The following is a 57,671-nucleotide window of genomic DNA, read 5'->3' on the forward strand; positions in this document are numbered from 1 at the left end:
AGTCATTCGTATGGTGAGAAGACCATTTTATATAATGCATGTTTTCGATTATTGAAGGGCGAACATGTTGGGTTAGTAGGGCAAAATGGAATTGGAAAATCAACATTGTTAAAGATTTTAACAGGAGAACTTATACATGATGAGGGGAATATTGAATGGTTTCCTCATGTGAAGGTAGGTTTTTTACAGCAGCATATAGATTTACAAGAAGGAATTACAATTGAGGGATACTTGCAAAGTGCATTTGCTGATTTGTATGTGATTGAATGCGAAATGTTAAAAATTGCTGAAGAAATGAATGGAGCAGGAGAAGTAGAAAAACTGTTAGTAAAGTATGGAGAATTACAAACTATATTGGAAAGATCTAATTTCTATCACATTCATACAGAAGTTGAAGAAGTAGCAATCGGTTTAGGTTTATTTGAAATAGGTTTGAAAAAGGATGTATCGAAGTTAAGTGGGGGACAGCGAACAAAGTTATTACTTGGGAAGCTTCTTTTAGAAAAAGCTGATGTTTTATTACTAGATGAGCCAACAAATTATTTAGACACAGCCCATATAGAATGGTTGCAATCGTATTTGAGACTATATGAAAAAGCTTATGTAATCATTTCGCATGACGAATTATTTTTGAACAGTATTACAAATGTTATTTTTCATCTAGAAGGAGGGAAAGTGAAGCGATACGTAGGAAACTATGAAAAGTTTGTACAAAGTTATCAAGTGCAAAAGAAACAATTGCAATCGGCGTATGTGAAACAACAAAAAGAAATCTCTCAGTTAGAAACGTTTATTCAAAAAAATAAAATTCGTAAAGCGAAACAGGCTAAAAGTCGAGAGAAAGTATTGGAGAAAATGCAAAGGATTGAAAAGATTCATCCTGTACCTCGATCCCGTTTTGATTTCAATGTTTATGAGGAGCCGGTGAGTCGTATATTGCAAGCTGAGAAACTAAGGATAGGTTATAGTGATCCGTTATGCCCAGAGTTGAATTTACAAGTGAAAAAAGGAGAAAAGATAGCGATTATTGGTCATAATGGAATTGGAAAAACGACGATGTTAAAAACATTATTAGGTCAAATTAAGCCGCTAAGCGGTTCCATTTCTGTTGGAGAACGAGTAAACCCTGCGTATTTTGCCCAGGAAGAGTTTGCTTCAGAAATAACACCCTTAGAGAAAGTTTGGGCAGAGCGACCAGATATGACAAAGAAAGAAGTGCGCCAAGCATTAGCGAAGTGTGGATTGAAAGAAGAACATGTATTAAAACCTATTCGTTTATTAAGCGGAGGGGAACAAACGAAAGTACGTTTATGTGAACTTATCGTAAAGAAAAGTAATGTTTTAATTTTAGATGAACCAACTAATCATTTGGATATAGAAACAAAGAAAGCGTTGCAGGAAGCGCTACAACGATATAAAGGAACCGTTTTACTTGTATCACATGAGCCTTCTTTTTATGAAGCATGGATAACAAAAGTGTGGAATATAGAAGAATGGAACGCTGAACAATATGAATAAAGAAAAGGCATTAGCTTGTATAAGCTAATGCCTTTTCTTTGTGATTAACATGATTTTCGAGAACTCTTACATGAGAATTGTATGAAGAAGCACTCTTATGGTGCGCTTATAAGCGTGCTTTTTCTTTTGTTATGTTTATATTTATAATAATACTAGATGCCTTTCCCTAATAGGCGACTATCTTTCTTTATGTATATATAGATAGTTTGAAATGGAATAAAAATAATTACTATATGTAAAGGATAATGTGATTAGTATAGGAAGACAATAGAGCTTAAAGGAAATTCATGTAAAATTCAGATGAACTTCACACGAACTTCATATTGGAAACTAAATATGATTATAATAGGTTATTATAATGTTTCTTTGTGATTTTTCATAAAATTAAAAGTTTGAATTTAGGAGAGAGGAATCAAACCTAAATTCAAACTTTAGTGAAATAATTAGTGGAAGTTACGTTTAGTTTTCGCTAATGGATGCATTTACAAGTTCAGCAGGAGTGCCTGTTCCTGCTCCTCCGATTGTAATCGATCCACCAGGAGGAATTTGACCATTCCATCCTGCATTCGTAATTACGTAATGATTATTTATTTTACTACTAATTTTAGAATCCCAAACTTGTGTTAAATTGCCGTTATAATCAAATTCTAATTTCCAGTTTTTAATAGGGGTCGTTCCACTATTTTTAATTACAATCGAGAAGTTGTAACCACTTCCCCAATTTGAAGTGACTGAAAAGGTAGCATTGTTATTTCCACCAGGAGGTGTTGTGCTAGCATCGTCTGTTTTTACAATAATAGAAGTAGGCTGTGATTTATTCCCAGCGGCATCTTTTGCTATTATTGAAAATTTGTATTCTGTATTAGATTTTAAGTTTTTAATTGTAATGTTATTTGTTGTTGTACTCCATTTCTCTTCCCCAGCAGTAATTTCATATTCCGTAACTCCTACGTTATCAGTAGATGCATTCCAGTTTAATTGAACTGAGTTTGAATTTTTATTTGTAACAACAATATTTTTTACGTTTGTTGGTGGCTCAGTATCTTTTTGAGTAATAGGTCCACCTAGTAATTCTTTTACTAACGTATCAAGTAATTTTGGTCCACTACAACTATATTTTGGACTTGTACGGCAATCTCCGCTAAGCTCCCAAAACATTGCGCCACTTAAACCTTTTGTTTTTATATAGTCTGTTTTATATTTCATAGATTCATTATCATCGTAGCTAATAAATGTACCTGTAGTCGCATTATATAAATAAGGTACTTTCGCTATATCGTTCCATCCGCGAACAAAACCATTTTTATTAACATAATTAGCCGCTAAATCACCATAATCGTATACACCTGTATCACCGGTAGAATAATCATCCCAAGTACCTTTAGAAGCGAGCTTTCCATCACTACCTGGTTTACAAGGTTGGTATTGTCCGTTATTTTCTTTTCCACAACTTTTCCATCCGCGTCCGTAAAATGGTACACCTAATACGAGTTTATCTGCTGGAACCCCTTCATTTGTATAAATGTCTATCGCACCATCTACGTAAAATTTCGTATCCGCTGCTGGGTCATTTGGATCTTTGTATAGAGCTGCATTATGGTTAGAAGTAGCTTCCCATCCACCGTGGAAATCATATGTCATAATATTAATCCAATCCAGTATTTGAGAGATTTTCTTTAGCTCTGTATGATCGGCATAACGTTGGCTTGCACCTGATGCGATTGTTAGTAAATATTGTTTGCCATCTTCTGCACCAGCTTTCGTTAATGCATTTCGAACTTCTTGAAGGAGTAGGGTGAAGTTTTGCTTATCTTCAGGACGATAACTACCACCAGGAATCGTTTCTACGCCCGGATATTCCCAATCTAAATCAACGCCGTCAAATCCATATTCGCGTAGGAAATCGACTGTAGATTCAGCGAATACTTTTCTTGTTTTTTCATCAGCGGCCATGTCAGAAAAGCGGTTAGACCAAGTCCAGCCACCAACAGAAATAATTGTTTTTAAGTGAGGATACTTAGCTTTTAATCGTTTCAGTTCGCCGAAATTTCCGCAGCGTGCGTATTTATCACAATCTTCCCAAGTTGTACCTGAGCCAGGATAAGATTTTGTGACATCGGCCCATGGTTCACCGAGTACGAGAGTACCATTAGGGACTTCTTTATTTTGCAGTGGTACACCAGATTCTTTACAGTTCCACGTTTGTTTATTTGGATTATCGGGGTGAGTAGAAGGGTTTCCATGTTTTCCATTCCAGCAAATATCAGCGAAAGCGTAGTTTAAATGAGTTAGCTTTGATGCATCAATGTCTGCAACTTGATAATTACGTCCGTAAATGCCCCACGAAGGAAAATACCCAACAACTTTTTGACCTTGCTTTGGTGACTCTGCTAATGCGAAATTTGGAGTAATAAAGTTTGTGAGAAAAAGAGGTAAGAAGAGTAGTAGGGATAGTAATAGCAGTGTGAATTTTTTTGATTTCATAGTCATTTCTCCTTTCAAAGTAAAAGATATATTTAAAGGCATGCGCCAATAAATCAAAATGAATCTAGACAAAAATGATCAGACATCACGAAGTCTATACAAGGAGCTGAAGCTGATTAAATCGTAGCAAATGTAAGATTTGGTGTAAACGCTTTATTGAATTCGAAAAGACTTTCTCAATATGAAACGGCTCTAATACAGATTACACATGAAAATAAAATATCGATTAGGGAGGAAAGGGCTTCTTGGAGTTAAATTTGAGAAAAAATTGTATGAGGTCAATTTGTAATAGCGTAGCAAGATAATGAAATTTCATGTAAAATAATAGTAAAAATATGTAAGGGGGGGAGTATTGTGGATGTGTTTTTGAATATTGCCGAAGAAAAGATTCGACAAGCAATACGGAATGGAGACCTTGATCATATTCCGGGAAAAGGAAAACCACTACAATTAGAAGACCTTTCAATGGTACCTCCAGAACTTAGAATGAGTTATAAAATTTTAAAAAACGCGGGCATGATTCCACCAGAAATGGAACTACAAAAAGATATATTAAAAATAGAAGACTTAATTGTGTGCTGTTATGATGAAGTAGAGAGAATAAAGTTACAAGAAGAGTTAACAGCAAAAACGCTTCGTTTTCAGCAGGTAATGGAAAAGAGAAAGATTAAAGATAGTTCAGCTTTTCGTATGTATCAAGATAAAGTATTTCGTAAATTACGCTAAGAGGGATAAGATGAATACATTTAAAACGATAGAAGAATTAGCGACATATATTGAAGAACAACAATTAGTACTTCTGTTTATTAAAACAGAAAATTGTGGTGTTTGTGATGTTATGTTAAGGAAAGTAAATTACGTATTAGAGAATTATGATTACGTAGAGAAAATAGAGATATTGCTACAAGACATGCAAGAAATTGCGGGGCGATATGCAGTATTTACAGGTCCAACAGTTTTATTATTTTATAATGGAAAAGAGATCCTTCGTGAATCGCGCTTCATTTCACTTGAAAATCTAGAAAGAACCATTCAATTATTCGAAGATTAAGGGAGGCTTTTATATGGAATTTATTATTGTCATACTATTATTTGTTGTAGTTGGAACGATCATAACAGCAGTTCGATCAAACAAAAAGAAGGTAAATCTTACAAAACAAAATAACATTCATAACTCATCTAACAACTCATCACCATTATTTTTCTTTGCGGGATCTGATAATGATAGCTCGCATGGAGGTTCACATGATTGTGGAGGATCTTTCGGTGGAGATAGCGGAGGCAGCTGTGATGGTGGCGGAGGTGGCGGTGATTGATGAGAATACGCCCTATAAGGGGCGTATTTCTTTTTAAACAAACGTTTGATTAGTTGGTTTACATATGCATAAAAACAGTTAAACAAATGTTTGTTTAACTGTTTTTAATATACTAAGGGGAATGGAAATGGAACCGAAAGTGAAAAATAAGGGGAAAGTAATGTTATTTTTATTAGCTGCGGGAGGCGTATTTCTTGTTAAATTAGGATGTGAACTACCCACCACTTAGTATCTCTTACGAGCTTACCCCAAAGTGGGGGCTTCTCGGTTTATCGCTACTTTTGATAGCTAACGAATTTGTCCCAGGACAGCCGAGCTAACTCCCTTGTTCCAAAGGTTATTTTGTTACTATTTATGCCAACGCTAGTAAGCGTATGGCTTCTTTTTTGATATTGATAGCTGCGTTATAATCACGGCCGATTGTGAGTCCACACGAACACGCATACATGCGTTCACATAATGGCATTTCTTTTTTATTTCTACAACGACTACACATCTTTGTAGAAGGAAACCATTTATCTATTTTTACAAGCTGTTTTCCTTGTTCTTGTAGCTTATATGCTAAAAATGTCGTGAACATCCTCCAACTGTTGTCCGCTACACTTTTACCAAAGCGAAGTGCTCGTGACATACCTTTCATATGTAAGTCTTCGATTGCTACAACGTCAAAACTCGTAGCTAATTCTTTAGACTTGTGATGAAGGAAATTTTTACGTTGATTGGCGACCTTTTCATGTAATTTCGCTACACGAATGCGTTGTTTATTCCAGCGCTCTGAACCTTTCATACGTCGTGCTAATACCCGTTGTGCTTTTGCTAATTTGTCTAACATCTGACGATAAAAGCGAGGATAATTGGCTTTCTCATCATCGCTACTCACGTACAATTCAGCCATTGCGAAGTCTAATCCAACTACATGTTCTACTTCTTTTGGAGTGATTTCTTTTTCATATTCGGTCAAAATAGACACGTAATACTTACCAGTTGGTGTCATCGAAATCGTACATGATTTGATGATATGATTTGGTGGGATCTCTCTATGTTGCTTCAGTTTCACCATTTTCAATTTTGGTAATTTGATATAACCATGAAATAACATAATATTTCCGTTTACTCGATTCGTTGTATAGGATTTTCTACTCTTTTTATTTTTGAATGTAGGAAACTCACTTTGACCACAAAAAAAATTCTTATACGCAGTTTGCAAGTTTAATTGAGCGTTGGCCAATGCCAATGAATCAACTTCTTTCAACCATTCATACTCTACTTTGTATTTCGCAGGAGTAGGGAATTTTTGTTTCTTTAGTTCTTCCTTGTTCTCTTTGTATGTTTCATATAGTTCTTTCCGCTCAGCCAGCATTTTATTATACACAAAGCGTACACATCCGAACGTTTTACGTATGAGATGCGCTTGTTCTTCTGTTGGATACAGACGAAATTTGTACGCCTTATTATGCTTTGCCATATCCATTCACCTCATTTTCCGCTTTATTTCCCATAAGCTATGACGGTGATCATACAATCTGAACACTACAAGATTATTATCTACTTTCATTATTATACCAAACTTTACTTTCTATAAGACTGATTATATCAGAGGTGAAATAAGTAGGAAAATCAAATGTTTGGCTACGCCGAACCGAAATGCATCTTCCACCTATCGCTAGACTATCGTCTTTCACATGCTAGGGGAAGGAGGCTTTTTTTGGATAATACATTAAATTAGGAACAATACACATGATTCGAACGTGGTTTGAGAGTACGTTTTCTTAAATAAGAAATATAGCCTCTTGTAATAGAGGTTTTTAATTTGTTATTATTAGACTGAACGGTCGGTTTAAAGAGGTGTGAATATGAGAAGAAGTGCAGAAGAGATAAAGAAAGAAATTGCATATAAAGCAGAAAGGTTGTTTTCACAGAAGGGCTATGCAGCTACATCTATGGAAGAGATTTGTGAAATTACAGAGCGGAGTAAAGGAAGCATTTATTATCACTTTAAAAGTAAAGAAGAATTATTTTTATTTGTAGTAAAGCAGCATACGTATGATTGGCTTGAAAAATGGAACGAAAAAGAGAAGTTGTATAGTACGAATACTGAAAAACTATATGGTCTCGCGGAATATCATGTCGAGGACATACAGCAACCAATTTCAAATGCAATAGAGGAATTCTCTATGAGCCAAGTTGTAAGTAAAGAGATTTTGGATGAACTATTAGCTTTAACTAGAGAATCGTATGTTATGTTTGAGAAACTAATTGAAGCAGGCATACAGTCTGGAGAGTTTCGTGAAGATAATACGCGCGATCTTATGTATATTGTGAATGGGTTATTATCAGGGCTTGGAGTACTTTACTACGAGTTAGATTATAAAGAGTTGAAACGTATTTATAAAAAGGCAATAGATGTATTGTTAAAAGGAATGGCAGCTGAATAATAAGTCAGTTGCTTTTCTATAAAATAAATTAGACCGAACGGTCGGTTTATGAAAGGGGAATGAAAATGAACGCTTTATTTAAAAACCGAGCATTTATGCTCGTTATGGCGTCTGATATTTTACAACAATTTGCAATTTGGATCAGAAATATGGCCCTTCTATATTTCATAATGGAGCGAACGAATAATGATCCGGTTTCTGTTTCGTTGTTATCAGTTATGGAATATGCACCTATTTTTATTTTCTCGTTTATCGGTGGTGCGCTAGCTGATCGCTGGAATCCGAAAAGAACAATGGTCGCTGGAGATGTATTAAGTGTCCTGTCTATTATAGGAATTGTCCTGTTGTTAAAACTGGATTATTGGCAGGCTATATTTTTTGCAACACTCATTTCTGCGATTGTAGGTCAGTTTTCTCAGCCATCATCTTCGCGTATATTTAAGCGCTATGTAAAAGAAGAACAGGTAGCAAATGCGATTGCATTTAACCAAACATTACAGTCATTATTTCTGATTTTTGGACCAGTGGTAGGATCGCTTGTGTATACACAACTTGGTTTAATTACGTCGCTATATAGTTTAATCATTTTATTTTTGTTATCTGCTATCGCCCTTTCATTCTTACCAAAATGGGTTGAAAAAGAGCAAGTGGCGAGAGAGTCATTAAAAAATGATATAAAAGAAGGGTGGAAATATGTTCTTCATACGAAAAATTTACGTATGATTACGATCACTTTCACCATTATAGGCTTAGCTGTTGGACTAACAACTCCATTAGAGGTATTCCTTGTAATAGAACGCCTTGGAATGGAAAAGGAAGCAGTTCAATATTTAGCTGCAGCTGATGGAATAGGTATGTTAATTGGTGGTATTGTTGCTGCGATTTTCACTTCAAAAGTGAACCCGAAAAAGATGTTCGTATTCGGTATGGGCATATTAGCGATATCGTTTTTAGTAGAAGGGCTATCTACATCATTTTGGATTACTAGTTTCATGAGATTTGGAACAGGTATTTGTTTAGCTTGTGTTAATATCGTTGTCGGTACGCTTATGATTCAACTTGTACCAGAAAATATGATTGGAAGAGTAAATGGAACAATTTTACCACTGTTTATGGGGGCAATGTTAATCGGAACTTCAATAGCTGGAGGATTAAAGGAGATGACCTCATTAGTTACTGTATTTTGTATAGCGATGGCACTTATTTTATTTGCGATAGGGCCAGTTCTACGCATGCAAATAAATAAAGGGGATGTCGCTAATAAAGAGGAACTAACAAATTCATTAGCCTCGAAATAACCATTGTAAGGGAGCTGAATAGCTCCCTTTTCTTGTGACAGTCTTTTGACAATGAAATGTACCGACTATATACTAATGTTGTAAAAACGATTTTACATGTTAGGAGAAAAGATGTGAAAAATCAAATTTATGAATTACGCACTGAGAATAATATTTCACAAGGTGCATTAGCTGATAAGTGTAAAGTTTCAAGACAGACGATAAATGCAATTGAGAATAATAAATATGATCCAAGCTTAGCATTAGCTTTTCGTTTAGCGGAAGTATTAGGAACAACTGTTGATAAACTATTTTTGTACAAGCAGTAGGGGGAGTAGTTGTTGGGGAAAGAGAAAATAAGCCTTTTCGTTACTGTATTAGTGGCTATAGGTACGTTAGTGTTTGCACTTTACTATTGGTTAACTGAACTTCAAGTAAACTGGTATGCACTATTTATTTGTAGCATCGCGTTACATTATCTATTTAAAAGTTTGGCATCACATAGCGTTGAAGGGGATACTGAGGAGAAAGAGGATTTAGAAAAACATGTATTAAAAACAAGTGCCAATGTTACATATTATGTACTCGTTGTATTAATTTTTGGCTTGTTTTTCGCATCGGTAGGGTTTAATAGATGGATTGATTTTCATAACATACCGCTTTTGTTTGCGTTATGTGCTGCGATAGTTGTAAAGCCAGCTGTTGAGTTTTTAATTGTAAGACGTTATAGATAAAAAAGATCCTCTTCTTGCATGAAGAGGATCTTCTTCTTATAGCATTTTAGTTTTTGGACTAGGTGGTGTAACGGATGTATTATTTTCAGGGACCTTAGTTAATAAAAATCCACCGATAATAAACAACACAATAATACTAAGGACACCGGCGTTTGTTTTTCCCGTTAATTGCGTTGTAACACCGACTAATACTGGACCCATAATCGCGGCAAACTTGCCAAATATATTATAAAATCCGAAGAATTCATTTGCCGATTCTTTAGGTACTAGTTTTGCAAAATAGGAACGACTAAGTGCTTGAATCCCGCCCTGAGAAGTGGCAACTAACATTGCTAAAATCCAGAAATCGAGTGTCGTTTTTAAGAAATAAGCATATGTGCAGATAATGATATAAATAATAATACCGACATATAGCATTTTTTTACCGGTAAATGTCTCCGATAGTTTTCCGTACAATAAAGCGAATGGACAAGCTACAATTTGTGTGACGAATAATATGATTAATAGATTTGTTGCACTAATACCGAGGTCTGTTCCGTAAGCGGTGGACATAGTAATAATTGTATCGACCCCATCAATATAGAAAAAGTAAGCAATTAAGAACATAAAGACCGTTTTATATTCTTTAATATTTTTAAAAGTATCAGCAAGGCGTTTGAAGCTCATTGTAATTGGTCTTGGGTGACGTTCAATATAGTGCGTTTGTTCTACGTTTTTTAGCATTGGAATTGTAAATAATCCCCACCAAAGAGCTGTGATTGCAAATGAAATTTGACTAGCAATGCCAACTGATAAAGGGATAGTTCCTTTTTGAGCAAGAATGATAAGAGTGATACAACCGATAAATGGAATAGTACTCCCAATATAGCCTAAAGCGAAACCTCTCGTAGAAATTCGATCCATTCTATCTTCAGAAGTGACATCTACTAAAAATGCATCATAAAAAATGTTTGCTCCAGCAAAACCGACTAATGCGAGCATATAGCATCCTAGTAATAAGTACCACTGAGATGTTGGAACGACTGCTAGCATACTTGTAAATACGATACCGAGTCCAAAGAAGAATGTGAAAAATCGTTTTTTAAATCCTTTATAATCAGCAACTGTGCCGAGAATAGGAGCAAGTATAGAAATTAAAAGTGTTGCGAACGAGTTTGCATATCCCCAATATGCTGTTGAAGTTGCACCAGATAACCCGGCTTCCTTTGCAGCTGCTTTAAAGTAAATTGGGAATAATGCGGTTGTAATGACGAGCGAATATACGGAGTTCGCCCAATCGTATAATATCCAGCTTTTTTCTTGTCTGGACATTTTTTTCATATAATGTTCCCCCTCAAATTTGTTCTACTAACAGTGTACAAAAATAAAAATTATAAAAAGAGAAACAATGATGAATTTTACATAACTTTTACATATATACACAGTTCTTTACAATTGGAGTAAATCCTCTACAATTGATCCGTCTGTTTCACCTAAGTGTAAACCGAGTAGTCTAGCGATAGTTGGGCCTTCATCAATAAGTCTCATATACGGTATGGTAATGCCGCTTTTTATTCCTTTCCCGGCAGCTATAAAAATTGTTTCATAGTTAGGTTTTGTTGGAGAGTATCCATGCGTACCAAATGTATATTTTTTACTAGGCGTAACATCTTTTTCAGTAATTTCTTTTATAAAATCTCCTGTATAGTTTTCAGTGAAATAATACCCTTCTCGTGCTTCCAACATAAATAAACAATTGCCATCTGCACCGCATTCCTTCGCATCCTCATCATGAAGTATAAATTCAATACCGTTTTGTTTATTTTGAAGCAGTTCTTCAAGGAGTAGTTGTACTTCTCGAATTGTATCGGTATCGTTTTTGTCTTTCACATATACATAGGCGGACCCATCGCAACTTTGGCAATAAGCATTCCAGTCTACTAATTTTCCTTTTGAATTTATAGAGATAAGCCCTTTTTGATGAAATAGTACATTTAATTGAATGGCTTTGCTTTCACTTAAAGCGCTATGATCACCAAGAGCGATAATGGTGCTCTCTTCGTATAGTCCACTGTCTTTTAAAGCTTGAATAATTTTCCCTAGTCGCTCATCATGTCTATGAATTGCGGCTATTGTTTCTTTTGATTCAAAGCCGTGATAGTGTCTTTGGGTGTCTAAATCGGTGAAATGTACAAACATGACATTAGGCTTTTTTGTCTGGATTGTATGCACAGCAGAAGCAAGTACGAAATCATCGAGTTCAGGTTGTGACAATCCATTTCGTATATGGCCGAAACGACGATTTAAATCTAATTGATATAGCGGGCTACCGCTAAATAATGAAACTAAAACTTGATTTTGCCACGGTCTATTTGGAAAGATTTCTGGTAAATTGTAATCAATATTTGCTCTGCCAGTAACAGGCCATAGAAGGGCAGCTGTCGTTAAATTTGCTTTATGTGCTTCATCATATAATGTTGTTCCTTGTATTGATTTTCGGTACCAATGCCAATCGGGTGATTCACGTCCAGGTTGAAGTAACGTATTGCTAACTACGCCATGTTTATTAGGGTAATTACCAGTTACGATTGTTGAGTGACTTGGATAGGTTACAGAAGGATAGATGGGCTCTACTTTTTCGACAACCGTACCCTTTTTGATTAGAGATTGGAAATGAGGTAATTTTTGTAGTATAGGAAAATCTAAAGCTGATAAACAGTCGAATGATAAAATGATGACACGATTCGTTAATGCTTTATCCATAAAGTAATCCTCCTAATTATATGAAACCTATTACTATATATTACTATTAATACCTAGTAATAAAAATATGTTTTTAAATAAAATTTATTATTTATTTTCAGAAAAATTAAACATATAATTAAGTATAAGGGAATGAATGAAAGGAGGGAATAATGTGGATTTGCTAGATGGATTTAGTATCTTTTACATCATTGGTGGAATCACAATTATTCTTGTATTTGCTATTTCGTATTTACTAAAGAAACGGTTTCCAGACAAGCAGTTTGATATTATATTTGCACTTAGTTTAATACTTCTTTGCTTAGCATCCTTTCCCGTTACAATGATGGTTATTGGTGGATGGGAAGGAATGGGATATGGATTTATTGGTTTCTTCGTCCTACTTGGTACACTTATCGGTATGATTGCACATCAACTTGTGAAAATTACGAGAAAAAGCTACGTATAAAACTGTAAAAAATGAAAAGAATATATAAAAAATAAGAAAATTCACTCTTGTTTTAGGGTGAAATTTATATTATGATATTCAACAAATTTACTTCGTTATAACGATGAAAAAGGACTAGTACATGTTCAACCTTTTTAGCAGAGAGAGAATCCGTCAGGCTGAAAGATTCTTAAAAAGGCGATATGGAACCTACCTTTGCGTTCTGCATATGCAGCGGGAATTTCCCGTTATCAAAAAGAGAGCATGCACAATTTTTGTGCATGAATCAGGGTGGTAACGCCGGCAAAGCTCGGTCCCTATTTAGGGGCGCGGGCTTTTTTGTATTTTCTAGAAGGAGGAAGACTGACTATGGCAAAAGAACAAGTACAAGCGATTACGAAGATGGAAGAGGACTTTGCACAGTGGTACACAGATATTGTAAAAAAAGCAGAACTTGTTGATTATTCAAGTGTAAAAGGATGTATGATTCTACGCCCGTACGGCTATGCCTTATGGGAAAATATGCAGAAAGTGATGGATGAGAAGTTAAAAGCAACTGGTCATGAAAATGTGTATATGCCAATGTTTATCCCAGAGAGCTTATTACAAAAAGAGAAGGATCATGTAGAAGGATTTGCTCCTGAAGTAGCATGGGTGACACATGGTGGGGATGAAAAGTTAGCAGAAAGACTTTGTATACGCCCTACATCCGAAACTTTATTCTGTGAGCATTTTTCAAAAATTGTGCAATCCTATAATGATTTGCCAAAGTTATATAATCAGTGGTGTTCAGTAGTTCGTTGGGAAAAGACAACGAGGCCATTTCTTCGTACAACGGAATTCTTATGGCAAGAGGGTCATACAATTCATGAAACAGCAGAAGAATCTCAAGCTGAAACATTAAATATTTTAAATCTATATGCTTCTTTCTGTGAAGACTACTTAGCAATACCAGTAATTAAAGGACAAAAAACAGAAAAAGAAAAATTTGCGGGCGCAAAGGCAACTTATACAATTGAAAGCTTAATGCATGATGGGAAAGCACTTCAAACGGGAACATCCCATAACTTTGGAACGAATTTCTCTGAAGCATTTGATATTAAATTTTTAGATCGTAACGGTAAGTGGCAATATGTACACCAAACATCTTGGGGCGTATCAACGAGAATGATAGGTGGACTGATTATGGTTCATAGTGATAATAATGGGCTTGTAATGCCTCCTAAAGTCGCACCAGTGCAAGTTGTTATTGTACCGATTGCTCAGCATAAAGAAGGCGTTTTAGCGAAAGCAACAGAGTTACAAGAACATATTCAAAAGGTTGCACGAGTAAAACTAGATGCTAGCAATAAAACACCTGGTTGGAAATTTAATGAGTATGAAATGAAGGGAATTCCAATTCGATTAGAAGTTGGTCCGAAAGATATCGAAAAGAATCAAGTTGTACTCGTAAGAAGAGATACGAAGGAAAAAGAGTTTATAGCAATGGATCAATTAGAAGAACGCATTCCAGCACTACTTGAGGAAATTCATAACTCTTTATTTAATAAAGCAAAAGTATTTCGTGATGAAAATACGTATAGTGTGACGAAGTTTGAAGAGATGAAAAAAGTAGCTGATGAAAAGCAAGGATTTATTAAGGCGATGTGGTGCGGGGAACTAGCTTGTGAAGAGAAATTAAAAGAAGAAGTCGGAGTATCTTCTCGCTGTATGCCTTTTGAGCAAGAGCATTTAGCTAACGAATGTATTTGTTGTGGTAAAGAAGCTAAGCAAATGGTGTATTGGGGAAAAGCGTATTAATGCTCTTTTGGATAGGAAGGATGAAAAGGACTTTGGACTGCATAATAAAATGCAATCCAAAGTCCTTTTTAGTTTTACAATTTGTTTCATGTATTTTTAAGATGGAAGGATATGTTTTTATTTTGCGTTTTTACGGCGAATGAATAGTAACATACCAATTAGGAATGTTGAAAGTCCCATTAAAATAGATGCAGGATAATGTGTGGCAGTATTCGGTAACTTATCGCCTTGTTTTTTCGCGTTATCTTTTACGTTACCACCTTGAGAACTGCTATCGCCTTTACCACGGTTACCTCCATGAGAGTCATTTCCCCCTTGAGAACTGCTATCGCCTTTACCACGATTGCCGCCAGAGCCACTGCCATCAGAACCGTTGCCGCCAGAGCCGCTGCCACCAGAACCGTTACCGTCAGAACCACTGCCGCCAGAACCGTTGCCGCCAGAGCCGCTGCCACCAGAACCGTTACCGTCAGAACCACTGCCATCAGAACCGTTGCCGCTAGAGCCATTGCCACCAGAGTCGCTGCCACCAGAACCGTTACCGTCAGAACCACTGCCGCCAGAGCCGTTGCCGCCAGAGCCGTTGCCGCCAGAGCCGTTGCCGCCAGAGCCGTTGCCGCCAGAGCCGTTGCCGCTAGAGCCATCGCCGCCAGAGCCGTTGCCGCCAGAGCCGTTGCCGCCAGAGTCGTTGCCACCAGAGCCGTTGCCGCCAGAGCCGTTGCCGCCAGAACCGTTACCGCCAGAACCGCTGCCACCAGAACCGTTACCGTCAGAACCACTGCCGCCAGAACCGTTGCCACCAGAGTCGCTGCCACCAGAACCGTTACCGCCAGAACCACTGCCATCAGAACCGTTGCCGCTAGAGCCATTGCCGCCAGAGCCATTGTCACCAGAACCACTATCGTCCTGAGAACCACCGTTTCCTGGTGGCTTATTATTATCTTTTGAGTTACCTTCTGCGAAATGATCGTTATTTTGTACAATCGCATTTGTTACTGGAGAGAAGTTTTTTGTTGCTGCATTACCAATGTTTAAACCACTAAAAAAAGATAAAGAAAGAGTTGATGCTAAAATAAAAATTTTCGTCATTGATTTCCTCCTGAAACATTAATATTCCATCTAAAATACATCTCTTTGTAATATTTCATAGGAAAAAGAGTTTTATGCAAAAAAAACTATATATAGAAAAAGGTGGTATATTTCTAAAGAGAGAAAAGAGTGAGTGTAAATTCTTTATAATAGTAGAGTGGTGGGAATTTCACACCCATTCCAGTAGAGGAAGTGACAGCAGATGAAAGAGTATATTGCATTTGATATTGGTGGTACACAAATTAAATATGGAATTGTTTCAGAAACAGGAACAGTACTAAAGCATAAAACAGTTCCAACAGAAATTCATTTGGGCGGGGAACAAATCATTCAAAAACTCATTCTTTTATCAAAAAATTTAATGGGTAAACATACGATTTCGGGAATTGGCATTAGTACGGCGGGAATTGTTGACGTTAATAAAGGGATTGTGACGGGAGGTGCGGATCATATTCCAGGTTATAGTACGATTCCTATTATTAATAGATTGCAAGAGGTATTAAAAGTTCCTGTATCCATTGATAATGATGTGAATTGTGCAGCGTTCGGAGAAAAGTGGAATGGTAGTGCAAGAGAGAAAAAAAACTTTATTATGCTCACCCTTGGAACTGGTATTGGAGGAGCAATTTTTATAGATGGAGAGTTATATAGAGGGCATTTGTTTAGTGCTGGCGAATGGGGAAATATGTTAGTAGAAGGAAAGCCGTTTGAAGAGATCGCTTCCATTTCAGGGTTAATTCGTCTTGTGCGAAAATATAAAGATGAAAGTGATTGGAATGGAAAAAAGATTTTCGAACTGTATGATAAAGGTGATAGGGAAGTTACCCAAGCAGTTGAGGTTTTCTTTAAACATTTAGCGATTGGAATTAGTAACCTTGCTTATATTTTTAATCCAGAAGTGATTGTTATAGGTGGAGGAATTACTGATAGGGGAAATGAGTTTTTAAAAGAAGTAAAAGAAGAGGTCAGTAAATACTTAAATAAAGAGATTTATAGTAATTGTGAGATTGAACTTGCGCAAAACGGTAATTGTGCAGGAATGGTTGGTGCTATTTACCACTTCTTACATCATCATAAGTAAATTATATGAATGTTTTCATATAACTGAGAATTTATCCTTTTTATCACTAGGTAAATAATGCTACAATATAAGGGGAGAATACAATATTTTCCGTCTTGGAAAATGCTTTGTAGAAAGGAAGAAACTGCATGCCTATTATTTTAGAAAAAGGTCAAAAGATCGATTTAACGAAAGGACAACCAAAAGTAGCAAAACTACAGGTTGGCTTAGGCTGGGATCCAATTGGGCAATCAGGTGGGTTTCTGTCTTCATTATTTGGAAGTAAACCAAATGTAGATTGTGATGCATCTGTTGTTATGTTAGAAGGAGATCGTTTTGTTAATAAAAACGATTTAGTATACTTCGGAAACAAACTTTCTACTTGTGGTAGTATTATTCATTCAGGAGATAATTTAACAGGTGAAGGCGAAGGTGACGATGAAACAATCTTTGTAGAATTGCATAAAGTCCCAAGTCGTATTAACCGTTTAGTATTCGTTGTAAATATTTATGATTGTGTAAACAGACGTCAAGACTTTGGTATGATTCGTAATGCTTACATTCGTATTCAAAATCCTCATACAGGTGAGGAATTAGCACGTTATAATTTATCAGAAAACTATGCTAGTAAAACAACTTTAATTGCAGGAGAAATGTATCGATACGAAAATGAGTGGAAGTTTTCAGCAGTTGGAGAAGGCACACAAGATAAAAACTTAAGTGAGATTGTATCACGTTATCAATAGGATAAACTAAGGAGGAATTTAAAATGGCATCTATTTCTTTAAAAAAGGGACAAAAGGTAGATTTAACAAAAACAAATCCAGGTTTATCAAAAGTACTTGTAGGGCTTGGCTGGGATACGAACCGTTATGATGGACAAGCTGATTTTGATTTAGATGTTAGTATCTTTTTAGTAGGTGCGAACGGTAAAGTTTCAGGCGCAGAGGATTTCGTTTTCTATAATAACCCAAAAGGCGCGAATGGTGCTGTAGAGCATTTAGGAGATAACAGAACGGGTGAAGGCGAAGGCGATGACGAAGCGATTAAAGTAGATTTGAAAAATGTACCTGCACATATCGAACGTATTTGTTTCACAATCACAATTTACGATGGAGAAGGCCGTAGCCAAAACTTTGGTCAAGTTTCTAACTCATTCGTACGTATTGTAGATGAAGAAAAGAATGCAGAGTTAATTCGTTACGATTTAGGAGAAGATTTCTCCATTGAAACAGCTGTTGTAGTAGGCGAATTATACCGCCATGCAGGTGATTGGAAGTTCAATGCAATCGGAAGTGGATTCCAAGGTGGATTAGCGTCTCTATGCAATAACTTTGGTTTAGATGTAGAGTAATAGATTAATATATCCATCGATGAAATGCATGTTTACTGATGGATATATTTTTTTAGATAAAAATATAGAGGTGAATATAAATGGCTATTCAGTTACAAAAAGGACAGAAAATCGATTTAGGTAAAACAAGCCCTGGCTTAACAAAAGCAGTAATTGGTCTTGGATGGGATATTAAGTCTTATGATGGTGGAGCTGATTTCGATTTAGATGCATCTGCCTTTTTATTAGATATGAATGGAAAATGTACGAAGGAAACTGATTTTATTTTCTATAATAATTTACAGTCTCCTTGTGGATCAGTTTTACATACAGGTGATAACCGAACGGGTGAAGGTGAAGGCGACGATGAGCAACTTGTTGTAGATCTAAAGAAAGTTCCAGCAGACGTCCATAAAATTGCTATTACAGTTACGATTTATGATGCGGAAGGTCGTAGTCAAAACTTTGGACAAGTAGGAAATGCTTTCGTTCGTTTAGCAAACGAAGAAACGAATGAAGAAGTTCTTCGCTTCGATTTAGGGGAAGATTTCTCTATCGAAACAGCAGTTGTCTTTTGTGAATTATATCGTCATAATGGACAGTGGAAGTTTAATGCAGTAGGAAGTGGATTCCAAGGTGGTTTAGGTGCGCTTGTAAGAGCGTATGGCTTGGATGCATAGAAAGGAAACGATATTCGTTTCCTTTTTTTGACCTTTCTATAAATCTAGCAAAGAATAGGGGATAAAGGTAAGATGAGTATTTTGCAAGGAATCCTTGATACGTATGCTCAGTTTTTCGACTTGGACATGTGGATTAAAGTGTTGCAAGATCCAGTATCGTGGGGATTAATAGGTACACTTGTTGTACTTGAAGGATTGTTATCTGCTGATAATGCACTTGTATTAGCGGTAATGGTAAAACACCTTCCAGAAGAGAAGCGTAAAAAGGCTTTATTCTATGGACTTATTGGAGCGTATTTATTCCGCTTTATTGCGATTGGAATTGGAATGTTCTTAATTAAATTAGCATGGGTAAAAGTGTTAGGTGCACTTTACTTAGCTTGGCTTTCAATTAAATACTTTATTGATAAAAGAAAAGGTAATGCAGAAGAAGAGGAAGCTCATGGTATGAACCAAAACAGTATTCTCTTCAGAATGTTTGGTGTCTTCTGGGGAACGGTTGCGATGGTCGAATTAATGGATATCGCGTTCTCTGTAGATAGTGTACTTGCTGCATTTGGTGTATCAAATGAAGTTTGGATTCTATTGTTAGGCGGAATGCTCGGTATTTTAATGATGCGTGGTATCGCTGGTGTATTCTTAAAGTTGTTAGAGCGTATCCCAGAACTTGAAACGACAGCATATATTTTAATCTTAATTATTGCAACAAAAATGCTATTGTCTGTTATTCATATTGAAATAAGCCATACATTGTTCTTCGTTATTTTAGTTGTAGCATTTGGAGCAACATTTGTACTTCACTACGTGAAGAATTCTGGACAAGCTAAAGAAGAAGTTGCTGCTACTAAAGAAGACAATAAATAATTGAAATGGGTTTGCTCGTTTTGCGAGCGCCCATTTTTTATAACCAAAAATAGTTTATAATAGAAGAAAGACTTAGAAAAAGTAAATGTTTTTGGAGGTGAACTGTTGTGTTTTCACGTTTTACACTTCAACCATATGCATTAAAAGATGAATCAGATGTAAAGCAATTTGAAACGCTTTTAGAAAAACGTCCACAATATGAGCTGACAGAGAATGAGATGAAATTTAGTTATATAGCATGTCGAATCCTTGGCGTTCCGAACGATGTAGATGAATATTTTAATGAACTGTTTGATTATAGTGAAGCGAAAGGAATTGAAGTTTTACATGAACAAAATTTAAATAAAGTGATTTATTCAGAAAAGCTTCGTCACATTCAAGAAGTGTTCGGATTACATCAAGAAGCACCAAATGGTCTAACAGTAAATAGGCTAGTGGCACACTTATCTGGGAAACAACTTTTACCGAAAGTAGACAATCCGGATTTACAGCATTATATACATACAACATTTATTTCTGTATTGAAATTATATGAGAAACAACATAATCAATCTCTAAAGACAGAAGGCTTCCGTCGTTTCTTAATCGACATGATTAAATTAAGCGAAAATTACGTAGCGAAGTGGTTCTCTACGATTAACTATAAGAAACAAATGCCGCGTATTGTTTGGTACGGTGATGCACAGGAAAGCCGTATATATTTCTTATACTTTCTTATTATGCTCGGCTGCGATGTACTTTATTATCACCCAGAAGGAAAAGATGGATTTGAGAATGTTGATGAGGAAGGAAGAAGTTTTATTGTGTCTCATCCAAGTCGTATTTCTCTTGAGCCATTTCCAGATCGCCGCCGCGAGCGTGTTGCAACAGTGGCATATCAAGCTTCAAAAGAAATTGAACAAGTACTTCACCACGATAATTCACTATTATACAAGCCGTGGCAATTCCGTTCCTATACACCTGTAGCACGTACATTAAAAACAACATACGATGAACTATTTTTAATTACGAAAGAAAAGGCGTTTGTACGCCCGACATTCTTTGTTGAAAATAAACACATTTATATTCCATCCCTATTTGCGAAAATATCAGGTGTTTCAAAGAATGATAAAGAGTATTTTCAGCGATTAAAGGCTGTTACATCATTTGATAACAGTTTATTAATTAATACATTTCCGTTTACGAAAGAACAAAAAGCAAATTTCCAATACCATTATCGAGATGCATTAGACCGCGGAGGGAAATTGCATCCAGATTTAATTATGAACAGTCATTGGTGGCCGCATAAACGATTGCCAGAAGGATTACAACATGGTATTGCAGAAGCGATTATCCATACGTGTGAAAGTGAAATGTGTAAACCAATTGCAAAAGAGACGAAACAAGATGTAGCGCTATATGTTTTCGCGCAACTTTCTCAAATACCACCGAATATTTTAGAACAGCTTGAGAAATTTGATTATTCACAAGATGTACCGAAAATTGTTATATTTAATAATGAGAAGAGTGGAGAGTTAACTCGTTCTGATGCTGTTTTATTACTATTTTTAAATCAAATTGGAGTAGATGTATTCCATTTCAATCCAACGGGAAGAAACGATATTGAACCGTATATTGAAGCTGGGGCATTTGATTCACATTGGCTTGAAGAAGTTAATTTCGATCTTGAGTTTCATGGTTCATCAGCCTATAAAAATTTATCACAAACAATAAAAGGACTATTTCGTCCATTTTTATAAGGAAAGGGAGAATACCATATGAATAACCCAGTCGTACTAGATTCGAAAACAGAATTAAATGAGCAAACAGCACAAGATGTTCGCTTGCAACTTAGACAAGATGCGGATGTACAACGTATTTATAATGCGGTAGATATTAAAGATCAATTAGAATTAATTGAACTTGGAAAAGAACCTTCTATGGAAATTTCACGTTTTGCTGATCAAATTTTACATACGATGTCATTATCAAAGATAGAAGATTCTGGTGAATTATTAAAACAGCTTGGTAAAATTATGGACCGATTCGATAGCAAAGACTTTGCGGAAGAGAAAAGTGGTTTCTTCTCACGTATGTTCAAAAAAGCGGATAAAATGATTGAACAAATCTTTAGCAAGTATCAAACGATGGGCCGTGAAATTGATAAAGTGTATGTGGAAATTACGAAGTATCAAGATGAAATGAAAAAATCAATTGGTACGTTAGATGGTTTATATGAGCAAAACTTAAAATATTATTTAGACTTAGAAAAATACGTAGTAGCAGGAGAAATGTTATTAGAGCGTTTAAATACAGAGTTAGTTCCGATGTATGAAGAGCGTGTACGTAATAATGATCAATTAGCAGGTATTGAATTAGAGTCGCTTAAAAACTCTGTTGAAATTTTAGAACAACGTATTGATGATTTAGAAAAAGCGCGTATGGTTGCGTTACTGACAGCACCACAAATTCGAATGATTCAACGTGGTAATAATAAATTAATTGGTAAAATCAATACAGCATTTATTACGACGATTCCTATCTTTAAAAATGGTATCATTCAAGCGGTAAATGCGAAGCGTCAAAAGCTTGTTGCAGATTCCATGGCTGAACTGGATCGCCGTACAAATGAATTACTTAAGAAAAATGCACAAAATATCGCAACGCAAAGTGTGGAAGTAGCGAGATTATCCGGTTCTTCTAGTATTAAGATGGAAACACTCGAGGAAACTTGGAACATTATTTCAAGAGGTATGCAAGAAACACAACAAATTGAAGAGCAAAACAAACGTGAGCGTGAAGAAAGTCGCAAACGTATGGCTACATTAACGGAGAACATTAAAAAAGAATTACAAGGGTAAATGAAAAGGCAATGAGGACTATTCCTCATTGCCTTTTAGTTTTTCTTCGCTAATTTAATGATTTCATTCACAACGAGCGGAATGATACTTAATAAGAGAACAAATCCCCAATCTCGCAGCGTTAATGCATGCACACCGAATATATTTGCAAGGGGCGGAATGGAGATGATACAAACTTGCATAAGAACACCGATAAGAAGGGAGAAGACTAAATATTTATTTGTAAAAATCCCAATTGAAAAAATTGATTTCGTTCTTGAACGCAAGTTAAATGAATGAACGAGCTGAGAAAAACTAAGAACGACAAATGCCATCGTTTGAGCGTGTAATAGAGCATCCTCATCAATTCGCTCTGGGAAAAGAGGGAATAAATTTGTATCTCCAGTATAGAACTTTGCTCCGGCGATAAAGGCTATTAGCGTTAAAAGTCCAATGACAACCCCATTGAAAATAAGGAAAGGAACGCTACCGCTAAATAAGCTTTCTTTCGCATGTCGTGGTTTTTCCTTCATCACATCAGGATCTTCAGGATCAACCCCAAGTGATAATGCAGGCAGCGTATCTGTAATTAAATTTACCCACAAAATGTGAATAGGTCGTAGTGGTGTTGCCCAGCCGAGTAAAATGGCTAAAAATAAAGTGATAATTTCTCCGAAGTTACAAGAGAGTAGGAAGAGAATTGATTTTTTTATGTTACGATAAATGTTTCTACCTTCCTCAACAGCTTTCACGATAGATGAGAAATTATCATCTGTTAATACGACATCCGCTGCCCCTTTTGCAACGTCTGTTCCTGTAATGCCCATCGCTACGCCAACATCTGCTTGTTTTAAAGATGGAGCGTCATTGACGCCATCACCAGTCATAGAAACGATATTGCCTTTTGCACGTAATGCTTTTACGATCTTTACTTTATGTTCTGGAGAGACTCTAGCGAATACATGTAAGTGATCAATTTTGCTTGCTAGTTCTGTATCTGAAATGTTATCTAATTCAGTTCCAATCATAATTTCACATATGTCTTCAGCAATACCAAGTTCTTTGGCAATGGCGAAGGCGGTATCTTTATGGTCACCAGTAATCATAACTGTGCGAATACCGGCTTTTTTACATTCTGTAATGGAATCTTTTACTTCAGTTCGCGGTGGATCAATCATACCGACAAGACCAATAAAGATGAGGTTTTCTTCGAGATGATCTATATCCACATTGCTTGAATTGTATTGTTTAAATGCGAATGAAAGTACTCTTAAAGCTTCTCGGGACATTGCCCCGGCAGCTTCTAATATTTGATTTTTATCAGCCTCTGTTAGAACTTCGATTTTACCGTTTTTCAATATGTGGGTACATCGAGGTAAGAGCTTATCGATAGCACCTTTCGTCATGCTATAATAGCTGTCATCGTATGTATGCACGGTTGACATCATTTTACGATCTGAATCGAAAGGCATCTCGTTAACGCGTTCATGTATTTTTTCTAAATAATCTTTTTGCATATTAAAAGTGCTTCCGGCAACGAGAAGAGCAATTTCAGTCGGGTCTCCCGTTTGTGATTCATTGTTGTAAGACGCATCGTTACATAGCACCATATTTTCTAACAATAGACGTTGCACATTATTATTTACATTTAAATTTTCTAATTGATCGTATGTGTTATCACTATAAAAGTGAGTAACGGTCATTTTATTTTGTGTTAACGTACCTGTTTTATCTGAACAAATAATTGTGACAGAACCGAGAGCTTCGACAGCTGGTAGTTTCCGAATGATAACATTTTGTTTAATCATACGCTGCACACCAATTGCAAGAACGATGGAAACGATAGCTGGCAAACCTTCTGGAATAGCTGCAACGGCTAAACTAATAGCAGTCATAAACATTTCTAGTGTATCTCGTCCTTGTAAAAAGCCGATGAGAAACATAACGATACAAATCGCTACAGCAACAAAGCCTAAATACTTTCCGACTTGTGCTAAGCTTTTTTGAAGTGGTGTCATATCATCGTCTGCTTCATGCAACAGGGTAGCAATCTTACCAATTTGTGAGTTCATTCCAGTTTCAACAGCAACACCGACGCCTCTTCCGTATGTTACAAGGGTAGACATGAAGGCCATGTTTTTTTGATCACCGAGTGGTACTTGTTCATCACTTTGCATGGAAGGGTGGTAGATTGCATCTTTATCAACAGGGACAGATTCACCAGTTAGAGCAGATTCTTCAACTTTTAAATTTGCGGTTTCGATAAGGCGTAAATCGCATGGGATATATCGTCCGGCGTCGAGCATAACGATATCACCTGGAACGACGTGCTCAGATGGAATTTCTTTTAGTTCACCATCTCGCTTGACGATAGCTTTAGGTGTCGCCATCTTTTTCAATGCCTCTAAAGCTTGTTCTGCTTTCGATTCTTGGACGACACCGATAACAGCATTTAAAACTACAACGAGCGCAATAATACTTGCATCAGCCCATTCACCTACAAAGGCTGAAATAAGAGCAGCAATAATAAGGACATATACGAGGACGTCATTAATTTGGGCGAAAATACGTTGCCATAAAGTGCGTTTTTGTTTTGTAGCTAATTCATTAGAACCGTATTGCTTTAAACGTTCACTTGCAATTTCTTCTGTTAAACCGTGTTGTTCATTTGTTTCTAAGTCGATTAATGTTTGATCTTTCGTCTTACTGTACCAATTGCTCATAAGTAAGCACCTCCAGTAAAAACAGTTAGCAATGGTAGTGTTGCTATTATTTGTGAGTAGTATGTATGGAGAAAAAATCTAAGGTGAGGTTCTACTTCTATTGTACAATATTTTACAGTTGCTTGAGGGAAAGAGAAGAGTTGTCATGAATTTGTTGGAAATAAAAAAGAGCCTCATAAACGAGGCTTTTTACTTTTTAATTAATGTACCTAATTCTTCTGTAATAGCTTGCATTTCACTAATGCTGAATGTTTCACGTTTCATAACATGCTCATAAATGTCACGTAAGTCTTCGTACATTTCTTCATTAAAGCTAGCAGCTCTCATCGCTCCAGCATTAACCATACGTAATTTTTCTTTAATAGCTTCGACCATATATTCAACGTTTTCTTCTGACTTTACGGATAAATCCACCGAAGTGTCCCCCTTTAAAATAACATAAGGCTATCTTAACATTTTTTATCATTTTCGTTAATGAATCTTTTCAATCCTATTAAATTAGTAGGGATTTCCTTTATATTTAATAATTGGTTGTTTATACTATAAGTATATATAAAGAAATGCACCAAGAAAGGAAGAAACAAAAATATGGTTCAAGTATTGTTTGTTTGTCTTGGGAACATTTGCCGTTCTCCAATGGCAGAAGCGATTTTTCGAGATCTTGTCGTAAAAGAGGGACTCGAAGAGAAAATTGTCATTGATTCTGCAGGAACTGGAGATTGGCATGTTGGCCATCCGCCACATAAAGGAACACAAAAAATTTTAAAAGAAAATGCAGTCACTTTTGAAGGAATTAAAGCAAGGCAAGTAGAAAAAGAAGACTTAACAAAGTTTGATTATATTATTGCCATGGACAACAAGAATATAGCAGATTTAAAAAGTTTAGGTAAAACTGGAGGCTATATTGGTAGGCTGTCCGATTTTGTTCCAGACGGTGGCTGGACAGACGTTCCCGACCCTTACTATACAGGGAATTTCCAAGAAGTATATGACCTTGTAACAGAAGGGTGTGCAAAGCTATTAGCTTTCATTCGAAAAGAACAAGGAATATGAGGAAGCTTAGAAAGAAATACTTTCTAACATAAGAAATGAAAGGGTGAAGGAATATGGCAAAGAAAAATAATATTGCTCGAAACATTGCGATTGGTGTAGCTGCAGGTGTAGCTGTATCTATGTTGAAGAAAGAAAACCGTGAAAAAGTAAAAAATACTGCAGAAAAAGCAAAAACAAAGATGATTGAAATTGGTGAAAATGCAAAGATCAAAGAAAAAGTGCAAACTGTTACAGATAAAGGACGCGAACTTGCTGATTTAAATGTAGTGAAAGCAAAAGTAGCAGAAATTAAAAAATTGACGCCGTCTGTTGTAGAGACGTTAAAAGAAACGAAAGAAATTTTTAGTAAGAAAAAGGTTGAGCCAGCAGAGAAGCCAGAAACGATTGAAATTCAAGCTGTTTCTCCAAAGGTAGATGAGCTGAAGGCAGAAGAAGAGCCGGTAGTTGCTGAAGATGGCGGTATGAAAGAAGCGCGTGAACTATTTATGAAAGACTCCAATGTAGAGGAAAAAAAAACTGAAGCGTACATTGAGTTGAAGCAAGATAAAGAAGAGAAGAAAAGCGTTTAACCATATATGAGAAAAATTTTAGAAAAGGTGAGAAGAAATCGTACTTATTCGTTTGGTAAAGATTTATATGACCGAACGATGCGCGATGATGTAGCGGGCTTGGCAGCACAGCTCGCTTATTTCTTCTTGCTTGCGATTTTTCCTGGGCTTGTTTTCTTAATTACGCTTCTTGGATTCATTGACCTTCAAACAGAAAGTGTGCTCAACTTATTAGAACCGTACGTACCCGAAGATGCAATGTCTTTAATTGAAGTAAACGTTGATAAAGTTGTAAATGAGCAAAATGGTGGTTTATTATCATTTGGTTTATTATCAATGCTATGGTTTGCTTCAAATGGTGTAAATGCGGTGATGAATGCTTTTAACCGTGCGTATGATGTAACGGAAACACGTTCTTTTATTAAAACGAGAGCTTTATCAATTGTGTTTACGTTAGCGATTATTTTTATGATTGTGTTTGCGCTAATTGTTCCAGTGTTTGGACAAGTCATTGGGGCAGCTGTATTTAAAGCAATTGGTTTATCGGATAGCTTTTCTTACGTGTGGAGTATTACGCGTTTAGTAGCGAGTTTCTTCGTGTTATTTGCATTGTTTAGTTTTTTATATACATTTGCACCAGATCGAAAATTAAAAAGAAGAGAAGTCATTTCAGGAGCAACATTTGCTACTGTAGGATGGATTGTGGTATCGTACTCATTTGCTTATTATGTAGATAAGTTTGCGAATTACGCCAATACATATGGTGGTCTCGGTGGTATTATTATTTTAATGTTATGGTTTTACTTAACTGGATGGGTAATTTTACTTGGCGGCGAAATTAATGGTTTACTCCATCATTATAGGACGGGTGACAATAATTCCCGTAATGAAAAGTGAGCTCTTGTTCCATAATAAAAAGGAACAGGGGGGATATTTCATGAGTAATAATAAAAAGAATCACAACAATAAAAATAACAATAAGCAAAAGAGCAGTTCGCATCCAAAGCATAAAACGAGTGGTAGTGCGAACGGTCATAATAGCTACCATTAGAAAAAACGGGTCCTCTATGAGGGACCCGTTTTATTTGCTGCCTTTTAATAATCGTAAGCCATTCAAAATAACAAGAATCGTACTTCCTTCATGCCCAATAACACCGAATGGAAGAGCTAAAAATTGTAAGAAGTTTGAACAAATGAGCATTGCAATTACAGCTAGTGAAAAGATTACGTTTTGCTTTACAATACGGTTCATTCGTTTTGATAAACGAATTGCTTGTGAAAGTCGAGATAACTCGTTCTTCATAAGTACAACGTCTGCCGTTTCTAAAGCTACGTCTGTTCCTTCTCCCATCGCTACACCAATGCTAGCAGTAGCGAGTGCAGGGGCATCATTTATACCATCTCCGACCATTGCTACTGTCCCGTATTTTTCTTTTAGCTTTTTAATCGTTTCAACTTTTGTTTCTGGTAAGCATGATGCGTAATATTCCTTTATATTACTTTCAGAGGCAATAGCTTTTGCTGTTTCTTCATTATCTCCAGTAATCATAATGGCCTCGACACCGATGCTTTGTAATTCGCGAATAGCAGCTATTGTCTCTTGGCGAAGAGTATCTTTTAAAGCGATAAGTCCAAGGATGCCATCCTCATCACTAATATAAACCACAGTTTTACCTTCTTTTTCAAGTGAGGCAGAAATACCATTATGAAATGTCTTTGTTTCTTCACCGATAAAATCAGCTTTACCTATTTTATAAGCTTTGTTTTCGAATATTCCTTTTAGCCCAAAACCAGTTACATCTTCAACGTTTTCTGGTTTTTTTAATGTAATGTCATACGCATGTTTGGCATATTTCACAATAGATTCAGCTAAAGGATGTGTAGAGTGACTTTCAATTGCTGCTGTAATAGAAAGTACTTCTTTTTCTGTCATATTTTCTCGAACATATACATCTGTTACAGTAGGTTTTCCTTCTGTTAATGTTCCTGTTTTATCAAAGGCAATAGCTTTTACTGAAGCGAGACGTTCTAAATGTATGCCACCTTTAAAGAGAATTCCGTTTCTTGCGCCGTTAGAAATAGCAGATAACGTTGCTGGTGTAATGGCAGCAACGAGTGCACAAGGAGATGCGACTACAAGTAAAATCATAGCGCGATAAAACGTTTCATTCCAGCTCCAATCCAGCAAGAAATGAGGGACGAACATCATAAGCGCAACAACGAGTAGTACACCTTTTACATATGTTCCTTCAAACTTTTCGATGAATAGTTGTGATGGTGATTTTTCACTTTGTGCACTTTGAACGAGACGGATAATCTTTTGGAATAATGTTTGATCGCTCGGCTTCGTAATTGTAACTTCGATAGCACCGCGTAAATTTACAGTACCAGCAAATACTTCATCACCATATTTTTTTTCATTTGGAATGGGTTCACCAGTAATCGCTGCCTCATCGATATTTGTTTCACCGCTATGAATTGTACCGTCAGCAGGAACGCGCTCACCTGGTTTAATTAGAATAATGTCGTTAATTTGTAATCGTCCAACAGGAACACGTTCCTCGGTTCCATTTGAAATACGTAATGCTTCTTCAGGTTGTAGATCAAGAAGTGCTGAAATTTCTTTTTGGCTTTTACTCAATGTATAAGATTCCATTGCACCGCTTAGTGCGAAGATAAAGATTAAAATCGCGCCTTCTGCCCAGTAGCCAATGATTGCAGCACCGATAGCAGCAAAGAGCATAAGCATTTCGACATTTAGCTCTTTCTCTTCGATGGTATCTTCAATACCTTCTTTCGCTTTTGCATATCCACCAACTATATAAGCAAGGATATAGCAAGTAATGCCTACATTTATTACATCGTTCTTTGTGAATAACCAACCAGCTAAAATGAAAATACCAGATGCGATTGCAAATATAAGTTCATAATGTTTCTTTAATGTGCCCCATAAAGAGGGATGGGAAATAGACTTTTGTACTTGTAATGTTTTTACTTCTGAGTTCATTACTACTCGCTCCTTCCAAATTCTTATTGAGAAAAAGAATCAAAATCGAAACCCCTATAAAACGACGAAAGCTGCCATCCATAATGGATAGCAGCATTTCTGTTGAAACTGATTTTAATAGTTATTATGTTGTAATTATTCTATAGTATAGCATATGTTTTCGTTAGATGATATGTTTTTGTTTGTTTAGAAACTGAAAACTTGTGTTTTCTCAATTCCTTTGGTATATATGAATACTGTTCATAAAAAGGTCGGAAAGGAAGACAACAAGTGAAGACAGAGAAATTTTTTACCCATCCGATTGGCGTATTTATTGCTGCAATAGTAGCAACTTTTTTATGGGGAAGCGCATTTCCTTTTATTAAATTAAGTTATGCTGAACTTGGAATTCAGCCACAAGAAGTTGGAGAGCAAATATTATTTGCTGGCTATCGTTTCTTTTTATCTGGGGTTATGCTTTTATTCTTCTTTAAAGCGTTAGGAAAAGATATGAGCTTCAAAAAAGGAACGGGGAAGCAGTTAGTACAAATTGGTTTATTTCAAACATTTCTTCAATATATATGTTTTTATATTGGAATGAGCTATAGTTCTGGTATTGAAGGAGCTATCATTTCAGGAACATCATCATTCTTTCAAATTTTACTCGCACATTTTTTATATAAAGATGATGCTCTTAATGTGAGAAAAGTAATTGGAGTTTCTATCGGCTTCTGTGGTGTCATTTTAGTAAACGTGCCGAGTGATGGTAGTTTGTCATTCCATTTCGGAATCGGTAGCTTATTACTTCTGAGTGCAGCAATGTTGTATTCATATGGGAATATATTGGCGAAAGAAGGTAGTAAAACATTAGATATTGGCTATATGACAGCCTACCAAATGATTTTTGGTTCTATCGGACTATTATGTATAGGGGCTTTGCAAGTTGGAGTTATGCCATTTACATTTAGTATACATGCAATACTAATGCTTATCTATTTATCTTTCTTATCCGCAGCAGGATTTTGCATTTGGAATACAATTATGAAGTACAACAAGGTTGGAAAAGTATCAATGTATATGTTCTTCATACCCGTATTTGGTGTGCTATTATCGAGCATGATTTTAGGAGAAGCAATTCACTCATTCGTACTATTCGGTTTAGCGTGTGTAGCTGCGGGAATTATTGTGGTGAATCGGACACCAGCTAAGCAAAAAATAGAACAAGAAAAACAAGTAGCATAGGCAAAGGGAAGACGATTACAATGGAAGAACAGTACTGTTCTTCTTTTTTTGTATAGAAAAAGGATAATAGACCAGGTGTCACGAAAAAAGATACAAAAAGCATTTATTGAGGAGAACATATTATGAATCTACTTTACATGGTGTTAATTGCACAAATCATTCTTTTTTTAATTGGTGCAATTTATGCAATAGGGCAGACAAAAAAGACAAGAAATAATATGCCGTTACCTTTAGCGGTGCGTCTTATTCTTAGTTTTTCGTTAACGGCAAGTGCAATTTGGATATGGTTACAAGATCCATCAGTAGATTATAGTACGTGGGTTGCACTAGGTATGACGTTATCAACTGTAGGGGATTTATTTATGGCAGGTTTAATTCCAATTGGTCACAGGCTAATTGGAGGGATGATTACTTTCGCGCTTGCGCATTGTTTTTATGTAAAAGCATTTTTGCAAACAGGCATTTCATGGAATGGTTTTTGGATTGGTTTACTCGTATACGGACTCTTTCTCATTATAGGATGGTTCTTCTTTATTCGAAATGAGAAACAGGATAAATTGTTTACGATAGGAGCGCTAATTTACGGATTGTGGGTTGGAGGCATGGCTTGCTTTGCGTTCGCCTTATACTATGAGAATACAGGAATATGGTGGATACCAGCTTTTGGTGGCTTACTATTTGTCATTTCTGATTTTATTATTGGCGTGACAGATATTGGAGGACGCAAATTAAAGTATGAACCACTTTGGATTTGGTTTACATATGTAGCGGCTCAAATGTGTATTGTATATGTGGGAATATAAAAAGGTACTCTTCGAATAGTGGATAGACTATTTGAAGAGTATCTTTTTTGTTACTATGCTACAATGTTTTTTTGTTGTAGAGCAGAAAGGCTGTATTCATCTGCTGCTTTATAACCTTGGGATAATAAATCATTGATGTAAAGCTTGTTATAAATAAAGCAGAAGACTAAGTTAGAGAATCCGAATGTAAACATACTAGCGACTAAAATAATTAAAAACCATTTCCAGTCTCCACGGAATATAGCAGGGAAGAAACCAAAGAAAAATACAGTCCAACTAAAACCAATTTTTGCTTGTTTAATTTGACCGGTATTTTCATTTTTAAGCATAACTTTCATAGAAAAAGTCCTCCTAAGTAACTAAAAATATAATGATAAATGCAAGATATAGTATATCAAAATAATACATTCTTGAATATTATTATTTATATTTTTGTAATATTAGAATTGTATAATTCAGAATTTTGTGGAAAATACACGGTTGAAGTCTTTATAATAAAAGTAAAAAGACGATGAGATGGTGGAATGATGCAAAAGAAAAAACGTTTGCGTGAATTCTTTGGAACAATTGCAATTGCTTGTTTGCTCGTGTTTTTGGCGAAAATTTTCGTGTTTTTTCCTACGACTGTAAAAGGGGCTTCTATGAAGCCGACGTTACAAGATGGGGATAAGGTGATTGTGAATAAGTTGGCAAAGCAATTTGAAAGTTATGGGAGAGAAGATATTATTGTTGTAAAGACAGATAATTTTTATGTGAAAAGGGTTATTGGTTTGCCTGGTGATGTTATTGAGGTGAGAAATGATCAATTATATGTGAATCATGAAGTGATAGAGGAAGCGTATTTGTATAGTAATAAAAAACAAGCTGAAAAAAAACTTATGAATTTAACGGAGGACTTTGGACCGATTACAGTTCCTAAAAATAAGATTTTTGTTATGGGAGATAATCGCTTAATAAGCAGAGATAGTAGAAATGGTTTAGGACTCATTGATAAAGCGGATGTATTAGGAGAATTAGCGGCAATTTATTATCCATTCGAACATATGAAAATAATGAATTAAAGTAAAAAACCAAGCAAATTTCAGTTTGCTTGGTTTTTTATCCCGCTTTAATGGGCAGTAAGACCCCCATCTCAAAATTCAGCGAAAGCAAGGAAGTTAGGTGGGGGATGAAGAACCCACACTGATTAAAGTTTCACTTTATGTTAAATCGTAGGAGACTCATTAAATTCATAGACGTCTTCATTGTTTTTGTTCGTACTTAAAACGAATTTGTGCTGCAATAGTTGCAGTTTAAAGAATGCTAACGGATCGTGATAAGTTTCTGGATTGCTTCTTAACGTTGCTAATGTTTGCTCGTCTTCCTGTATTTCAAGTTGAGCGGCTTCTACATTTTGTTTCAATATGCTAAGTGGATCTTTAAAGAACATCATGATATCTCGTTCTAATGCGCCTTCAAATACTTCAAATTGAAGGAAGAATTGTTTTGAGATTGTTTGAGCAATTTCCGTATAGTCTTCCGTTTCAATGTATTGTTTATATTTGTTTGCAAGCATAGATTGATTTTTTTGCATGTTACCAAATAGTTTTCCTGCACTCTTTAAGAAAAATTGTGTCGGTGTAAAGCGTAATAAAATATTGATGTTCGATACTGTAATTCTATTTGTCATACGTACAACATCTCGATGCCAATCATCTAGTAATTTGAAATCGCAAGGAAGTTTCATACGTTCTTCTTTATATAATTTATTAAACGTTTCACTCATTTCATCTAAATAAGATTGAGCTTGAATAAATTCATTATGCGCTGTTTCAATCCACTCTTGAATAAACCCAGTAAATTTAGGGAGAAGCACTTGCTGTACATGTTTTTGAATTCGTTCGTTCATCGCAGTATTTAATTCTTCATGAACTAATTTGAAATCACTATCTTCTTGAACAAGGTCAGAGCAGCTCTGTAATAATTCAGGAATTTGAGAATGGATATCTCGTGTGATTTCTTCTTTCGTTAAAAGATAAGATTCTGTAATAGAACGAATTTTATCTTTTTCAAGAGCAGTAAGATTGTTAATAAATCCGTTTAGTTTTACTGAGATATGTTTATTCCAGCGTACTGATTTGACTAATGTATTTTCTAATTCCACACGTTCATTTACAAGGTATGCGATTGTCTTTTGAGTAAACCATATTAGTTTTTCGATACGTTCTTGTTCTATATCGCGTTCTGCTAGATTAGAAAGAATAGACTCTGTCACGTCCCCAAGTTGTTGGCTCCCCTCTTGTGAAGGAGAGTATGGGAAGAACTGCGCATTTGGGAAATGGACTTTCATCTTACTTATTAGTTTTTCATTCGTATCCGCACTATTTGTGTGTAATACGAAATGAATTTGTAAGTTTGGTACTTGTTCACGTAAATAAAGTAATGTATCAAGTTCTTCACCATGTAACGATGAAGCAGAATTTAATACGTAAATAAGGCTATCTGCGGCTTGTAAGTATTCAAAATATGAGCTGTTTTTATCCACTTGTCCTTGAACAGATGGTGTAACAAGAAATGCAAATTTATTCTTTCTCAAAAATCTACTTGGTAATTTAATTTCTATACATTTGTTCTCAAGTTCTGATTGTTCAGGTGTAGCCATTATTTGATGGAATTCATCAAAGTTCGGTATATTGTGCACATCTAACGCAGTGAATTCTGTTATTTCAGTTTGGCTATCATCTTTAAATAGAATAGGAGTTGTTATAGTTTCAGTTAAGATGTTTTCTCCTAATATTGAATTGACGAATGATAATTTATCATGGTCACTAGTTCCCGCAATTAGTAATTTTGTAACATTTAAATCACATAGTTCATGAACGAGTAACGTAAATTGATGACTTAAATCTACATCATTTTTTTCAGCCCATACAGCAATTGTTTCGAATAAATGAGAAACAGTTTCCATATTTACATTTGTTTCAGCTGTTGAATTAGAGAGTAGGGCTCCCGCACTTTTTACGAGTAATGACTCTAAAGTTGTAGGTGAAACTTCATTCCACGCTAACACTGCAGCAGAGACGAATAGGGCGTCTTTTGCTCTCGTTAAACTAAACCAATTTGTTAATAAGTCAGGTACAAGTCCTTGCATTTCATGCATGAAATGTTCACCAGTAATTAATTCAAAGTACGTATCTTGATAGCGTTCAACAATTTCATGCCAATCGTCATTGTTGTCTGTCTCAATATGTAAGAATAAATGATTGATTGTTTGAATCCAAGGTAGATGTGATTTTTCATTTTGATAGCTGTTCCAAAGAGCGATAACAAGTTCCTTAAATTGGACTTGATCAATTGCATATAAAGCTTTTAAAGATTCATAGAAATATTCTGGTTTGATTTGTTTCGTAAATCCTTGATTCACATAATTAATTAAAGTATCGAACCAATGTAATGATTTTGTTCGAATTCCTTCTTGAACGGCAAGTTCGATGGCGTTATTCCAATCTTCTTGTTTTTCATAGAACGAGCGAGCAATTGAAGTAATATTTGGATAGTCAGGTTGAAATGCAACAGCTTCACTAATCGTCTTAAATGCTAGACCTAAACGATCTTGTTCGATATAAAGAGAAAGAAGTTGTAAGGAAACTTCCATTGTAAGAGTTGTATCTTCCGTTTGGATAGATTGATACATTTCTTCTGCTTTTGGTAAGAATCCTAGTTCAAAATAAGCATCTGCAATATTTTTGGTTGCCCAAAGTGCAAGCTCATTATTTACTTTCTCCCATTTAAATATCGCTGCTTCAAAGTCTTTATTTTGGTAATACAATTCACCTTGAGCAAAGCGAATATTAGAAATGTTGGAGAATTCATTTGTAGATTCATTTATATATGCTTCACCGAGTACTTCTGATACTGGAGTAGAAGTTTCTTCTGTTAAAAATGTTTTATAGTAAACCTTTTGGATAAATTGATTTTCAATGGTCATGTTCGTTCCCCCTGTATAATTTAGAAAAATGATGTTGTATGTAAAGGGTGCATGTTCTTTTAATAGGTAGAAGTTGCATTATATCGACCAAACTATGTTTTTGCTAGGTATATCATTTTTCCTGAGAGTTAAACCGTTGCGAAAAGTAACTTTCCTTTATTGTAACAAAAAAACAAGCATATGAATTTTTATTTTTTAATCCCGGTATTTGTGGATAGTAAGATTAGCCCTTCAAGAAGAGATAGATATAAGGGAAGAAGGCGGGAGTCTAGCACATGATTGATGTGCACTAAGAATGAGCGAGGTCACTGATTAATAGTTCAATTTCTTCCTACTAAAGGAATGGATAGAAGTAGAGTTCATTATAAAAACAATGTATAGTGAATATGTATACCATGTTTGTCTGAAAGATAGAAAGGGCACAATATGGAATAACGATCGTGTATAGGATGTGTCTTCCGAATGGAACAACATATTGGCGAGTTAATCGCACATTATGGGTATTTTGGAATTATTATAGCTTTGGCCGGTGGGATTGTTGGATTACCGATACCAGATGAGTTTTTATTGACTTTCGTTGGTTATAACGTTTCAAAAGGCGTTATGTCAGGAACTGCTGCGTTTTTAAGTGGGATGGCTGGTGCGATGTTAGGCATTACATTAAGCTACATATTAGGTTTAAAACTTGGACTCCCTGTTTTAAAAAAATATGGCCCGAAAATTAGAATTAAAGAACATCACATTGAAAAAACACATATTTTATTTGAAAAATATGGCCCATTTCTTTTAATAGTTGGTTATTTTATCCCAGGAGTACGTCATTTAACAGCGTATTTTGCTGGGATGTCGAATTTAACACTTTGGCGTTTTTGTTTGTACGCTTACGGTGGTGCGTTTATTTGGATAAGTGTTTTTATTGGACTTGGCTGGAAGTTAGGAGAGAAGTGGCGTTTTGTTGAGTATAGTTTGCATCATTATGGAATATGGATTTTATCCATTTCAGTAGTTGTTACATGTGTCGTATGGTTTTACATAAAGAAAAAGAAAAACCGCGAGTAGCGGTTTTTTTAGCTGAAAGCAATAAATAGTACACCAGCTGTAATAAAGACAACACCAATACCAGTCATAAAGTTTAATTTTTCGCCGAGTATAATCATAGCGAGAATGATAGAAAATACGACGCTTAATTTATCGACAGGAGCTACTTGTGAAACTTTTCCTGTTTTAAGTGCAAGAAAATAAAATAGCCATGACGAAGCACCTGCAACTCCACTTAATGTGATAAAAAGCAGTGCTTTTTTATTTAGAAGTACGTCGCCAATATTTTGAAATTTACCTTGTATAATAATAACGCCTACCATAAATAATGCCATGATAATAGAACGAACTGTCGTAGCAACATTGGCATCGATTCCATCTAAACCAATCTTACCGAAAATAGATACAAGGGCAGCAGCAATTGCTGATAATAGTGCGAATAAGAGCCATGAACTCATAGTAAAATTCCTCCAATCTTACATTATTATACATGAAAATCATTCTCACGTATAAAGTGAATGGGGTTTTACCGCCTCGCAAAGAGCTGGATAGATAAAGAAATAATCCCCACCTTATATTTTTCATAAGGTGGGGATTATTATACTACTCTGCAATTTCTTCATATAAAAAGTAAGTTACATTATAAATATGTTCTACTTCATCATCTGTCATAAACAATAATTCGTCACGCTCAATCCCTTTTTTCTTTTCGATAAACTCAATCATGTTTTTACGTTCTTCTCTTTTCATCAATTTTATTTCTCCTCTCAATCTGTTTTAATACAGTTTATTTAAGTTAATGCTATTATATAACAGAATCTTTAGAAAGTTCCACCTATTTTATTGTTTTTTTCAGAAGAACTTTTCGACAAAACAAGCCCACCTAAAGGGGGGCTTGTTTCACTTTATAGTCGTAAAAACTCGGGCTCCGTCGTACCGGCACCATCGATGTAATAAATTGTATCGGGGTTGATTTTAATTAGTACATAATTAGGGTCTTCAGGACCGAGTAACCAACGCTTTAAGCTATTATTCCAAAACTTGTTTTTTAATGTGGAGTCTTCCTCGATGGAGGCTAAGCCTTCCACTTCGATATAATCTTCATCTAATTTTTTTCCTTCACGACCAAGTAGTACATGTACATTTGGATTGTTTTCAATATCTGTTATCTTTTTTGATTGTCGATCTGTTGCAACATATAGTACAAAATCTTCGTGGAAAAACATCATAAAGGCGCTATGAGGTTTCTCATTTCGTACTGTAGATAATACACCGGTACGTTGACCTTGAATAATAGTTGCGATTTTTTCTTTTAAGTGCATAATTTTAACCCCTTTTCATAATTTATAATTCTGTCTGTTTCAACAAGATAATTTAAATATCTTTCATACTGTTTTCTTCAATCCGATTTTTTAAACGCAATTGTGATGAAATCGGACAAGTTAGGAGAAGAATAATAATAATATCGAGGAGAAATACATACGATGGAAGGATGAAAAGCATGTTTAATAAAATATTTCTTATAGTAGCGCTTATAGGTGTACCACTGTCTGTACTTGGGAAAACACTTCATTGGCCTCAAACAATTATGTTCGCTGTGTATTGTATTACGATTATCGCATTAGCGGGTTTTATGGGGAGAGCGACAGAAAGTTTGGCAATTGTATCTGGTCCTAGAATAGGTGGATTATTAAATGCTACTTTCGGTAACGCTGTTGAACTAATCATTTCAATTTTTGCACTTCAGGCAGGATTAATTGAGGTAGTGTTAGCTTCTTTAACGGGCTCTGTACTTGGAAATTTATTATTAGTAGGAGGGCTATCCTTCTTTGTGGGAGGGCTTAAATATAAAAGACAAAGTTTTAATGTGTATGATGCAAGGCATAATTCGGCTTTATTAATCTTTGCTGTAGTAGTAGCATTTGTTATTCCAGAGATTTTTTCAATGAAGATGGACGCTGGAAAGACGTATCAGTTAAGTATAGGTGTCTCGATTATTATGATTATTATGTACCTTGCTGCATTGCTATTTAAGTTAGTTACGCACCGTGGTGTATATCAGCATAAAAGTGATGAAGTCGCTCATGAGGAAGAACCAGAGTGGTCGAAAGGGAAAGCATTACTCATTTTAGCGATAGCAACAATTGCGGTAGCGTATGTGTCAGAGGCGCTCGTGCATACATTTGAGACAGTTGCAAAATCATTTGGTTGGTCAGAACTATTTATAGGGGTTATTATCGTCGCAATTGTCGGGAATGCAGCGGAACATGCATCTGCAATTATTATGGCGTATAAAAATAAAGTAAACATTGCAGTTGAGATTGCAATAGGTTCTACATTACAAATTGCCATGTTTGTTGCTCCTGTATTAGTACTGCTTTCTATGTTCTTCACGCAAAGGATGCCTTTAGTATTTACGATACCAGAACTTGTTTCTATGATTACAGCTGTTTTCTTAACGATTGCGATTTCAAATGATGGAGATACAAATTGGTTTGAAGGTGGTACTTTATTAGCAGCGTATGTCATTATGGGAATTGGTTTTTATTTATTATGAAAAATAGGCATAACAATTGTGCCCAGAGAAAACAATAAACAAAGTAGTATATATACCTTTACATAGGAAGGAGCCAGACAGGTGAAACGAGTATACAGCATATGTCTTTCAACTATGGTCTCGTTTATTCTATTATTTCCTAACATGAGTTTTGCAAAGACAACGGTAGAAACAAAAATGCCTTCATCTGTTTTAAATATTTCTAAAGACAATACGTTTCCGAATGATGCGCAAGATTTACCGCGTTTGCAGCCGAGTAAGTTTGCTCAAGAACTATTGAAAACAGCGAATATTAAAATCGAAAACCCAGACTTAATTCGAATGTTTAATGAAACGACAATTTCGAATGCGCCACTTGCGGTAGGGTACCGAGCGAAGATTTATTTAGGTCAATGGGCTTTGCATTATGAATCGGTTGATACATCAATCAATTGGGAATATAAACAAGTAAATCGCAATGTGTATGATAATCGAGGAGGAGATCGCCTATATCCGCTACGCTATAAGCAAGAAACGCAAAAGACGGTTGAAGGCGATTTAACAGCAGATATGAAAGATGCTGCAGATGTGAAGAAAATGATGCTTCTCAAAGCACTTGAAAAGGTACAATTGCCGCTTTCATTTAAAACGACTATTGGTTATGGCACAGGACATGAACGTGTGTATAACATTAGTCCGAGTCAACTTGGATATTTATATGCTTATACACCAGCAGTAAATGAAAAAGGGAAAGTAACATTTGGAGAAGTATACCTTGTATTAAAGGGAAATCAAAAAAGGCTCGTTGTAAAAAATATTACTTCTCAAGGAATTGGAGCGGCTATTCCAATTCATGATCATTTGTATTTTAAATTCATTTCTTCTTCTCACTCGCAATAACATAAAAAAACGTCAGCTTATAAGCTGACGTTTTTTTATAATGTAATATTTGCTGTTTTTGATAAGAAATCTTCTGTCGGATAGTAGCTGTTTTTTACAAGAACATTCGGTCCAAGACACTTTACTGCAGGACAGTGACAGCTTAATGATTTTGCTGTTTTTGAAGCGCTCCATTTTTCATACGCTTCTTGTAACGTATTTGTTTGTATGTTTCCTAGAAGTGGAACATCACCAAAGTCCGTTACAATAATATTTCCATCGAAAATATTTACATTTAAACGAGAACGGCCATCCGGATCATTACGAACTGTGACATTTTTGCTCTTTTGTAATTTTTTAAATGTGGCAATGTCTCGCTCGTCATCGCTACAAGCATAGAAAGGTAAAGTTCCAAATAACATCCATACATTTTCATCGCGAATTTCTAGTAAATGCTCAATTGCATCACGAATTTCAGCTTTTGTTAAAATCTCTAGATTACTCGCAAAGTCACTTGGATACATTGGGTGAACCTCATGACGTTTACATCCCATTTCGTCAACGATTTGACGATGAATATGTTCAATGTGTGGTAGAGTTCGTTTATTCAGCATCGTTTCAGCAGATACAAGTACACCTGCATCTGATAGAGCTTTACTATTTGTAATCATTCGTTCAAATAACTTTGCACGTTGTTCATACGTAGGTTTACGCTCCATCATTGCAAATCCACCTTCAACGAAATCATCAATTGTTCCCCAGTTATGAGAAATGTGCAGTACGTCTAAATAAGGAATAATTTGCTCGTAACGTGCTAAATCTATAGTTAAGTTTGAGTTGATTTGAGTGCGAACGCCTCGTTCATGGGCATATTTTAAGAGTGGTGTTACATAGTTGTCGACGGATTTTTTTGAAAGCATAGGTTCTCCGCCAGTAATACTTAAAGAACGTAAATGAGGAATCTCATCTAATCGTTTTAATAAAAGATCCATCGGAAGCGGATTCGGGTCTTTCGGCTGTAACGTGTAACCAACAGCGCAATGCTCACAGCGCATATTGCATAACGTCGTCGTTGTAAACTCAACATTTGTTAATAGTAGTTTGCCGTACTCTTCAAGGTCCATATACGCTTCCCATGGATCGTAAGAAGGAGTAATCGGCTTCATTTTTTGTGATATCGTCATATGAAATACTCCTTTGACTATTGAAATAACAATTTGTCCATTCTCTATAATAGAAGAATATGTACTTTTTATAAAGTGAAACTTTTTAGAGGAAAAAGAGAGAGGGCTTACATTATAGTGAATAACCGTGACAAAATTGATGAAATTACATACCCATTGTAATCATTTTTGCGGTATAATAAAAGCAACTCGAATTAAAAGGAGAGTGCCTTCATGGGAAAAGCAATTCAAGATAAAGATACACAATTAGTATATTTAAAGGAACGTTTAAATATGTTCATTGAAGTAATTGATACAATTGAACCTGAAGAAGTAGAATTAGAAGATGTAGATCGTCTTCTTGCAATGTTAGATGAATTAGAATTAAAATGTGAGCAATTTAAAAAAGACGAATAATATATTAAAAAGGCTGCCAATTCCAATTTGGTAGCCTTTTTCTGTGTGGATAATAGAAGGACGATAGAAAAAGAGGTATAATCAAGTTGTGAAAAATTTCATTTATGCTTGAATAGCGTGAAACAAATAAAAAGTGAAAGAGCATAACAATGAAATTTTCAGCTCATAACGTTTTGGTAGCGTTCACAATTGAGGGGGAAGTAACAATGGAAAAGCTTCAAGAAAGCATGTATCAACTAATTGTTGAAACGTCAACGAACTTACCGAAAGATGTTCGTCGTGCGATTCAACAAGCGAAAGAGCGAGAAAATGCAGGGACTCGTTCTGCGATGGCACTTGGCACAATTACAAATAATATTAAAATGGCTGATGATAACATCTCGCCAATTTGCCAAGATACAGGGATGCCAACGTTTAAAATTTATACACCAGTTGGTGTGAACCAATTAAAGTTGAAGGAAGCCATCTATAATGCGCTTGAGCGGGCGACAAAAGATGGTAAACTTCGTCCAAATTCTGTTGATTCTCTTTTTGGAGACAATAGTGGAAATAATTTAGGACCAGGTACACCGGTAATTAAGTTTGAACAATGGGAAAAAGATTATATTGATGCACGTTTAATCCTAAAGGGTGGTGGCTGTGAGAATAAAAATATTCAGTATAGCTTACCATGCGAACTAGAAGGACTTGGACGAGCTGGCCGTGATTTAGAAGGGATTCGTAAATGCCTTCTTCATGCAGTATATCAAGCGCAAGGTCAAGGATGTAGTGCAGGTGTAATTGGTGTTGGTATCGGGGGAGACCGCACATCAGGTTACGAATTAGCAAAAAATCAATTATTCCGTACATTAGATGATGTTAATCCAATCCCAGAATTACAACAACTTGAAGAGTACGTATTAGAAAATGCGAATAAGCTTGGCATTGGTACGATGGGATTTGGTGGAGAAACAACTTTACTTGGTTGTAAAATTGGCGTATATAACCGTCTGCCAGCTAGTTTCTACGTATCTGTGGCGTATAATTGCTGGGCATATCGCCGCCTTGGTGTAACAATCCATCCTGAAACAGGTGAAATTATGGATTGGTTATATCAAGAAGGTGAAGATACACTGGAGCAAGAAGTACAAGAAAAAACAGAGCAACGTGAAATTGTATTACAAGCACCAATTACAGAAGAGCAAATTCGTGAACTTCGCGTTGGTGATGTTGTAACAATTAATGGCATGATGTATACAGGTCGTGACGCAATTCATAAGCATTTAATGGATAACGATTGTCCAGTAGATTTAAATGGGCAAATTATTTACCACTGTGGTCCAGTTGTTGTGAAAGATGAAAATGACAATTGGCAAATTAAAGCGGCAGGTCCAACGACAAGTATTCGTGAAGAACCGTACCAAGGTGACATTATGAAGAAATTCGGTATTAGAGCTGTCATTGGAAAAGGCGGTATGGGTGCGAAAACATTAGCAGCTTTAGAAGAACACGGCGGTGTATATTTAAACGCAATTGGTGGTGCAGCGCAATATTATGCTGAATGTATTAAAGAAGTGAAAGATGTTGATTTCTTACAATTTGGTATTCCAGAGGCAATGTGGCATTTACGTATCGATGGATTTAAAGCAGTTGTAACAATGGATTCCCACGGTAATAGCTTACATGCAGATGTTGATAAAACATCACTTGAAAAATTAGCTAGCTTTAAAGAGCCAGTATTTAAGTAAACAAAAATGCATCTCGAATCATTCGAGATGCATTTTTTTGGTATATATAGAAAAACATGTTCAGCATGAAAGAATGCGTAGCAACAGAAACTACAAGTACGATTATATATGGAAAGGAGACTATTTATGAAACATAAATGGTTATATATCGGTCTCATTTTTTCAATTATGATGGCACTTGTTCCAGTTTCGGCATTAGCTTATACAAATACTCCACATAACTGGGGAATCCCGCGCCCTAAAAATGAAACAGTACCAGATGCAGGAAAGTTATATACAGATTTACTACAAAAAAATGGCGGTTTTTATTTAGGGGATACGAAGAAAAAAGATATTTATTTAACATTTGATAATGGTTATGAGAATGGATACACAGGGAAAATCTTAGACGTATTAAAAGAGAAAAAAGTACCAGCAACTTTCTTTGTAACGGGGCATTACATTAAAACACAAAAAGATTTATTGTTAAGAATGAAGAATGAAGGACACATTATTGGAAACCATTCTTGGAGTCATCCTGATTTCACAGCGGTAAACGATGAGAAACTTCGTGAAGAATTAACGAGTGTAACGGAAGAAATTAAAAAAGTAACTGGACAAAAAGAAGTGAAATATGTACGTCCCCCGCGCGGCGTATTTAGTGAAAGAACGTTAGCTCTTACGAAAGAAATGGGCTACTATAATGTATTTTGGTCACTTGCATTTTTGGATTGGAAAGTAGATCAGCAAAGAGGATGGCAATATGCGCATAATAATGTTATGACGATGATTCATCCAGGATCTATTTTATTACTTCATGCCATATCAAAAGATAATGCAGAAGCACTTGCAAAAATCATTGATGATTTGCGCGAGAAAGGGTATCATTTTAAAAGTCTAGATGACTTAGTAAAAAGCAATCAACCGTAAGCATGTATGCTTGCGGTTTTCTCATGCTATAATGATGTGTAAAAAGGATGGGGAAACGTATGTGGAGCGAACATGTTACGTTAGAGTATCCGTATCATTTTGAAGAAGTATTAAAACGTTTATCTTTTGATCCTCTTAACGTCATTCAATTAGATGAGAAAGTTATTTATGTCCCGCTTTGTATAGACGAGGAACAGATTGTTGTTCGTCTGCAAGGGATTGGTACTGTTCAAAATCCACAGTTTTGGATTTCTAGTCAGACAGGAGATTCAGAGAAAGTCATGAAACGAATGAGGGCCATTTTTCATTGGAATGAACCGTTTCAAGATATACAAAATCATTTTTTAAGCACATCATTACGTCCACTATTTGAAACATATGCTTATACTCCAATTATTTTAGAATTTGATTATTTTGCTTGTCTTCTTCGCTGTATCATTCATCAACAAATAAATTTGAAATTTGCTACTGTGTTAACAGAACAGTTTGTGAAACGATATGGAACAGAGAAGAACGGTGTATTCTTTTTCCCCACTCCAGAAATAGTAGCAAATATTTCAATAGAGGAATTGAGAGTGCAGAAGTTTAGTCAGCGAAAAGCTGAATATATGGTAGGATTAGCAAAGTGTATTATAGGTGGTAAGTTAGATTTAACTAGAATAGAAAACGAAACAGAAGAAGGAGTTGCAGCACAATTGTTACCAATTAGGGGGATTGGTGCATGGACAGTGCAAAACTTTTTAATGTTTGGGCTTGGACGGAAAAATATGTTTCCGAAAGCAGACATTGGGATTCAGCGTGCAGTACAAGGTGTATTTCAATTAGATGATAAACCTGATGATGCATTTTTAGAAAACGTGAAACAAGAGTGTGAACCATACTGCAGTTATGCAGCGTTATATTTATGGAAAAGTATAGAGTAGAGGTGTAATAATGATACAAAAGCAACATGAGAGTAAGTTGGAAGTTGGTCAAACGTTTCCTGTGACAATTAAACGTCTTGGGATTAACGGAGAAGGCGTTGGTTATTTTAAGAGACAAGTTGTCTTCATTCCAGGGGCATTACCAGGAGAAGAAGTTGTTGCTGAAACGACGAAAATTCAGCGTGGCTTCGCTGAAGCGAAAGTGAAAAAGGTTCGTAAAGCTTCACCACATCGCGTGAAAGCGCCATGTCCGGTATATGAAGAGTGCGGCGGTTGCCAATTGCAACATTTAGACTATAAAGAACAATTAAATCAAAAGCGTGATATCGTTGTACAAGCATTCCAGAAGTATATGAACAACGGTTTGGAAGAGAAAATTCGTCCGACGCTAGGCATGGAAAATCCATGGCATTATCGTAATAAGAGTCAACTACAAGTGGGGCGTAAAGACGAAAAGGTTATTACAGGACTGTATAAACAAAATTCACATCAGTTAATTGATATTGCTCATTGTATGATTCAACATAAAGCAACGAATGAAGCGACAAAAGTTGTAAGACGTATTTTAGAAAAATTAAATGTTTCTATTTACAATGAGAAAAAACAAAAAGGTTTAGTACGTACAATTGTGACACGTACTGCAGTTCAAACAGGGGAAGTACAAGTTACACTTATTACAACAAAAGAAGAGTTGCCAAATAAAGAACAATTTATTGCAGAAGTACAAAAACAGATGCCAGCTGTTAAATCAATTATGCAAAATGTAAACTGGCGTAAAACATCTGTTATTTTCGGTGATAAAACATTTAAATTAGCTGGAAAAGAAGTAATTCAAGAAACACTTGGTGATTTATCATTTGAATTATCAGCACGTGCATTCTTCCAGTTGAATCCAGAACAAACGGTTGTTTTATATAATGAAGCGAAAAAAGCCGCTGCCTTAACTGGAAATGAGAAAATTGTAGATGCGTATTGTGGCGTTGGTACAATTGGACTTTGGCTTGCAAATAATGCGGCGGAAGTACGTGGTATGGATGTAATTCCAGAAGCAATTGCAGATGCAAGAAAAAATGCGAAGCGTCACGGATTTACAAATACGAAATATGAAGCAGGTAAAGCTGAACAATGGTTACCGAAATGGGTAAAAGAAGGATGGCGTCCAGATGTAATTGTTGTCGATCCACCTCGTACAGGTTGCGATGATAAATTACTGGAAACAATTTTAAAAGTGAAGCCGAAACAAGTTGTTTACGTATCTTGTAACCCTTCTTCATTAGCACGTGATGTACAAGCGTTAATGAAGAGCTATGAAGTGGAATATGTACAACCAGTTGATATGTTCCCGCATACAGCTCATGTAGAAAATGTAGTGAAGCTTGTTAGAAAGTAAAGTTTATTAATATTCCCTCATGGTATGAGGGAATATTTTCTATGAAGGAGAATATTATGCACAATTATAAATTAACGATTCAGTACGACGGTGCACGTTTTAAAGGATGGCAGCGTCTCGGTAATAACGATAATACGATTCAAGGAAAAATCGAAAGTGTCATTTCTGAAATGGTCGGAAAAGAAACTGAAATTATCGGTTGTAGTAGAACAGACGCTGGTGTGCATGCTTTGAATCAAGTTGCTAACTTTCAAAGTGATGAGAAGTTAGTGGAACATAAAGTAAAAAAATATTTAAATCAATATTTACCTAATGATATTAGTATTACGAATGTAGAAGAAGTACATGATCGATTCCATGCCCGTTACAATTCTAAAGCAAAAACATACCTTTATAAAATTTGGAATGAAGAGCACACGAACCCATTTATGCGTAAATACAGCATGCATGTGAATAAAAAATTAAATGTGAAAAGCATGAAAGAAGCCGCGAAACATTTAGTTGGTTCACATGACTTTACTGCTTTTTCAAATGCAAAATCAAAGAAAAAGTCTATGGTGCGAGAAGTATATACACTTGAAGTGATGGAAGAAGCAGGATTTGTACAAATTAGAGTAAGTGGTAACGGATTCCTTCATAACATGGTCCGAAAAATTGTTGGAGCATTAATTGAAGTTGGGTTAGGACAATTAGATGCAGAGGCGATTCCACAGATTTTAGAGGCGAAACAACGTAATCAGATTAATTGCCTTGCTGAGGCAAGTGGTTTGTATTTGGAGAATGTTGAGTTTTAATAGTAATAAAAAAATCGAGCTGTGTAGGCTCGATTTTTTATGTTTTGGCGTTAAGAAGATTTTTCTTTCTTCATACGTATCTTCAAATTCCAAAAAGCAGCAAGCATAATAGCTGCAAAAGAGCCGCTAATTGTTGCTAATAGTTTTGCATAAGGATAGGCGTTTATATCAACTAGTAACATCATACATACAATGGTAGGGAAGAAGGCTAAGTATTGTAATAACTTTAATTTGTTATCATTACTCATATATATCGTTCCTTTCTAGTATGTTATATGTTTATTGTAGCATATTTTACCAAATGTTTATTTGTACTTGGAAAAAATTTAATGCGGTTTTAGTAGGAAATAAAAGTTAGGCTAGTAATCAGTGGAAGATGGACAAAATCTCCACTGATTAACGTCTTATTTTATATGTGTAAATGCAATTTTTTAATTCGATATTGTAAGTTTTGCCTACTTAATCCTAAAAACTTTGCAGCTTGTGAAATATTACCGTGATACTCTTTCAAAATTTGAGTGATGTAGTTCTTTTCCATTGCTTCTATTGTGTGCTTTAACGTTTTTGGCGCATCAGTATCGTTATTAGTTAGGAGAGGTTGCATATTGAATTCTTTTTTTATTCGTTCGCGAAAGCGAGTGGGAAGGTGAAACGCTGTAATGATATTTTCATCTTCAACTAAATTCATTGAACCTTCAATGACATGTTCCAATTCTCGTACGTTTCCAGGCCAATCATATGCATATAAGAATTCTCTTACATGTATATCTACATCTGTTACGCCGAGTCCAAATTGAATGTTGTACTTTTCGATAAAGTGCTGAACAAGAGCTGGAATATCTTCTTTTCGTTCACGTAAAGGCGGGAGACATAAAGTAACGACGCTTAATCTGTAATATAAGTCTTCCCGCAATCGATTGTGTTTCATAGCTTCAAGAGGGTCTTCATTAATAGTTGCTATAATACGAACATCAATTTCTTTTTCTTGTGTGCCTCCGATTCTTCGTATTGTTTTTTCTTGTATAGCTCGCAGTAACTTCGCTTGAAGTGCTGGACTTAACGAATTGATCTCATCTAATAACAAAGTTCCTCCGTTTGCTTCTTCAAATAAACCGGCTTTATCGATAGCTCCTGTAAATGCACCGCGGTTCGTACCAAATAATAAGCTTTCCATGAGTGTATCAGGTATAGCGGCACAGTTTTGCGAAATAAATGGTTTGCCCGAACGTTGACTTTCATTATGGATACTTTGTGCAAATAGTTCTTTTCCAGTTCCTGTTTCTCCTACGAGAAGTATGGAGGATGATGTGCGAATTACCCTTTTTCCTTCCGCAATGGTGGATTGAATGGCTTCAGAATCACCAATTATGTGATCAAAGGTAAATTTAGTGTTTTGTTTTCGGGAAGAGTCCATTTTTATTGTTTGCTTTAAGTGATTCATCTCTTTTGAAATTTCAATAGCACCTTTAATTTTCCCGTTTTCTATTATTGGGAAAGTATCGTTAATCGTCGTAATTTCTTGCCCTTTATTGTTAAAATAAGTTTGTTTTATATTTTTGTTTGTTTTTCCTAATTTTAATGCTTCTATAAGAGTACTATTTTTATTTTCTTCAAATGCGAATACTTCTAAAGGACTTTTATATAGCACATCTGAGCGCTCCATTGATTCAATTTCCATCATTTTACGGTTATAGATAATCGTTTTACCTTCCTCATTAATAATATGAATCCCGATATCGAGTTCATTGAGCAAAGTTTCATATAGCATATTCATTTCAATGATCTGTTTCAAATTAATTTCTTCTGTACGCATAGATTATCTTCTCCTCATTTCACCCTATGAAGACTGACTTTTTATAATTTTATTAAAATTCTTATAAAATCGCAAAATTTTTTTGCGATTTTCCTTTTAAAACTTCTTACACGGTAGAAAAAATTTGCGGTTATGAAGATTTTTTTGTGAGGAACCCTCATTTTAAATAGGAATTTAAGATTGGTACGCATTTTGCATAAAGAATAGTTGAAATCTCTAAAGGAGGGATATGCAACGTTTCAGTACCAATTAATAAGAAGGAGGAGTGTATAAAGTGAAGACGGTTATAGAAGGCGTGTATAGTCCTTGTTATGGGAAAGTTGAGAAGTTATTTGTTACGGAAAGTTCTTACGTATACGAATGGGAGAAATTAGCGTTAATTGAAACAATAGATAAACAGAAAGTAGAAATTAAGGTAGGAATCAGTGGGTATATCGAGTCATTAGAAGTAGTAGAAGGACAAGCTATCGCTAATAAAAAGTTATTAATAACAGTGAGGGATGATCTTTTAATAACAGGTAGTGATTAATACTATGTATTTTGCTCTTTTCAATAATTATTTTTCGTATAAACAATTTTAAAAACGCTTACATGAAATAGGTTTCCAAAGGGAAAAGGGGGGATTTGTATGATGGATCAAAACCAAGGATTAAAAAGGGAATTGAAAAGCAGACACATATTTATGATTGCACTTGGAGGAGTTATTGGTACCGGACTTTTTTTAGGATCGGGGTATACAATTCATGAAGCTGGGCCTGGAGGAGCGATTGTAGCTTATCTTGTTGGAGGGTTTGTTATGTATTTAACGATGCTCTGTCTCGGAGAATTAGCTGTTGCGATGCCTGACGCAGGATCTTATCAAACGTATGCTACGAAGCATATTTCCCCTGCAGCGGGTTATGTAGTCGGATGGATGTCGTGGCTAAACTGGTCGGCTACAATAGGTATTGAACTCATTGCAGTTAGTATTTTAATGAAACGATGGTTTCCTGATGTACCGTCTTGGATTTGGTGCGTAGTGTTTGCGGTACTACTTTTTGCTATTAACGCGTTATCTTCAAGAAGTTTTGCAGAAGTTGAATTTTGGTTTGCAAGTATTAAAGTCATTACAATCATTGCATTTATTATTTTGGGCGGGGCAGCAATGTTTGGTTTTCTAGATATGAAAGGAAATGAGCCAGCACCAATGTTTTCTAGCTTTACTGATTATGGTGGGTTGTTTCCAAATGGATTATCCGCTATTTTAATTACGATGATTGCTGTTAATTTTTCCTTCCAAGGAACAGAGCTAGTTGGTATTGCAGCTGGAGAGAGTGAAAATCCAGAAAAAACAATCCCGAAGGCAATTAATAATACAGTTTGGCGTATACTTGTGTTCTTTGTATTATCTATTTTCATTCTTGCAGGATTATTCCCATGGCAACAAGCAGGAGTGATAGAAAGTCCATTCGTAGTTGTATTTGATAAAATTGGTATTCCTTATGCAGCTGATATTATCAATTTCGTTATTATTACAGCGGTTCTATCCGTTGCAAATTCAGGGCTATATGCAACTTCTCGTATGCTATGGTCTATGTCTAATCAAGGAATGATTAGTCCGATTTTTAGTAAGTTATCTAAAAGCGGCGTTCCAATTTATGCATTGATTGTAAGTACAATTGTAGGTTGTCTCTCATTACTATCAGGTATTTATGCGGAAGATACAGTTTATTTATGGTTGCTTTCTATTGCTGGATTTGGAGCAATACTAGTTTGGGCATCTATTGCTCTATCTAACTTATTAGCTAGAAGGTCATATGTTAAGCAGGGCGGGGATGTGAAGGACTTGAAATTTAAAACACCGCTATATCCATTCGTTCCACTGCTTGCGTTAGTATTAAATATAACAGTAATTGTAGGTATGGCCTTTATTCCAGAACAAAGAATGGCATTGTATTGTGGTATTCCCTTTATGATTGTTTGTTTACTGTTTTACCGTGCGACAAGAAATAAGGGGAGTAACTTAGAGCATATTGAAAAGACAAAGACAACAGAAATAGAGAGTTTATAATAGTGATTAATTTGGAGACTGTAAAATTGTAAACAGTCTCTTTTTTTGTGAAAATAAAGCTGGGAACATACTACGTATGCAAAGGGGAATTAGCGATGAATGAAGAAGTTGCACAGCTATTAGAACAGATTGATCTACGAAAAAATGAGTTACTAGAGCTTACAAAAACATTAATTCGTTTTGAAACACCAGCACCGCCGGCGAGAAATACAAATGAGGCGCAAGAATTTGTTGCACAGTTTCTAAGAAAACGAAATTTTAGTGTTGATAAATGGGATGTATATCCGAATGACCCGAACGTTGTTGGGGTGAAAAAAGGGATAGAAAGTGACACACATAAAAGTCTTATTATTAATGGGCATATGGATGTAGCGGAAATATCAGCAGATGAGGCGTGGGAAACGAGTCCGTTTGAGCCATTTATAAGAGATGGTTGGTTAGTTGGACGTGGTGCGGCAGATATGAAAGGGGGATTAGCTGGGGCATTATTTGCTATTCAGCTTTTACAAGAAGCAGGCATTGAATTGCCCGGAGATTTAATCTTTCAATCCGTAATCGGAGAAGAAGTTGGAGAGGCAGGTACGCTTCAATGTTGCAAAAGGGGTTATGATGCTGATTTTGCAGTCGTAGTGGATACGAGTGATTTACATATGCAAGGACAGGGGGGCGTAATTACTGGATGGATTACTGTGAAAAGCCCCCAAACGTTTCATGATGCAACACGCAGACAAATGATTCATGCTGGAGGACGTTTATTTGGAGCGAGTGCGATTGAAAAAATGATGAAAATTGTACAAAGTTTACAAGAATTAGAGCGTCATTGGGCAGTCATGAAAACATATGAAGGCTATCCATCTGGAACAACAACAATTAATCCAGCTGTTATTGAGGGCGGAAGACATGCAGCGTTTATTGCGGATGAGTGCCGATTATGGATAACAGTACACTTTTATCCGAATGAAACACATGAACAAATAATAAAAGAAATTGAAGAGTATATTGGGAAAGTAGCAGCTGCCGATCCATGGTTAAGTGAAAATCCACCACAATTTAAGTGGGGCGGAGAATCAATGATTGTGGATCGTGGTGAAATTTTCCCTTCTTTAGAAATAGATAGTGAACATGCAGCTGTAAAAACGCTTAGCTTAGTACATGAATCAACTTTATCTAAAAATGCAATTTTAGATATGTCTGCAACGGTAACGGATGGTGGTTGGTTTAGTGAATTTCATATTCCAGCTGTTATTTACGGACCAGGTACATTAGAAGAGGCTCATTCAATAAATGAGAAAGTTGAAGTGGAACAATTAATCGAATTTACAAAAGTAATAACAGCATTTATATATGAATGGTGTCATACGAAAAAATAGATTAGTATGTTGAAATCGTACAGGTATGTATACTTGTACGATTTTTTAGTGAACTATTTCAGAGTTGAATAGAAACAACTGAAATAGTTCTTTATTTTCTATGTCTTTCGTTTTAGTTCGATTAATTTCTCTTTTGCTAATTCAACAGCAATTGCATCATCTAAATAGCCAATTGGAAAGAGATAGTCAGGAATAATATCTGTCGATAAAATGAAATACAGTAATGCCCCTCCAAGAACTGCACGCTCTTCTTTTGGAATCGTTTCATTGCAAAATTGTTGATACATATCCGTTAATTGTTCAATGAAAGGACCAGCACTATCAATTTGTTCTAGCTTACTTGCAAAACTGTCATGAATACGTTTTTCTCCTTCTGTTGTTTGAGCATATCGTTCATAATTTTCAAGTTCTTGTTTCACACGGGTTGTTGTGTAGTCGAAATCGAATAAGTTAGAGGATTGCAGCGTTTGCTGAATGGTATCAAGAGATGTGTACATATCCGTCTTTTCTTTATTAATGTGAGGAGAATCAGGATACATTTCATCAAATAACAATTGGGGTGGAACTTGCAAACATTCTGCAAATTTTTGTAGATGTTTTTGTTTTGGCGGTTGTTTACCATTCATAATTCTTGAGATTGTTGCGGGATCAATATTTGTAAGCATTCCGAGTTGGCGCATAGATAAGGCACGTTCTTTTAAAAGTTTTTTTATTAATGTACTAAGCCGCTCATTTGGATTTTCTTTAGGCATAGCGAAGGCACTCCTTTTTGTTGTTGAAAAAATGTTGAGCATTTATTACATGTATATGAAACAGACAGGCACAGTTGCTCAACATTTTCATAAGATGCATGGAAAAGTGAGAAAAAAGGGGTGGCTGTTTATGAGTACGGCAGGTCTATTTTCAATTTTTTTAATTGGGATTGCTTCTAATTTAGATAATGCAGGTGTTGGAATTGCATATGGCATTCGTAAAATTAGAATTTCGTGGTTCAACAATTTTATCATCGCATTTTTTGGGTTTTTATTTACTTTATTAGCTGGCTTTTTTGGGAGTTGGATTGCATTATTTATTTCAGAGTTTACGGCAAATTTGATAGGGGCAATTGTTTTAGGAATAATTGGAGTGTTTATTTTATGTCAGCCTTTCTTGAGTAAAAAAGAGACCGTAGACTCTAAAGATGATAGTGTACTTATGGGGATTTTACGTGATCCGGAAAAAGCAGATTTTGATGGTTCTAAAACAATTAGTTTTTCAGAAGCAATTGTTTTGGGCGTTGCATTATCAATTAATAATATTGCAGGTGGATTTGATGCTGGGGTAACAAATTTAAACCTTTGGCTTACAGCGATTATTTCTGGTGTGTTTAGTTTTATTTGTATAAGTGGTTTTGCGTATGTAGGAAAACGATACTTAGCAGAATACTTAGGGAAATGGGCTACGGTTATTGCGGGAGTGTTATTAATTCTTATTGGGATCGATCAGTTGTTGTAAGGAGAACAAAAAACAACGTTCGAGTATTTCCTTGGAAATATGGCAAAGGATTGCATATATCGACGTACTTTTCTCCATACTAATACGGATTTCTTTTAAAGAAAGGGGGATCCGTATGGGACGCGGAAAAGCATTTGATCATAAGAAAAAAGGGCATGACCATCAACCACCTAAAGGAGCATTCATTCATAAAGATGTAAATGAACATACTTTAGAAGAGGAAGAGCTACCAGTAAATATTGAAACGTATAAAAATAGTTTGAAAAAACATTAAAAGCACCTACATAGGTGCTTTTTTAACGTATATCTTCAATTAATTGTTCCGATTCTTCATGCATACTGTACTCACTTAATACTTGGATACAAAGCCACTTTAATTCTTCAATCGTATGCTCAAATTCTTCAGGAAGCACATGATGAACGTCTTCAAGTCCCATTCCGAAATGAATAAGTTCAAGTACTTGATCATCGATGTTCCGATCCATTAATAGTTCAAGTACTTCTAAATTGAATATGTATCGGTGAGCTTCATCGAGTGAAACAACTTTTAGCTTTAAGCTTTCTACAATACTCAATATAAAAAGAAGAATTGTTTTTTCAAGAACAGGCTGTTTTCCCATTTGAAATATTAGTTTCATCTTTCACACCTCCACATATAGCGCTAGGTTGTACTATACTATTCAGGTTGGGGGAGCAAATATGCATAATATAGAGAAACTTTCAGCACGGTTTTTGTAAGGGGATCGGTAGCTAATAAAATTGAGGGTTTTATGCAAAAAAAATCCTGCTAGTATAGCAGGATGGTTCTGAATTAAAAAATGCTCCAACCTTCTTGAGCAGAAAGAAGTTCAAGGATTTTAAAACCAGCGATGCTATTTCCGTTTGCATCTAAAGCTGGTCCGAAAATACCAATTCCCATTTCTCCTTTTACGCAGCCGAAAATGCCACCAGCTACACCACTTTTTGCGGGGATACCAACACGAATCGCAAATTCACCAGACTCGTTATACATACCGCATGTAACCATAAATGTTTTACAAATCTTTGTAATATGCTTAGGGATAATTTGTTTTTTCTTATATGGATCATATCCATCCATCGCAAAAATTAAGCCGATACGTGCTAAATCGATACAGTTTACCTCAACTGCACATTGACGAGTGTATAAATCCATCAGCTCTTCAATGTCACAATCGATAATTCCGTTTTGTTTCATATAGTAACAAAGTGAGCGATTTAAGTAAGCTGTCTCTAATTCTGAATTAGCAACTTTAGAAGAATAATTAATAGTAGGATTATCTGTTATTTCACGTACGAAATGAAGAATGCGCTCCATTTTTTCTTCATTATCTTTACCTGCTAACATGCTTGTAATGGCTAGTGCCCCCGCATTAATCATTGGATTAAGTGGTTTAGAAGGACTTGTCGTTTCTAACTTAATAATAGAATTAAATGGATCACCAGTTGGTTCCATTCCAACTTTAGAAAATACATATTCTTCACCACGATCTAAAAGGGCAAGTGCAAGTGTAATTACTTTTGAAATACTTTGAAGAGTGAATAGTGTTTGTGAGTTGCCAGCATGGATGTATTCTGTTTCTTTATGGAAAATGGCAATCCCTAAATCATCTGGATTGGCATTTCCTAGTTCGGGGATATAAGTAGCAAGCTTTCCTTTTTTCGTATATGGTTTTACTTGTTCTAACAACTGTTGTAAGTTGTTTGTTTCAATGCACTGCATAGTACCAACGCTCCTATTTCGAATTAACTAAGTTTACTTTTCCCGATATGCTCGGAAATAAATAATAACATGAAAAAGTGGAATGATAAAACGAAAGTTGCATGTTCTATAGAGGGTCTTTCGTTTTGAATATTCTGTAGTAAAAAAGGAGAAATTTCCTTTTATATAACAGTTTGGAAATAGGAGATTTATCCATAAAAAATTCAAAAATAAAAACTACACATCTATACAACTATATGTTATTATGGTTATGTAAATAGAAAGCGTTTTCTAAGGCGTACTTATAATGATAACGATTTCATAAATTTGATAGGGGGAATTAAAATGTTGCAGTTTCTACAACGTATTGGTAAAGCGTTAATGCTTCCAATTGCCGTACTACCAGCAGCAGGATTATTGCTTCGTTTAGGACAAGAAGACGTATTTAACATTCCTGTTATGGCACAGGCCGGTGCAGCAATTTTTGATAATTTAGCACTTATTTTTGCAATTGGTGTTGCAATCGGTTTGTCTGTTGACGGTAGTGGAGCAGCTGGACTTGCCGGAGCAATCGGATATCTTGTTTTACAAAATACAACGAATGCTCTAAGTAAGACGTATTCAGCAGCAGAGTTAAATGATAAATTAAAAAGTGTTCAAGATTTAGTCGGTTCAGTAGATCCAACTAAATTAGCAGATACAATGACAAAGGTTTCAAAAGCAGCGGCGTTAACGCCGAAAATCAATATGGCCATACTCGGTGGTATTATTGCAGGGGTTGTTGCGGGATTACTATACAACAAATTCCATAAGATTAAACTGCCAGAATGGTTAGGGTTCTTTGCAGGAAAACGTTTCGTACCAATCATTACTTCAATCGTAATGTTACTTTTAGGATTAGTATTCGGTCAAATTTGGCCAACAATTCAAAGTGGTATTGATGCAGTAGCACATGGTATCGTAAACTTAGGTTCAATTGGTGCTGGTTTATTCGGATTATTAAACCGTTTATTAATTCCAATCGGTTTACACCACGTAATGAACACATACTTCTGGTTCGTACTTGGTGACTTTACAAATGCGGCTGGCGATATCGTTCATGGTGATATTGCACGCTTCTTTGCAAAAGATCCATCAGCAGGTATGTTTATGACTGGTTTCTTCCCGATCATGATGTTCGGTTTACCAGCAGCATGTTTCGCAATGATTGCAGCTGCTAAACCAGAAAAACGTAAAATGGTTACAGGTATGTTAGGTGGTCTAGCATTAACTTCATTCTTAACTGGTATTACAGAGCCAATTGAATTCTCATTCATGTTCTTATCACCAGTATTATATGGTATTCATGCTGTATTAACAGGTCTGTCCCTATTCATTACAACAACACTTGGCATACACGATGGTTTCTCATTTAGTGCTGGGGCAATCGATTACTTCTTAAACTTCGGTATTGCAACAAAACCAGTATTATTAGCAGGAATTGGTTTAATTTACGCAGCAATTTACTTTGTAGTATTCTACTTCTTAATTAAGAAGTTCGACCTAAAA

Annotated in this window: 57 protein-coding genes, 1 pseudogene and 1 other annotated feature (2 of these 59 running past the window's edge); of the genes and pseudogenes, 39 read left to right on the forward strand and 19 right to left on the reverse strand. The window is 35.7% G+C overall.

Features of this window, described 5'->3' with window-relative positions; all coding sequences use genetic code 11:
• Positions 1 to 1,518, forward strand: the 3' portion of a protein-coding gene (locus MKY00_RS02210) for an ABC-F family ATP-binding cassette domain-containing protein (protein WP_016716351.1). It extends 27 nt beyond the left edge of the window; only the last 1,518 of its 1,545 coding nucleotides appear in the window; its start codon lies off the left edge, out of view; the stop codon is at positions 1,516 to 1,518.
• Between the two features lie 459 nt (positions 1,519 to 1,977).
• Here MKY00_RS02210 and MKY00_RS02215 read toward each other — a convergent pair whose 3' ends face one another.
• A complete protein-coding gene (locus tag MKY00_RS02215; RefSeq protein WP_016716352.1) occupies positions 1,978 to 4,002 on the reverse strand; it encodes a glycosyl hydrolase family 18 protein in 2,025 nt (674 codons plus the stop codon).
• 354 nt (positions 4,003 to 4,356) lie between these two features.
• Here MKY00_RS02215 and MKY00_RS02220 point away from each other — a divergent pair, with 354 nt between their 5' ends.
• The 4 genes and pseudogenes from MKY00_RS02220 to MKY00_RS02235 form a co-directional block, all read left to right on the forward strand.
• A complete protein-coding gene (locus MKY00_RS02220; RefSeq protein WP_016716353.1) occupies positions 4,357 to 4,728 on the forward strand; it encodes a DnaJ family domain-containing protein in 372 nt (123 codons plus the stop codon).
• 10 nt (positions 4,729 to 4,738) lie between these two features.
• Positions 4,739 to 5,053 (forward strand): thioredoxin family protein, encoded by a 315-nt coding sequence (locus tag MKY00_RS02225; RefSeq protein WP_016716354.1) that lies wholly within the window; start codon positions 4,739 to 4,741, stop codon positions 5,051 to 5,053.
• Between the two features lie 13 nt (positions 5,054 to 5,066).
• On the forward strand, positions 5,067 to 5,318 hold the full coding sequence (locus tag MKY00_RS02230; protein ID WP_016716355.1) for a hypothetical protein: 252 nt from the start codon (positions 5,067 to 5,069) through the stop codon (positions 5,316 to 5,318).
• A gap of 121 nt (positions 5,319 to 5,439) precedes the next feature.
• Positions 5,440 to 5,535 (forward strand): annotated as a pseudogene (locus tag MKY00_RS02235) (histidine kinase); the annotation flags it as partial.
• A gap of 135 nt (positions 5,536 to 5,670) precedes the next feature.
• On the opposite strand, the gene MKY00_RS02240 reads toward MKY00_RS02235, so the two are convergent.
• A complete protein-coding gene (locus MKY00_RS02240; protein WP_016716357.1) occupies positions 5,671 to 6,783 on the reverse strand; it encodes an RNA-guided endonuclease TnpB family protein in 1,113 nt (370 codons plus the stop codon).
• A gap of 388 nt (positions 6,784 to 7,171) precedes the next feature.
• Between MKY00_RS02240 and MKY00_RS02245 the strand changes: the two genes are divergently transcribed.
• The 4 genes from MKY00_RS02245 (at position 7,172) to MKY00_RS02260 (ending at position 9,764) form a co-directional block, all read left to right on the forward strand.
• Positions 7,172 to 7,753 (forward strand): TetR/AcrR family transcriptional regulator, encoded by a 582-nt coding sequence (locus tag MKY00_RS02245; protein WP_016716358.1) that lies wholly within the window; start codon positions 7,172 to 7,174, stop codon positions 7,751 to 7,753.
• 65 nt (positions 7,754 to 7,818) lie between these two features.
• A complete protein-coding gene (locus MKY00_RS02250) occupies positions 7,819 to 9,051 on the forward strand; it encodes an MFS transporter (RefSeq protein ID WP_016716359.1) in 1,233 nt (410 codons plus the stop codon).
• Between the two features lie 56 nt (positions 9,052 to 9,107).
• A complete protein-coding gene (locus MKY00_RS02255) occupies positions 9,108 to 9,359 on the forward strand; it encodes a helix-turn-helix transcriptional regulator (RefSeq protein ID WP_001974760.1) in 252 nt (83 codons plus the stop codon).
• A 12-nt stretch (positions 9,360 to 9,371) separates the two neighbouring features.
• Positions 9,372 to 9,764 (forward strand): hypothetical protein, encoded by a 393-nt coding sequence (locus MKY00_RS02260; protein WP_014893342.1) that lies wholly within the window; start codon positions 9,372 to 9,374, stop codon positions 9,762 to 9,764.
• Positions 9,765 to 9,800: 36 nt separating this feature from the next.
• On the opposite strand, the gene MKY00_RS02265 is transcribed toward MKY00_RS02260, so the two are convergent.
• Positions 9,801 to 11,084: an MFS transporter gene (locus tag MKY00_RS02265; RefSeq protein WP_000738829.1), complete on the reverse strand. Its 1,284-nt coding sequence runs from the start codon at positions 11,082 to 11,084 to the stop codon at positions 9,801 to 9,803.
• A gap of 108 nt (positions 11,085 to 11,192) precedes the next feature.
• A complete protein-coding gene (locus MKY00_RS02270) occupies positions 11,193 to 12,506 on the reverse strand; it encodes an alkaline phosphatase family protein (RefSeq protein WP_016716360.1) in 1,314 nt (437 codons plus the stop codon).
• A gap of 154 nt (positions 12,507 to 12,660) precedes the next feature.
• Here MKY00_RS02270 and MKY00_RS02275 point away from each other — a divergent pair, with 154 nt between their 5' ends.
• Entirely contained in the window at positions 12,661 to 12,954 is a 294-nt protein-coding gene (locus MKY00_RS02275) for a YesK-like family protein (RefSeq protein WP_000364817.1), read from the forward strand.
• Positions 12,955 to 13,048: 94 nt separating this feature from the next.
• Positions 13,049 to 13,255, forward strand: a binding site (T-box leader).
• Positions 13,256 to 13,302: 47 nt separating this feature from the next.
• A complete protein-coding gene (gene proS, locus MKY00_RS02280; RefSeq protein WP_016716361.1) occupies positions 13,303 to 14,733 on the forward strand; it encodes a proline--tRNA ligase in 1,431 nt (476 codons plus the stop codon).
• A gap of 117 nt (positions 14,734 to 14,850) precedes the next feature.
• Here proS and MKY00_RS02285 read toward each other — a convergent pair whose 3' ends face one another.
• Complete coding sequence (locus MKY00_RS02285; RefSeq protein ID WP_341034372.1) at positions 14,851 to 15,822, reverse strand: LPXTG cell wall anchor domain-containing protein; 972 nt, start codon at positions 15,820 to 15,822, stop codon at positions 14,851 to 14,853.
• 202 nt (positions 15,823 to 16,024) lie between these two features.
• Between MKY00_RS02285 and MKY00_RS02290 the strand changes: the two genes are divergently transcribed.
• The 7 genes from MKY00_RS02290 to MKY00_RS02320 all read left to right on the forward strand — a co-directional run bounded on the left by MKY00_RS02290 (position 16,025) and on the right by MKY00_RS02320 (position 22,599).
• Entirely contained in the window at positions 16,025 to 16,903 is an 879-nt protein-coding gene (locus MKY00_RS02290) for an ROK family protein (protein ID WP_016716364.1), read from the forward strand.
• A gap of 128 nt (positions 16,904 to 17,031) precedes the next feature.
• Entirely contained in the window at positions 17,032 to 17,628 is a 597-nt protein-coding gene (locus MKY00_RS02295) for a TerD family protein (protein WP_001121593.1), read from the forward strand.
• A 23-nt stretch (positions 17,629 to 17,651) separates the two neighbouring features.
• A complete protein-coding gene (locus tag MKY00_RS02300; protein ID WP_000146721.1) occupies positions 17,652 to 18,236 on the forward strand; it encodes a TerD family protein in 585 nt (194 codons plus the stop codon).
• An 80-nt stretch (positions 18,237 to 18,316) separates the two neighbouring features.
• Entirely contained in the window at positions 18,317 to 18,895 is a 579-nt protein-coding gene (locus MKY00_RS02305) for a TerD family protein (RefSeq protein WP_001007530.1), read from the forward strand.
• 72 nt (positions 18,896 to 18,967) lie between these two features.
• Complete coding sequence (locus tag MKY00_RS02310) at positions 18,968 to 19,759, forward strand: TerC family protein (protein WP_000025691.1); 792 nt, start codon at positions 18,968 to 18,970, stop codon at positions 19,757 to 19,759.
• Between the two features lie 107 nt (positions 19,760 to 19,866).
• The gene (locus MKY00_RS02315) at positions 19,867 to 21,498 is read left to right on the forward strand and encodes a YceG family protein (RefSeq protein ID WP_016716366.1); all 1,632 of its coding nucleotides are present in this window, start codon (positions 19,867 to 19,869) and stop codon (positions 21,496 to 21,498) included.
• 18 nt (positions 21,499 to 21,516) lie between these two features.
• Positions 21,517 to 22,599, forward strand: coding sequence for a toxic anion resistance protein (locus MKY00_RS02320; protein WP_001064413.1), 1,083 nt, complete (start codon positions 21,517 to 21,519; stop codon positions 22,597 to 22,599).
• 35 nt (positions 22,600 to 22,634) lie between these two features.
• Here the strand turns inward: MKY00_RS02320 and MKY00_RS02325 are convergent, their stop codons facing one another.
• Both MKY00_RS02325 and MKY00_RS02330 read right to left on the reverse strand, forming a co-directional pair.
• Positions 22,635 to 25,301, reverse strand: a complete 2,667-nt coding sequence (locus MKY00_RS02325) for a cation-translocating P-type ATPase (protein ID WP_016716367.1) — start codon at positions 25,299 to 25,301, stop codon at positions 22,635 to 22,637.
• 189 nt (positions 25,302 to 25,490) lie between these two features.
• Positions 25,491 to 25,715 (reverse strand): DUF1128 domain-containing protein, encoded by a 225-nt coding sequence (locus tag MKY00_RS02330; protein ID WP_000366197.1) that lies wholly within the window; start codon positions 25,713 to 25,715, stop codon positions 25,491 to 25,493.
• Positions 25,716 to 25,889: 174 nt separating this feature from the next.
• On the opposite strand from MKY00_RS02330, the gene MKY00_RS02335 reads away from it, so the two are divergent.
• Genes MKY00_RS02335 through MKY00_RS02345 form a run of 3 tightly spaced genes read left to right on the forward strand, consistent with a single transcriptional unit; the run spans position 25,890 to position 27,799 of the window.
• Entirely contained in the window at positions 25,890 to 26,354 is a 465-nt protein-coding gene (locus MKY00_RS02335) for a low molecular weight protein-tyrosine-phosphatase (RefSeq protein WP_000250909.1), read from the forward strand.
• Positions 26,355 to 26,407: 53 nt separating this feature from the next.
• Positions 26,408 to 26,923 (forward strand): DUF4075 domain-containing protein, encoded by a 516-nt coding sequence (locus tag MKY00_RS02340; protein ID WP_001085393.1) that lies wholly within the window; start codon positions 26,408 to 26,410, stop codon positions 26,921 to 26,923.
• Between the two features lie 6 nt (positions 26,924 to 26,929).
• Positions 26,930 to 27,799, forward strand: coding sequence for a YihY/virulence factor BrkB family protein (locus MKY00_RS02345; RefSeq protein WP_001226530.1), 870 nt, complete (start codon positions 26,930 to 26,932; stop codon positions 27,797 to 27,799).
• A 184-nt stretch (positions 27,800 to 27,983) separates the two neighbouring features.
• On the opposite strand, the gene MKY00_RS02350 is transcribed toward MKY00_RS02345, so the two are convergent.
• Complete coding sequence (locus MKY00_RS02350; protein WP_016716369.1) at positions 27,984 to 29,909, reverse strand: heavy metal translocating P-type ATPase; 1,926 nt, start codon at positions 29,907 to 29,909, stop codon at positions 27,984 to 27,986.
• A 270-nt stretch (positions 29,910 to 30,179) separates the two neighbouring features.
• Here MKY00_RS02350 and MKY00_RS02355 point away from each other — a divergent pair, with 270 nt between their 5' ends.
• Positions 30,180 to 31,130: a DMT family transporter gene (locus tag MKY00_RS02355; RefSeq protein ID WP_016716370.1), complete on the forward strand. Its 951-nt coding sequence runs from the start codon at positions 30,180 to 30,182 to the stop codon at positions 31,128 to 31,130.
• Between the two features lie 122 nt (positions 31,131 to 31,252).
• Complete coding sequence (locus MKY00_RS02360) at positions 31,253 to 31,933, forward strand: lysoplasmalogenase (protein WP_016716371.1); 681 nt, start codon at positions 31,253 to 31,255, stop codon at positions 31,931 to 31,933.
• 53 nt (positions 31,934 to 31,986) lie between these two features.
• On the opposite strand, the gene MKY00_RS02365 is transcribed toward MKY00_RS02360, so the two are convergent.
• Positions 31,987 to 32,271, reverse strand: coding sequence for a hypothetical protein (locus MKY00_RS02365; protein ID WP_000867043.1), 285 nt, complete (start codon positions 32,269 to 32,271; stop codon positions 31,987 to 31,989).
• 186 nt (positions 32,272 to 32,457) lie between these two features.
• Between MKY00_RS02365 and lepB the strand changes: the two genes are divergently transcribed.
• Positions 32,458 to 32,994, forward strand: a complete 537-nt coding sequence (gene lepB / locus MKY00_RS02370; protein WP_000983296.1) for a signal peptidase I — start codon at positions 32,458 to 32,460, stop codon at positions 32,992 to 32,994.
• Between the two features lie 143 nt (positions 32,995 to 33,137).
• Here the strand turns inward: lepB and MKY00_RS02375 are convergent, their stop codons facing one another.
• Complete coding sequence (locus MKY00_RS02375) at positions 33,138 to 35,900, reverse strand: tetratricopeptide repeat protein (protein WP_016716372.1); 2,763 nt, start codon at positions 35,898 to 35,900, stop codon at positions 33,138 to 33,140.
• 462 nt (positions 35,901 to 36,362) lie between these two features.
• On the opposite strand from MKY00_RS02375, the gene MKY00_RS02380 reads away from it, so the two are divergent.
• Complete coding sequence (locus MKY00_RS02380) at positions 36,363 to 36,959, forward strand: DedA family protein (protein WP_016716373.1); 597 nt, start codon at positions 36,363 to 36,365, stop codon at positions 36,957 to 36,959.
• 8 nt (positions 36,960 to 36,967) lie between these two features.
• Here the strand turns inward: MKY00_RS02380 and MKY00_RS02385 are convergent, their stop codons facing one another.
• From MKY00_RS02385 to MKY00_RS02395, 3 genes are all read right to left on the reverse strand, one after another.
• On the reverse strand, positions 36,968 to 37,396 hold the full coding sequence (locus tag MKY00_RS02385) for an EamA family transporter (protein ID WP_000100306.1): 429 nt from the start codon (positions 37,394 to 37,396) through the stop codon (positions 36,968 to 36,970).
• 145 nt (positions 37,397 to 37,541) lie between these two features.
• On the reverse strand, positions 37,542 to 37,688 hold the full coding sequence (locus MKY00_RS02390; protein WP_000817786.1) for a BH0509 family protein: 147 nt from the start codon (positions 37,686 to 37,688) through the stop codon (positions 37,542 to 37,544).
• A gap of 155 nt (positions 37,689 to 37,843) precedes the next feature.
• Positions 37,844 to 38,260 (reverse strand): pyridoxamine 5'-phosphate oxidase family protein, encoded by a 417-nt coding sequence (locus tag MKY00_RS02395; protein ID WP_000550219.1) that lies wholly within the window; start codon positions 38,258 to 38,260, stop codon positions 37,844 to 37,846.
• A 179-nt stretch (positions 38,261 to 38,439) separates the two neighbouring features.
• Between MKY00_RS02395 and cax the strand changes: the two genes are divergently transcribed.
• Complete coding sequence (gene cax, locus MKY00_RS02400; RefSeq protein ID WP_000482144.1) at positions 38,440 to 39,495, forward strand: calcium/proton exchanger; 1,056 nt, start codon at positions 38,440 to 38,442, stop codon at positions 39,493 to 39,495.
• 81 nt (positions 39,496 to 39,576) lie between these two features.
• On the forward strand, positions 39,577 to 40,374 hold the full coding sequence (locus tag MKY00_RS02405; RefSeq protein ID WP_014893338.1) for a YfkD famly protein: 798 nt from the start codon (positions 39,577 to 39,579) through the stop codon (positions 40,372 to 40,374).
• A gap of 35 nt (positions 40,375 to 40,409) precedes the next feature.
• Here the strand turns inward: MKY00_RS02405 and yfkAB are convergent, their stop codons facing one another.
• On the reverse strand, positions 40,410 to 41,537 hold the full coding sequence (gene yfkAB, locus MKY00_RS02410; RefSeq protein ID WP_000156010.1) for a radical SAM/CxCxxxxC motif protein YfkAB: 1,128 nt from the start codon (positions 41,535 to 41,537) through the stop codon (positions 40,410 to 40,412).
• 213 nt (positions 41,538 to 41,750) lie between these two features.
• Between yfkAB and MKY00_RS02415 the strand changes: the two genes are divergently transcribed.
• The 6 genes from MKY00_RS02415 (at position 41,751) to truA (ending at position 47,676) form a co-directional block, all read left to right on the forward strand.
• Entirely contained in the window at positions 41,751 to 41,933 is a 183-nt protein-coding gene (locus MKY00_RS02415; RefSeq protein ID WP_000513558.1) for an SE1561 family protein, read from the forward strand.
• A gap of 206 nt (positions 41,934 to 42,139) precedes the next feature.
• Complete coding sequence (gene fumA, locus MKY00_RS02420; protein ID WP_000413517.1) at positions 42,140 to 43,660, forward strand: class I fumarate hydratase; 1,521 nt, start codon at positions 42,140 to 42,142, stop codon at positions 43,658 to 43,660.
• Between the two features lie 126 nt (positions 43,661 to 43,786).
• On the forward strand, positions 43,787 to 44,569 hold the full coding sequence (pdaA, locus tag MKY00_RS02425; protein ID WP_000681212.1) for a delta-lactam-biosynthetic de-N-acetylase: 783 nt from the start codon (positions 43,787 to 43,789) through the stop codon (positions 44,567 to 44,569).
• 59 nt (positions 44,570 to 44,628) lie between these two features.
• Entirely contained in the window at positions 44,629 to 45,492 is an 864-nt protein-coding gene (locus tag MKY00_RS02430; RefSeq protein ID WP_016716376.1) for a DNA-3-methyladenine glycosylase family protein, read from the forward strand.
• 10 nt (positions 45,493 to 45,502) lie between these two features.
• The gene (gene rlmD, locus MKY00_RS02435; protein WP_016716377.1) at positions 45,503 to 46,882 is read left to right on the forward strand and encodes a 23S rRNA (uracil(1939)-C(5))-methyltransferase RlmD; all 1,380 of its coding nucleotides are present in this window, start codon (positions 45,503 to 45,505) and stop codon (positions 46,880 to 46,882) included.
• 56 nt (positions 46,883 to 46,938) lie between these two features.
• Positions 46,939 to 47,676, forward strand: coding sequence for a tRNA pseudouridine(38-40) synthase TruA (gene truA, locus MKY00_RS02440; RefSeq protein WP_000553123.1), 738 nt, complete (start codon positions 46,939 to 46,941; stop codon positions 47,674 to 47,676).
• 50 nt (positions 47,677 to 47,726) lie between these two features.
• Here truA and MKY00_RS02445 read toward each other — a convergent pair whose 3' ends face one another.
• Together MKY00_RS02445 and MKY00_RS02450 are read right to left on the reverse strand one after the other, a co-directional pair.
• Positions 47,727 to 47,924, reverse strand: coding sequence for a hypothetical protein (locus MKY00_RS02445; RefSeq protein ID WP_000063916.1), 198 nt, complete (start codon positions 47,922 to 47,924; stop codon positions 47,727 to 47,729).
• A gap of 161 nt (positions 47,925 to 48,085) precedes the next feature.
• Positions 48,086 to 49,489 carry a sigma-54 interaction domain-containing protein gene (locus MKY00_RS02450; protein ID WP_001258436.1) on the reverse strand — a complete coding sequence of 468 codons (1,404 nt, stop codon included), beginning with the start codon at positions 49,487 to 49,489 and terminating at the stop codon, positions 48,086 to 48,088.
• Between the two features lie 274 nt (positions 49,490 to 49,763).
• Between MKY00_RS02450 and MKY00_RS02455 the strand changes: the two genes are divergently transcribed.
• From MKY00_RS02455 to MKY00_RS02465, 3 genes are all read left to right on the forward strand, one after another.
• Complete coding sequence (locus tag MKY00_RS02455) at positions 49,764 to 50,018, forward strand: biotin/lipoyl-containing protein (protein ID WP_016716379.1); 255 nt, start codon at positions 49,764 to 49,766, stop codon at positions 50,016 to 50,018.
• A 99-nt stretch (positions 50,019 to 50,117) separates the two neighbouring features.
• Positions 50,118 to 51,539, forward strand: coding sequence for an amino acid permease (locus MKY00_RS02460; RefSeq protein ID WP_016716380.1), 1,422 nt, complete (start codon positions 50,118 to 50,120; stop codon positions 51,537 to 51,539).
• A 95-nt stretch (positions 51,540 to 51,634) separates the two neighbouring features.
• The gene (locus tag MKY00_RS02465) at positions 51,635 to 52,909 is read left to right on the forward strand and encodes an acetylornithine deacetylase (protein WP_016716381.1); all 1,275 of its coding nucleotides are present in this window, start codon (positions 51,635 to 51,637) and stop codon (positions 52,907 to 52,909) included.
• A 98-nt stretch (positions 52,910 to 53,007) separates the two neighbouring features.
• Here the strand turns inward: MKY00_RS02465 and MKY00_RS02470 are convergent, their stop codons facing one another.
• The gene (locus tag MKY00_RS02470; protein ID WP_001123724.1) at positions 53,008 to 53,661 is read right to left on the reverse strand and encodes a helix-turn-helix domain-containing protein; all 654 of its coding nucleotides are present in this window, start codon (positions 53,659 to 53,661) and stop codon (positions 53,008 to 53,010) included.
• A gap of 130 nt (positions 53,662 to 53,791) precedes the next feature.
• Here MKY00_RS02470 and ytaF point away from each other — a divergent pair, with 130 nt between their 5' ends.
• A complete protein-coding gene (gene ytaF / locus MKY00_RS02475) occupies positions 53,792 to 54,403 on the forward strand; it encodes a sporulation membrane protein YtaF (protein WP_000100734.1) in 612 nt (203 codons plus the stop codon).
• Positions 54,404 to 54,518: 115 nt separating this feature from the next.
• Positions 54,519 to 54,677: a hypothetical protein gene (locus MKY00_RS02480; RefSeq protein ID WP_000532411.1), complete on the forward strand. Its 159-nt coding sequence runs from the start codon at positions 54,519 to 54,521 to the stop codon at positions 54,675 to 54,677.
• A gap of 22 nt (positions 54,678 to 54,699) precedes the next feature.
• Here the strand turns inward: MKY00_RS02480 and MKY00_RS02485 are convergent, their stop codons facing one another.
• Positions 54,700 to 55,041 (reverse strand): DUF3969 family protein, encoded by a 342-nt coding sequence (locus MKY00_RS02485; protein ID WP_000766605.1) that lies wholly within the window; start codon positions 55,039 to 55,041, stop codon positions 54,700 to 54,702.
• 173 nt (positions 55,042 to 55,214) lie between these two features.
• Entirely contained in the window at positions 55,215 to 56,144 is a 930-nt protein-coding gene (gene glsA, locus MKY00_RS02490) for a glutaminase A (protein ID WP_001149853.1), read from the reverse strand.
• A gap of 324 nt (positions 56,145 to 56,468) precedes the next feature.
• Between glsA and nagE the strand changes: the two genes are divergently transcribed.
• On the forward strand, positions 56,469 to 57,671 hold the 5' portion of the coding sequence (gene nagE, locus MKY00_RS02495) for an N-acetylglucosamine-specific PTS transporter subunit IIBC (RefSeq protein WP_000938882.1). 291 nt of this gene lie beyond the right edge of the window; only the first 1,203 of its 1,494 coding nucleotides appear in the window; the start codon lies at positions 56,469 to 56,471; the stop codon falls past the right edge of the window.

The organism is Bacillus sp. FSL R9-9834 (genome assembly GCF_038006905.1).
In the GTDB taxonomy this organism is placed as follows: Bacteria; Bacillota; Bacilli; order Bacillales; family Bacillaceae_G; genus Bacillus_A; species Bacillus_A pacificus.

Bases quoted from the DNA above. Each gene is read 5' to 3' on its own strand.
- proS (WP_016716361.1), top strand. From the start codon at position 13,303: ATGGCAAAAGAACAAGTACAAGCGATTACGAAGATGGAAGAGGACTTT.
- fumA (WP_000413517.1), top strand. From the start codon at position 42,140: ATGGAAAAGCTTCAAGAAAGCATGTATCAACTAATTGTTGAAACGTCA.
- rlmD (WP_016716377.1), top strand. From the start codon at position 45,503: ATGATACAAAAGCAACATGAGAGTAAGTTGGAAGTTGGTCAAACGTTT.
- MKY00_RS02225 (WP_016716354.1), top strand. From the start codon at position 4,739: ATGAATACATTTAAAACGATAGAAGAATTAGCGACATATATTGAAGAA.
- truA (WP_000553123.1), top strand. From the start codon at position 46,939: ATGCACAATTATAAATTAACGATTCAGTACGACGGTGCACGTTTTAAA.
- MKY00_RS02290 (WP_016716364.1), top strand. From the start codon at position 16,025: ATGAAAGAGTATATTGCATTTGATATTGGTGGTACACAAATTAAATAT.
- MKY00_RS02485 (WP_000766605.1), bottom strand. From the start codon at position 55,041: ATGAAACTAATATTTCAAATGGGAAAACAGCCTGTTCTTGAAAAAACA.
- MKY00_RS02295 (WP_001121593.1), top strand. From the start codon at position 17,032: ATGCCTATTATTTTAGAAAAAGGTCAAAAGATCGATTTAACGAAAGGA.
- MKY00_RS02430 (WP_016716376.1), top strand. From the start codon at position 44,629: ATGTGGAGCGAACATGTTACGTTAGAGTATCCGTATCATTTTGAAGAA.
- lepB (WP_000983296.1), top strand. From the start codon at position 32,458: ATGATGCAAAAGAAAAAACGTTTGCGTGAATTCTTTGGAACAATTGCA.
- MKY00_RS02335 (WP_000250909.1), top strand. From the start codon at position 25,890: ATGGTTCAAGTATTGTTTGTTTGTCTTGGGAACATTTGCCGTTCTCCA.
- MKY00_RS02230 (WP_016716355.1), top strand. From the start codon at position 5,067: ATGGAATTTATTATTGTCATACTATTATTTGTTGTAGTTGGAACGATC.
- MKY00_RS02245 (WP_016716358.1), top strand. From the start codon at position 7,172: ATGAGAAGAAGTGCAGAAGAGATAAAGAAAGAAATTGCATATAAAGCA.
- MKY00_RS02240 (WP_016716357.1), bottom strand. From the start codon at position 6,783: ATGGCAAAGCATAATAAGGCGTACAAATTTCGTCTGTATCCAACAGAA.
- MKY00_RS02320 (WP_001064413.1), top strand. From the start codon at position 21,517: ATGAATAACCCAGTCGTACTAGATTCGAAAACAGAATTAAATGAGCAA.
- MKY00_RS02380 (WP_016716373.1), top strand. From the start codon at position 36,363: ATGGAACAACATATTGGCGAGTTAATCGCACATTATGGGTATTTTGGA.
- MKY00_RS02345 (WP_001226530.1), top strand. From the start codon at position 26,930: ATGAGAAAAATTTTAGAAAAGGTGAGAAGAAATCGTACTTATTCGTTT.
- glsA (WP_001149853.1), bottom strand. From the start codon at position 56,144: ATGCAGTGCATTGAAACAAACAACTTACAACAGTTGTTAGAACAAGTA.
- MKY00_RS02265 (WP_000738829.1), bottom strand. From the start codon at position 11,084: ATGAAAAAAATGTCCAGACAAGAAAAAAGCTGGATATTATACGATTGG.
- MKY00_RS02325 (WP_016716367.1), bottom strand. From the start codon at position 25,301: ATGAGCAATTGGTACAGTAAGACGAAAGATCAAACATTAATCGACTTA.
- MKY00_RS02340 (WP_001085393.1), top strand. From the start codon at position 26,408: ATGGCAAAGAAAAATAATATTGCTCGAAACATTGCGATTGGTGTAGCT.
- MKY00_RS02390 (WP_000817786.1), bottom strand. From the start codon at position 37,688: ATGAAAAGAGAAGAACGTAAAAACATGATTGAGTTTATCGAAAAGAAA.
- MKY00_RS02415 (WP_000513558.1), top strand. From the start codon at position 41,751: ATGGGAAAAGCAATTCAAGATAAAGATACACAATTAGTATATTTAAAG.
- yfkAB (WP_000156010.1), bottom strand. From the start codon at position 41,537: ATGACGATATCACAAAAAATGAAGCCGATTACTCCTTCTTACGATCCA.
- MKY00_RS02385 (WP_000100306.1), bottom strand. From the start codon at position 37,396: ATGAGTTCATGGCTCTTATTCGCACTATTATCAGCAATTGCTGCTGCC.
- MKY00_RS02365 (WP_000867043.1), bottom strand. From the start codon at position 32,271: ATGAAAGTTATGCTTAAAAATGAAAATACCGGTCAAATTAAACAAGCA.
- MKY00_RS02250 (WP_016716359.1), top strand. From the start codon at position 7,819: ATGAACGCTTTATTTAAAAACCGAGCATTTATGCTCGTTATGGCGTCT.
- MKY00_RS02285 (WP_341034372.1), bottom strand. From the start codon at position 15,822: ATGACGAAAATTTTTATTTTAGCATCAACTCTTTCTTTATCTTTTTTT.
- MKY00_RS02270 (WP_016716360.1), bottom strand. From the start codon at position 12,506: ATGGATAAAGCATTAACGAATCGTGTCATCATTTTATCATTCGACTGT.
- pdaA (WP_000681212.1), top strand. From the start codon at position 43,787: ATGAAACATAAATGGTTATATATCGGTCTCATTTTTTCAATTATGATG.
- MKY00_RS02395 (WP_000550219.1), bottom strand. From the start codon at position 38,260: ATGCACTTAAAAGAAAAAATCGCAACTATTATTCAAGGTCAACGTACC.
- MKY00_RS02215 (WP_016716352.1), bottom strand. From the start codon at position 4,002: ATGAAATCAAAAAAATTCACACTGCTATTACTATCCCTACTACTCTTC.
- MKY00_RS02450 (WP_001258436.1), bottom strand. From the start codon at position 49,489: ATGCGTACAGAAGAAATTAATTTGAAACAGATCATTGAAATGAATATG.
- MKY00_RS02480 (WP_000532411.1), top strand. From the start codon at position 54,519: ATGGGACGCGGAAAAGCATTTGATCATAAGAAAAAAGGGCATGACCAT.
- ytaF (WP_000100734.1), top strand. From the start codon at position 53,792: ATGAGTACGGCAGGTCTATTTTCAATTTTTTTAATTGGGATTGCTTCT.
- MKY00_RS02470 (WP_001123724.1), bottom strand. From the start codon at position 53,661: ATGCCTAAAGAAAATCCAAATGAGCGGCTTAGTACATTAATAAAAAAA.
- MKY00_RS02300 (WP_000146721.1), top strand. From the start codon at position 17,652: ATGGCATCTATTTCTTTAAAAAAGGGACAAAAGGTAGATTTAACAAAA.
- MKY00_RS02375 (WP_016716372.1), bottom strand. From the start codon at position 35,900: ATGACCATTGAAAATCAATTTATCCAAAAGGTTTACTATAAAACATTT.
- MKY00_RS02465 (WP_016716381.1), top strand. From the start codon at position 51,635: ATGAATGAAGAAGTTGCACAGCTATTAGAACAGATTGATCTACGAAAA.
- MKY00_RS02310 (WP_000025691.1), top strand. From the start codon at position 18,968: ATGAGTATTTTGCAAGGAATCCTTGATACGTATGCTCAGTTTTTCGAC.
- MKY00_RS02350 (WP_016716369.1), bottom strand. From the start codon at position 29,909: ATGAACTCAGAAGTAAAAACATTACAAGTACAAAAGTCTATTTCCCAT.
- MKY00_RS02305 (WP_001007530.1), top strand. From the start codon at position 18,317: ATGGCTATTCAGTTACAAAAAGGACAGAAAATCGATTTAGGTAAAACA.
- cax (WP_000482144.1), top strand. From the start codon at position 38,440: ATGTTTAATAAAATATTTCTTATAGTAGCGCTTATAGGTGTACCACTG.
- MKY00_RS02255 (WP_001974760.1), top strand. From the start codon at position 9,108: ATGTACCGACTATATACTAATGTTGTAAAAACGATTTTACATGTTAGG.
- MKY00_RS02445 (WP_000063916.1), bottom strand. From the start codon at position 47,924: ATGAGTAATGATAACAAATTAAAGTTATTACAATACTTAGCCTTCTTC.
- MKY00_RS02460 (WP_016716380.1), top strand. From the start codon at position 50,118: ATGATGGATCAAAACCAAGGATTAAAAAGGGAATTGAAAAGCAGACAC.
- MKY00_RS02360 (WP_016716371.1), top strand. From the start codon at position 31,253: ATGAATCTACTTTACATGGTGTTAATTGCACAAATCATTCTTTTTTTA.